Genomic DNA, 57,671 nt, shown 5'->3' with positions numbered 1-57,671 from the left:
AACAACCGTAGTGGGGAAATAAAATGATGCTTAACGCAGCCGCCAAATTACAGGAGCGGCGTCAGCGACAGAAACGACAGCAATCGAAGCTCAATCTGGTTTCTCTAATGGACATTTTCACCATTCTGGTATTTTTCCTATTGGTGAACTCCACTAGCGATGTACAGGTTTTGCAAACAGACAAAACCATCAAGCTACCCAAGTCTACTTCTCAGCAAAAGCCGGAAGTTACTACGGTCGTGAGGGTGAATAACCAGCAATTATTCGTTGGTGATCGCATGATCGTCGGCATTAACGATATTGACGCTGGTAAGGAAAATATCGAGCCCCTCTTGAAGGAACTGGAGTACCGCGCCGAACGCGCCGGTGAACTCAGCGACGAGCAAAAGCAAAGGGGACGCTCGGTCACGATTATGGGCGACGAGCAGGTTCCCTATGCGTTGCTCAAACAGATTATGCAGACCTGTGCCCAGGCAGATTACCGCGATATCTCTTTTGCTGTGGAGCAGACAGCCCCTATAGATCCCGCGGGGGTGGAAAGCTGATATGAGCACTGCAACCAGCCGTTATGCCCCCTGGCAACTACAGGAAACCCTGTTGCCCTGGTCTGCTTCCAACCAGGAAGACCAGCGCTTTATAAAGTTCCTGCGTGCAGGGCTTATTGTCTTCGCCGTTTGTGGTTCCATCGTTACCTTTGCTCCAGTGCCGGAGCTGACCCGGGAACAAGCAGAGCGAGTGCCACCACAACTGGCCAAGGTTATCCTGGAAAAAAAGGAGCTCCCCAAGCCGAAGCCCAAACCCAAGGCCATACCGAAGCCTGAGGAAAAAAAGCCCGAGGCAGAGAAACCCAAGGAAAAACCAGAACCTAAAAAAGTCGAGAAGGAAAAGCCGAAACCGGCTCCGAAACCCGAGCCCAGTAAAGTAGAGACACCCCCTGTTGCCACTATACAAAAGGCGCGGGAAAAAGCGGCAAGCAGCGGCATCAATGCCCTGGCCGACGATCTATTGGATATGCGTGAGAGTTTTGATACGGGTGAAGTTACCCGCGGTCAGCTCAGTACCGGCAGCGCCACTGCCGCACAAACACAACGCAATATGATCAGCGATAAATCCAAAACTTCGAGTGGCGGAGTCAGGGCCGGGAGTATCAGCACTGACACAGGAGGCGTATCACTGGCGGGCCGACAAACCACCCAAGTTGAGCAGGCCCAGGCGAAGGGCTCCGCCAAACAGGCGGCGAGGAGAGTCAGAGGTGAGAAGTTGGCGCGTACCGATAATGCCATTCGCGGCATAATGGAGGCTAACAAGTCGGCGATCAATGCGATCTACAACCGCGCCTTGCGTCGTGATCCCACCCTGCAGGGTAAAATTACTGTGCAGCTGGTCATTGAAGCTAATGGCACCATTTCGTCTATCAAGTTAATTGAGAGTGAGCTGAACAACCCAGCCCTGGAGCGCAAGCTGTTGGCGAGAATCCGCATGATTAACTTTGGTGCTGCGGATGTAAAAGCCACAACCCGCAATTACTCTATCGACTTCCTGCCATCCTGATCGGGATTTTAGATAATTGACATTGGCACAGCGGAGCAAATCTTTACAGCTTGCCCGCTGTGCCAATTTTTCTTTCGCACTTATTAATTCAAATCTGCAGCGTATTGTCGCAATAACTGTAGAGGTACGATTTCCAAAGCTTTCACATGGGTACGCTGTAAAAAAACGCGCGGAGCCCTATCCTGCTGCTGGGCCTCCAACCAGCGTGCAGCGCACAAACACCAGCGGTCTCCCGGAGCCAATCCCGGGAAACCGTACTCCTCGATCGGCGTACTCAAGTCGTTACCACGGCTGCGGGAAAAACTTAGAAACTCTTCAGTCACCTCCACACAAACTGTGTGTGAGCCCTGATCCTCCTTGCAGGTGTTGCAACAGCCATCGCGGAAAAAACCGGTCATCGGCTCCAGGCTGCAGGGAATAAGAGGATCACCAAATACATTTACTGAGTTATCCATTTCCATATTCAGTCCTCTGCCTCGGTGCCATTGAGCAACTCGATATCCACCAACTGCCAGTGCAAACCGTTGCGCTGCATAGTCAGCCGCAGCTCCGCTCGGTCAGCCTCACCATAATCCGCACTCAGGTGGTTAATATCGGTAAAACGCCACTTGAGACGCTTCCAACTGCTCTCTGGTTTTTTTTCAGATTCCTGCTGGGCCTGTGGGTAGGGGGCAGTATCAGGAGCGGCATACTGACCAAACAGTCTTCGCTCCATCCCCTCCAGGTCCTCGCCGCCCCGCAGTAAGGCTGCTATCCCTTCCGGGGTGACAAATTGTTGCATCAACGGCCCCATAACAAAATTTGCACCAGCGGTCAGCAGTTCATCGAATTCCTGAGGGATCGAATTACCAATAGAGGAGCGCAGTTGTTCCTGTAATCGCACCCTTAAATTGTCACGTAATACCGGAAAATCCACATAGCGTTCCAGAGTATCGATACTTTCACGCCTTTTTTCTGGCTCCTGGGCACCCGCCATTTGTGCGGCATGCTGCAACTGCTCCATCGCATAAAAAGGCAAAGCCACATATCCAGCAACGATTAATGCCAGTACCACAATCCCCGCCCAAAGGGTTTTCTTCATTATTACCTCTCCTTATTACGTTTAGAGGGAATTTTATGCTGAGAAAGATCCATCACCTAATTTGTCCCTGTACTGGCGTGGCATTGTTCCTAAATCGTGCCTATGAGATATTCGCCCCCCAAGACTCTGCACATCCAACCAGTTAACTTTTAATAAGGACATCAGACAGGATGAGTGATATTTATCAGGCTCCCCAAGCACAGCTCGCCAAAGGAGAAGAGGGTAGTGACTTTGGCTCCATTGAGAAAGGAATTGCAGGGGATTATTCGTTTGCGATCGGAGATACCATCAATGAAGCATGGAATCTATCTAGCGGTAAAAAACGCAGGGTTTGGTTAGGTTTTCTACTGTACTCCATTGCAGTAATAGTGATTTCTGTCGTTGCAGGGCTACTTACCAGTGCTTTTGGTGACCCATCTCTAACTCAGGGTATTATTTACAACCTTATAACAACGATCATTGGGCTACCCCTTGCGGCTGGTTTCTTAATGATCGGAATCAAAATTGCTCGCGGTGAGGAAGCATCTGGTACCGAGGTATTCGCTTACTTCGATAAGATTGTTCCGCTGGTCATTGCCAACTTCATTATGAGTATCTTGATCTTAATCGGCTTTGCACTGCTGGTCATCCCTGGAATCTACTTGATGGTTGCCTATATGTTTGCCATTCCTCTGATCGTCGATCAAAACCTGGGACCTTGGCAAGCACTAGAAGTATCCCGCAAAGCTGTTACTAAAAACTGGTTTACCTTCTTAGGTTTTGGGATTCTCAATTTATTAATACTTATCGCTGGTTTTATGGCCCTTCTGATCGGTCTTATTTGGGCTCTGCCATTGCTCCTTATTGCTGTAGGCGTCGCCTATCGCAAAGTTTTTGGCGGCCCTCAAAGTTCTTAATAAGTAGCATCTAACAGGAGCGGTGGCTTGCTGGATACCACCTATAACGTCGAAACCCCAGAGGGTATTGATCTGCGCGCACGGGCCGCCGGGCCTGTGCCGCGCATCCTCGCCTTTGCCGTGGATGTGTTTTATCGCACGCTGATACTGGCCGCTCTCGGTATAGGCTTGGCCTTTGCCAAAACTGCCGGCATGGGAATCTGGCTAGTCTGCTCCTTCCTTTTGGAGTGGTTTTACCCGGTGTTTTTCGAGGTGCTGCGCGGCGGCCAGACACCGGGCAAAAAAGCCTTTGGCCTGATGGTGGTGAACGATAACCTCACCCCCATCTCCTGGGGCGCCTCCATCGTGCGCAACCTTTTGCGCTTCGCCGATTTCCTACCTTTCGCTTACGCCACCGGCATAATCGCCATGACACTGGGGCGCAATTTTCAGCGCTTGGGCGACCTGGCCGCGGGCACCCTGGTGGTCTATCGCGATACGGAAAAGGTGCCCATGGCACTGCCGGATGCAACACCGCTTCCACCGCCGCGCGACTTCAAACAGCAAGACCAGCTTGCGCTGATCAGCCTACTGGAACGCCACGAGGATTTGAGCGAGGCCCGCCAACAGGAGCTCGCCAACTTGCTCGAACCTATCACCGCCAAGAGAGACAGTGCCGCGCTGGAGTACCTGCGCTCAGTGGGCAGTTGGTTGCTGGGTGGCAGGGGCTAGGAATTCATGAGACAGAGAGATTTCGAAAATCGCCACCGCGACAGTTGGGCGCAGCTGGAAGCTTGGTTGAAAAACGACCACCACAGCGCCGAAGTGGCCGCATTGGACTTACCCGCCGCCTACCGGGAACTGTGTCAGCAATTGGCGGTAGCTAAAGAACGCCAGTACACCAACCGTTTGATCGACCATCTCAACCAGCTGGTTACCGCTGCCCACCACCGGGTTTACCGCCAGCAGACCTTGCGTCGCAAGGGGTGGCTACACTACCTGCTGGCCGGATTCCCCCGGGCCGTGCGCGCCAATGGTCGTGTGGTGGCCCTGGCTACTGCACTGTTTTTACTGCCTGCCCTGGTGATGGGCATTGGCACCTATAACAACGACGCCCTGATTTACGCGATGATGTCGCCGGGAGACGTGCTCTCGCTGGAATCCATGTACGACCCTGGCAACCGGGTATTGGGACGCGAGCGCGGCTCGGACACCGATCTGGCCATGTTCGGCTTCTATATCAAGAACAATATCGGTATCGCCTTCCGCACTTTTGCCGGCGGCATACTGTTTGGCCTCGGCTCAATTTTTTTCCTGGTTTTCAATGGTCTCTATCTGGGCGCTGTGTTTGGGCACATCACTCGGGTGGGATTTGTCTCTACGTTTTACCCCTTTGTGATCGGCCACGGCGCTTTTGAACTGACCGCCATCGTGCTGGCCGGGGCCGCCGGGCTACTACTGGGCCGCTCCCTTGTCGATCCGGGACAGCATCGGCGCTCAGTAGCTTTGCGCCTGGCCAGTGTCGAAGCCATGAAAATTATGTACGGCACTTTCCTGATGCTGGTGATCGCCGCCTTCCTCGAAGCCTTCTGGTCCTCCAGCGCTGCCACACCCATAGCGATCAAACTCGGCTTCGGTGCTCTTCTATGGCTGCTGGTATTCGCCTATTTCGCCCTGGCTGGGCGCGGGGAGTCCCGCCATGCAAGTTAAAAACTTAGCGGTGCGCGCACGCCTGCGATCGCCCTGGGAATCCATCGACCTGGGTATCGCTCTGGCACGCAAGCACTGGCTGCCGATGTTTCTGGTTTGGCTGCTTCCGTCGGCATTGCTGCTGGGCGCCCTGGCTTGGGCTTTTCCCGGCCACCCCGGATGGTCGATGTTCGCAATCTGGTGGTTAAAACCCGTGTTCGACCGCCTGCCGCTGTTTATGATCAGCCGCACCCTATTCGGTACACCGGTATCTGCACTGGCGGCCCTGAAGGAATTTTTCAAACACAACCGCACCGACTGGCTCGCCTGGATCACCATTCGCCGCCTAAGCGCCACCCGCTCCTTCGATATGCCGGTGACCGTGCTGGAGCAATCAAAAGGCAGTGCCCGCAGTGCGCGTCTCAGCGTGCTGCACCGCAAACACTCTGGGGCAGCCACCTGGCTGACCCTAACCGGTATTCACCTGGAGGGCTTCCTCCTGATTGCCGCCTTTATCCTGATTTATCTGTTTATTCCCGAGCAGGTTGCGGCAAACATCGACTGGGCTCCGCTACTTCGCGGTGAAACTCTGGCGCTGGAGTGGGTTTCCAACGTTCTCTGCGTACTGATTATGGCCGCAGTGGCGCCGTTTTATATCGTCAGTGGCTTCTGCCTGTATATCGGCCGGCGTATTGAATTGGAGGGCTGGGATATCGAAATCCAGTTCCGCGACTTGGCCGAGCGCCACCAACGCAGCCTGCAGGCAAGTAAATCCGCTGCCGGCCGATCTTCTCCCTTGGCCTCGGTATTATTGTTATGCGTGCTCGCCTGCACGACTCTGACGCCGGCGCCACAGGCCCAGGCGGAATCCCTGGAAAGCCCCCAACAGGCGCAACAGCGTATCGACGAAGTGCTCGCCGGCGAGGACTTCCATAATATTGAGCAGGTGAGCGGCTGGCGCCTTAAAGACCTCGGAGAGGAAGAGCAGGAAAAAATACCCGAGTGGCTTATCGAGCTGTTCGAGTGGCTGTTCAAGTGGCTTATGGAAAACCCTCCCGAGAGCGATGATTCCTCAGGAATCAATTGGGGGGCGCTGATCGCCAAACCCATCGAACTATTGCTGTGGATTGCTGTAATCGCGGGCTTGATTTACCTGGGCTGGCGCCACCGTGAAGCCATTCTCAGTAGCCTGCGCTGGCAACACACTCCCAAGAAGAAAGTGGAGGTGCCAGAGACCCTGTTTGGCCTCGATGTACGTCAATCGAGTTTGCCCGACGACGTGTGCACAGAGGTGCTGCGCCTGTGGCAGGCCGGCGAAAAGCGCGCCGGCCTCGGCCTTTTGTACCGCGCCACCTTGTCTCACCTGATTGAGGACTTCCATTTCCACTTTGGCGATCATCTCACCGAGAGTGAATGCGCCCAATTGGTAAGCCGGCGTCGTAGGACCGCAGACGATACGCTGCGTCCGGTAAGCGCCCCGCTGAGCCAGTTTGTACAGCAACTCACTGGTAGCTGGCAGCAGCTGGCCTATGCCCACCGCCCCCCCGCAGACTCACAGGTAAACGAGTTGTGCCAGCAGTGGCAAGAGGTATTTGGCAATGACCACTAAACGCCTGTTGATCGGAATCGCCTTACTGCTGTGTGCCGGCCTGGTATGGCTGTTTCTCACTTTTTTTGAACGCTATACAGAAGAAAAGGATCGCGGCTGGGGGTCGGAAGCGCGGCGCAATCCCTTCCTGGCTGCCGAGCAGTATCTCGCCGGAATAGGGCTGGAACCGCAGCAGGCAGAAAATATCTCCGTGCTGAATACCCTGCCAGTGGACGCCACTCTGTTTATCGCCAATTCCAGCCAGGTCTATAACCCCCAGCGGGTCGAGGAACTGCTGCAGTGGGTACAAGGCGGTGGCCATGCTATTGTCGTCGCGCGCACCGAAGGCTTTGATTTCGAGGAGGGGCGCAGCGAAGAGCGCGACTGGCTGCTGGAAGCCCTCGGCGTCTCCATGCTGGAAGGGCATGGGGACTACTATTTTGAGCATCCACTGCAACCGCTACTGGGAGAGGATGCCGAGCTGAAACCCGAACAGAGCCCGGGAGAGGCCCTGCGCGAATACAACCGCCGCATTGAAGAGGGCCTGGAAGAAGAGCAGGCGGAGTCTGAAAAGGAAAAGCCGCGCAATCCCGATGTGGACCCCGAAGATCTGGTAACCCTGCCCACCGCTGGCGGGAACGAGGCTCAATTACACTTCGACGCCAGCCACCTGCTCTACCATCCCGGCATCGAAGACAACACTGCCGAGGGCGCACCGGTATTTTTTGCCAAAGTCTGGCGCGACGACGAGGGCGTGCCCTTTATGCAGTTTGCCCAGGGGGAAGGCGTTATCACCCTGATGACAGACAGCACCATGTGGCAGTCGCACCGAATCGGGCATTTCGATCACGCCTACTTTTTACAGTTACTGGCCGGAAGCGGTGATTTTGTTTTCCTCACCAGGCCGCGCTTCGACTCGCTGGGATTGCTCGCACGCCAGTACGCTGCCGAATTTTTTATCTCCGGTCTGCTCGCCCTACTTGGCTGGCTGATTTTGCGTGCGCGCCGCTTCGGCCCGTTACAGCCATCGCCGGAGATAGCGCGGCGCTCCCTGTTGGAGCATATCTCCGCCTGCGGCCACTATTACTGGCGAGACGATCAGTGCCAGCGGCTACTCCGCGGGCAGCGCGAGGAACTGTTGCGCCGCCTGGGAGCGACGGACGCCGGCTCGTCTGCGCGCCAGACTCTGAGCAAGAGACTCAGCGCTACAACCAATCTCAGCGAAAACAGCATCATCGCCAGCCTGTGGGGCAAACCGGCGACCAGCGAAGAATCCTTTACCGAACAAATGCGCACCCTGCAGCGAATTGAGGCAGTCTTATGAGCGATACTACCCTGAATCCAGAACCCCAAACCCACAGCGAAGCACCAGACTGGCAAGCCGCGGCCGCCCAACTACAGCTACTGCGCAACAATATCAACCGCCTGTTGATCGGTCAGGAACAGGTCGTCGAGCAGGTGCTGGTGGCTCTGCTGGCCTCCGGCCATGTCTTGCTGGAGGGCGTCCCCGGCCTCGGCAAGACCCTGCTGGTGCGCACCCTGGCCAGCTGTTTTGGCGGCCACTTTCGCCGCATCCAATTCACCCCGGACCTGATGCCGGCGGATGTTACCGGCCACGCCATGTACAACATGGGCGAGAGCCGCTTCGAAGTGCGCCGTGGACCGGTGTTTACCAATCTACTGCTGGCTGATGAAATCAACCGCGCCCCGGCCAAGACCCAAGCGGCCCTGCTCGAGGTGATGCAGGAGAAGCAGGTCACTATCGACGGCAAGGCCTTTGCCGTACCCAGCCCCTTTATGGTGCTGGCCACTCAGAACCCCATCGAGCAAGAGGGCACCTACCCACTGCCAGAGGCAGAGCTGGATCGCTTCCTACTTAAGGTTCTGATCGACTACCCCAGCCTGGAAGCCGAATTGCAATTGGCGGCCGCTGCCAGCAGCGGCCGTATAGAGAAACACCTGCGGGAGAAAGCTGCCAGTGAGATTACCGTGGAGCAGTTGCAGCAACTGCAGGCGCTGGTACCCCAGGTAGCTCTGGACCAGCAGGTGTTGGACTACGCCGTGCGCCTGGTGCGCGCCACCCGTGAAGCCAATCAGTTGCGCAGCCCAGCGGGTCCCCGCGCCAGTATCGGCTTGTTGCAGGCAGCCCGCGCCAGCGCCCTGCTTCAGGGCCGTGAATTTGTGCTGCCCGACGATATCAAGGCAATGGCGATCCCAGTCATGCGCCACCGCGTCAGCCTGTCCCCGGATATGGAAATCGACGGCGAAACCACCGACAGCGCCCTGGCCATGATTATCGATAGCGTCGAGGCGCCGCGACTGTGACACAAAGCGCCGTCGCCACTGAAGTTCCGAGCACAAAGTCCAGTCTCGGGCGAGCAGGCCCCAGCCGCCGCCTGGTGAAACTACTCGGTTACTGGTGCCTGGCCGCTCTGGCGGTAAGTGCTGCACGTATCTGGCTGCCTCAATCTGCACAGCTGCTGCAGACTCTCTGGTGGACCGCTGGCGCGCTGTTAATCGGCGCGGCCCTGCTGGATTTCCTCACCGGGCGCAGGGTTCTGGGCCTGGAGGGCGAACGCAAACTGCCCGGTAATTTGGCCCTGGGCGTGCGCAACAGTGCGCGATTGAAATTGCACAACCGCGGCCAGCGCAGCCTCTCGCTATGGGTGTGCGACAGTGTGCCGCAACAACTGGGCAGCAGCGGGTTACCGCGCCAGGCGCGGCTGGAGCCAGATCAGGAAGTTGCCATTGAGTACACCCTGGTGCCGCACCGCCGTGGCAGTGCCGAATTCGGCCGAATCGAAGTGCTCGCCGACTCTCCCTGGGGTCTGTGGCAGACCCGTGTATGGCTCGGCAGTGAGCAAACCGTGAAGGTCTATCCCAACTTTCTCGGCATCTCCTCCCTGCAGGCGCTCTCCACTGAGCAGACCCTGCGCCATCTCGGCCTGCACCAACAGCAGCGCCGCGGCGAGGGTATGGACTTCCGCCAATTGCGCGAATACCGCCAAGGAGATAGCCAGCGTCAGGTAGATTGGCGTGCCAGTTCACGACTGCGCAAACTCATCAGCCGCGAATACCAGGACGAGCGCGACCAGGAAATTATTTACATGCTCGACTGCGGTCGGCGCATGCGTGCCAAAGACGGCGAGCTGAGCCATTTTGATCACGCCCTCAACGGCCTGCTGCTATCCGCCTATGTAGCGATCAAGCAGGGGGATGCGGTCGGCCTACAGGCCTTCGCCGCCGCACAGGACAGCTCCGGCGGGCAGCTGCCGCCGGTGAAGGGTGAGAGTGCGATCAACCTGTTGCTGAACAATGTCTACGATCTGCACTCCGGCACCGGCAGCGCGGACTATAGCGGCGCCGCCCAGCAACTACTGGCAACCCACAAGCGCCGCGCACTGGTGATCCTGATCACCAACCTGCGCGATGAAGACAGTAGCGAACTGCTTACCGCCGTGCGCCTGCTCACCCGCAACCACCTGGTGATGGTGGCGAGCCTGCGCGAGACCGCCGTGGACCGCGTGGCACAGAAGCCTATTGGAGATTTTTCCGAGGCAGTCGAGAGCGCTGCCGCGCGGGATTTTCTGCGCCGACGTGCGCGCCTATTGCAACAACTGCAGGCCTGTAATGTACTAGTGGTGGATTCCCGTCCAGAGCTTTTGCACCAGGCACTGGTGCAAGCTTATTGGCAGCTCAAGCGCAGCGGCAAAATCTGACCAGCTGTAAGACCGGGGGAATTCAAATAAATGGATGTAAGAAGTAAAAAAAGAGTGATGTTAACGATGTTCCAATAAAAATAATCCCACTTTATAGGGAGATAAAATTGACTATGTCCCAAGTCACTATCGAGCGGCTCAGCAGTGCCGAAGTAAAGCCTTCCCCCTTCCCCCATTTCTACTTAGAGCGCTCCCTGGCCTCCGACGAGGCCAGCGCCCTGATCGCAGACTTCCCCCCTCTACACAAAGGCGGCAGTTTCAACATCAAGGATGTCAAAACCTCGGAGCGCCTGCGCAGTTTTATCGAGCAGTTTGGCAGTGCCGAAGTGCGGCGTATTCTCGGTGAAAAATTCGCATTGGATCTATCTGATAAACCGATGATGGCCACCTTGCGTGGATACTCCCGGGCTAAAGATGGGCGCATTCATACAGACTCCAAAACCAAACTCATTACCGTACTGATCTATCTGAACAGCGACTGGTCGGCACCCACTGGACGCCTGCGTATCCTGCGCAGCGGCAAAAGCCTGGACGACTACAGTGATGAACTGCTACCCGGGCCGGGTTCTTTGGTGGCTTTCAAGGTGACCGATAATTGCTGGCACGGCTACCCCAGCTTTGTCGGTAAACGACAGGCGATCCAAATCAATTTTCTAAGCGGCGACAAGGCCAAGAAAAAACACCAGTTTTTTCATGGTATCAGTGCGCGATTAAAGTCTCTCTTGCGATAAAAATATCGGTTAATAGTTTTATTTGATAACAGCAACATAAAATAATTGAACTAAAAAATAGCAAAAAGCGACCCCTAAAAATTCGTTATTGGTAGTGGCACTTTTTACAGTCAGCGGGTAATCTGTTGCCACTTGCCCTCGGGGATTTATTAAGTCCACCCCGGTAACTTCAAGAACGCTATTTATGAGTCGCGCGCGCACCCGTAAAAACCGTCCACACCTGCCCCAGTGGCAGGCACTGCTGCTTTTACTGGTTTTTCTCAGTGCCCGCGGCTTGGTTCCCGCAGGGTTTATGCCCGCCGATTTCTCTGCGGGCACACCCTACGGACTTTGTCACGGCGACAGCCGCAGTGCTCTGTTATTAAATTCCCTGGCCAACCAGGCACAGGATCATCATCACAACCTTGGTGATAACCACAGCGGGCACAACCACGATGCCCTGACTGCCCATTCCTTTGCCGACAACCACTGTAATTTCTCCGCCGCTGCCAGTCTTGCCCAAGCACCAGCATTAGACCTGCATTTATTCATTGAGGGGAATATTCTCCCCCCTCGCAGCAAAGGCATTAACCCCGCTCTTTCTTTACACTACAGCCGCCCTCTTATCCGCGCTCCTCCCGTTTAAAACCACGGTTTACCTTATTTTTCACCACACAATATTCGAGGTCGGTTTCTGCGCTTCGCTGTACTACCTTTGCCTGCATTCTTGCCGCTTAGGGTGCTGCAGCAGCCGTAGACCCACCTCGCGACAACTGTAATTCCCGCGACTCAGTCAGCGGGGGCAAACCAGTGCGCGCTTTTTTTACCGCGCTCCTCACGGCCGTACCCGACCTTCGGCCCAAAAACGGATAAGTCAGAATGCGAAAAGTTAAATCCCAAAAGAACAAGCCATTACACACTCCATTGAGCCTGGCAATTATTGCCGGCTGCACCTTTCCCGCAGCCTTAATGGCCAGCGAGGTCAATGAAAAAAAAGAGCGTGAAATGGAGCAGATGGTGGTCACCGGAGTAAAAACCGAGCAGCCACTAAATCTGCTGACGGACCCGAAAATGCCTCGTCAGCCTCTGCCTGCCAACGACGGCGCCGACTATCTAAAAACCATTCCCGGATTTTCCGTGGTACGCAAAGGTGGCACCAGTGGCGATCCCCTGTTGCGAGGCATGGGTGGTTCGCGCCTGGGCATGTTACTGGATGGAGAGTCTCTTATGGGCGGTTGTCCCGGCCGTATGGACCCGCCTACCGCCTATATTTTCCCCGAAAGCCTCGATGAAATAGAGGTAATTAAGGGCCCCCAGAGTGTCGCTCACGGACCGGGTAATTCCGCTGGGGTTGTACTTTTCAATCAGCTACAGGAACGTCCTACCGAACCCGAATGGGATATGCATGCGAGCCTGCTCGGCGGCAGCGCCGATCGAAAAGACGGACTCTTTGATCTGGCTTATAAAACCCCGGAATTTTCCCTGCGCGGTTCGGCGACCTCTGCCTCTGCGGATGATTATGAGGATGGCGACGGTAATCCGGTACATTCGAACTACGAGCGCTGGAGTGGCAAGGCCAATCTGGCCTGGACCCCTGACGATGACAATGGTCTGGAATTCGAAACTGCTTTTAGCGATGCCGAAGCGGCCTATGCCGACCGCGGCGTAGATGGCAGTAAATTTGCGCGGGAAAGCTACAAAGCCAAATACCGCCGCAGCAATATCGGCGATCTGCTGAATACCATCGACGTGCAGATCTATTACAACACCATCGATCACATCATGGATAATTACAGCCTGCGTGAACCCTCGGGAATGACGACTACCCCAGTCGTCATGAATTTAGACAGCGAAACCATGGGTGCCAAGCTGAGCCTGCAGCTGAATCCTGCGGATAACATTGAGCTGACAGCAGGCCTGGATACCTGGGAAAACCGTCACCGCGGCCGCATGAGTATGAACCAGTCGATGATGGATTATCGCTCACTGAAGTGGGATGCGGATGCGGAATTTTCTCAGTTGGGCATTTTCTCCGAGGCCAGCTGGCAGTTTGCTCCCAACCAACGATGGATCGCCGGCGCCAGGCTGGACGACTGGAAAGCGAAAGATCTGCGCGAGACCATCTCGGTCTCCATGATGGCCAAAGTAGATAACCCAACCGCCGGCGAAAGCCGCTCCGAGCGATTGCCCAGCGGTTTTATGCGCTACGAGTTAGCCCTGCCGAGCGCTCCCAATAGTTCCGCCACTCTTTATGCTGGACTCGGATACAGCGAGCGCTTCCCAGATTACTGGGAGATATTCTCCCGCGAGGCGGCAGACTCCTACAGCGCGCTCAACATAGAGTCGGAAAAAACCAGTCAGCTAGATATTGGCGCTATCTATCGCACCGAAAAGTTGTCCGCCAGTATTTCCGCTTTTGCCAGCGATATCCGCGACTATCTACTAGTGCAGAATGATTACCAAAAGCCGGCGTTGATGTCAGATATGGACACCATGTCATCCATGGATGCTGCAATGGGTAGTGCAATGGATATGGGAGAGTCGGCAGATAGTCGGACTGTTGCGGTAATACGCAATATCCAGGCACGTACCTGGGGTTTGGAATTGGATGCCAGCTATCAATTAAACGATAACTGGCGCACCGAATTCACCGTCACTTCAGTGCGCGGTGCCAACGATACGGACGAGACCACCCTGGCCCAGCTACCCCCATTGGAAACACGCCTAGGGTTGCACTATGAGCAGGCTCAATGGTCGGCGGGTATTCTGTGGCGGGCCATTGCCAGTCAGGATCGCGTCGATGTCGGCAAGGGTAATATTATTGGGCAGGACTTTGGTCCCACGGATTCTGCCAATGTACTGTCCATCAATGCCGGCTGGCGTCCAAACCAGCGACTGCTGTTAACCGCTGGTATCGACAACCTGTTGGATGAGACCTATGCCGAACATATTAGCCGTGCGGGAGCGGAAATCCCCAATTTTCCGCAGCTGGATAGGGTCAATGAGCCCGGCAGAACCTTATGGATTAAAACCATTTATCGTATTTAAAATGTGCTGATTATTTTTCCGGTCTAAAAAACCGGCCATAGCATGTTAAGCGGGAAACTACTCGAATTTCCCGCTTAACATAGATTTTTATTTAAAAACGATAGGAAAAATTCAGACTTAAAGTCCGCAGGTGACCCAGATTTACCCTATAGACAGAGTTGATATCGTTGTAGTTGTATTCGATAGAGGTATCAAAATCCTGGTTCCACATAAATCGGTAGCCAAGCCCTAAGTTCCAGAAAGAATCACTGCCACTGGCGTCTATCACATGGTAATAATGGCCGTCGTAATACCAGTCTTTTCCCTTGTCATAAACATCATACTGATGCCACTTATCTTTATGGTGATACCAATAACCATGCTTGCGAACATCATTCAGATCCACGTCGGCATAGTTCCAGCCCGCCATCCAATAGAGGCACTGAACATAGCAATTTAAGGTAAAATCCACCTTAAAATTCAGCCCGACCTGATTGATTCGCACATGGTTATCATTGAAGCGGGAAAATTGTAAATTTACCTGCCAAACACCCCCCGCGGGTGTCACCCCTACACTGACATAGCCAAAAAAATCCCGTTGATCATTGAGCTGCAACTCTCCAGAACCCAATCCCAGCGTGGTAATAAGCCGATATTCACCCGACTCAATACCATCGAAAGGATTATTCCACTCCTTCGCAGCGACTGTTGACGATAACAGCAGAGCCAGGATACATAACACTGTCTTCATTCAATCCATCCTTGTAGCTCGATACCTATTCGTTCACCAAACCTATTTATCTTTTTACCTTTATGGCGCTATCAGGATTATTTGGTAGAAAAAATAGGCCATGCACAACCATTCCAATTTGTGCAGCAAGACAATCCTATACACTCTCAACATCAATAATGGCCCAGATACCGCCGGCAAAAGCGGGGTTATCACGCAAATCATCCACCTCCTGAGGTTGAGGCATTGGTTTCCCGGCTATACGTAACTCCTCCAGGCGCTGAAATATAGTTTCCGCCATTTTTTGCAGGGCGCCATCCAAGGTTTCGGCATAGCAATGACAATGCGGCAGGTCCGGTGCTATGGCACCAAAGCCGGCGTATTCGATGTTGTGAAGCACAACCGGATAGCGCATTGGAAAATTCTCTTATACATTGGCTTTCCAAAGCGTAGACGGGTTTCAATACTGCGAAGGAAATATGGCAAGTAAAATCAATTATTTCCCCAATGCAATTAATCCTGCGCAACGATTCTTACTACCCAGAGAAAATATAAAGAGAAAACCATTCATACTCGGATTAATTTTCTGGATTTAAATTGAAATATATTTCGGGAAATTGCACGTTTTCCTGAAATACGTATTAGAGGAATGGATAAAAGACAACTGCGATCGAAAGATATAAAAACTTTATGTTAGGAGATTGACAGGAAGGTTAGCGCGGCATTCTTCCGAGAAGCGCCCGGCGGGAAAAGATCATGCCTCTAGCGTGCGCCGCAGGGATTGTTGGTTTTCCGATTCGGAATCTGTCAAAGCTTCTTGTTGCCGCTGTAACCAGGCAATTTCCTGCTCCAGCTCTCTGCGCAAACAGCGAATTTCACTGGGATCGAGCGCTTTGCTACTCACCTGGAGAGGCATGGTCCGGCCTTTTAAGCTGGTGAAAAAGTTGTTTAGAAAATAAAGGAAGAGAATAATTTTCGCCCCCACCGAAGTGAGGGCGAGGCAAGCTTAGTTTACAGGGGACTCTGCAATGAGCAAATCCTGCCAGTCGTAAGATGCATCACCGATTACATAGAAAAATGGATTCAGCAATGAGTCTTTACGGTTGTAACGCAATAGCTTGAAGGTATCGTCCACCACGATGCCACCAGCCGCCTCAACCACCGCCTGGGCCGCCGCTGTATCCCACTCACAAGTGGGCGCGAGTCGCGGGTAGAGATCAGCATTCCCCTCAGCCACCAGACACAGTTTGAGAGAGCTACCCATATTTTTACAGGCCACCGCACCAAGCCTGGATTCAATACGCTCTACCAATTGATCCACGGCACCGGCACCATGACTGCGGCTGGCAACCAATTCAACTGCTTCGCCTGCCTCCAAACGCGGCTTCAGTGGGCGCACGCGTATTTCGGTATCCCCAGATTCGGTGCGTTTAAAGGCACCATCGCCCTTGCCACCGGCATAGGTAATATCCAATACCGGCACATGTACCACCCCCAACACGGGCTCGCCATTCTCAATAAGAGCCACATTTACCGTGAATTCGCCGTTGCGGCGGATAAATTCCTTGGTGCCATCCAGCGGGTCCACTATCCAGTAACGCTGCCATTGGCTGCGCTCGGCAAATGACGGCATTTCCTGCTCTTCGGATAATACCGGCACTCCTTCAATCAATCGCGCCAGAGCCGGCGCCAAGATTTTGTGGGCCGCCAGGTCGGCAGCAGTCACCGGCGAATCATCCGCTTTAGTATCCACTTCCAGCTCAGCGCTGCTGTGGTAAACCTCCAGAATTGCCTCGCTGGCGTTTTTGCAGATAGCAATCACCTGCTCCAATAATGCCTTATTCATTAAAACTCCCTTATTTTCAGCTGGTGAGTATAAGGCTTCACGCGGAAAAGAGGTCTTTTACAGACAGATAACGCTCACCGCTGTCATAACTGAAAATCAGCACACGGCTGCCTGGGGCGAATTCGCCCTCGCGTTTTTTCAATGCCGCCAAGCTGGCACCGGAGGAAATGCCCACAAAAATTCCCTCCTTCAAAGCGCACCTGCGCGCCATCTCGAAACTGTCTTCCCCACTCACCAAAATAGTGCCGTCGAGCATCTTGGTATTGAGCACTTCAGGAATAAACCCAGCCCCAATCCCCTGCAGTCGGTGCAGGCCTTTATCGCCACCGCTGATCACTGGAGAATTTTCTGGCTCGACAGCAAAGACCTGCAATTTGGGGAAGGACTCCTTAAGCACTTCACCGCAACCGGTAATATGGCCTCCGGTGCCGACACCGGTAATCAAATAATCGAGTCCCTCGGGGAAATCTGCGAGGATCTCTCTGGCGGTGGTCTCGCGATGCACCTGGACATTGGCGCGGTTGCAGAACTGCTGTGGCATCCAGCTATTTTCATGCTGTTTCAGCAGTTCCTCGGCCTTGGCAATTGCACCGCCCATGCCCTGCTCCTTAGGGGTAAGCACTAACTCTGCACCCATGGCTTTCATTACTTGGCGGCGCTCCATCGACATGGATTCCGGCATAGTGAGAATCAGGCGATAGCCCTTCACCACCGCTACCATGGCCAGACCAATGCCGGTGTTACCGGAGGTGGGTTCGATAATCACACCACCGGGCTGCAAAGCACCGCGGCGCTCGGCATCCTCAATCATCGCCAGGGCAATACGGTCCTTGATACTGCTGCCCGGGTTAAAGCGCTCCACTTTCATCCACACCTCGATATCCGGGCGGAACAGGTGGTTGATGCGCACATGGGGGGTATTGCCGATGGTTTCCAGAATATTGGCTGCCTTCATCGATGAAGCTCTCCGTTATTGACTCTCCCGGCAGACAGCAGCCTGCCGACAAATAATTTCCTGTGCGCAGATAGTAACCCAGATGTGCACTGCCCCAAGAGACCCACAAGAAAATCCAAGTAACACAACATGCGCGTAAACCTCCCTGCAAATAGTCGCCGTCATCAACAGGGGCTGGTTTTCGGAGCTTGTTTCACGCAGATCTGTGAATTTATGGCGACCCGGTTGGTGGCAACACTTCTTTGTGCCACATTTATTGGCTGGCCTCATACCAATAACCATAAAAACCAGTATTAAAGGTGCAGCTATGAATCCGAATATGACCTCCGATGCCCGTGGTGCAAACCACACAAGTCTATTTATGCCCACCGCATTTTTTTTCTTTGCCGCTGTTTTTATGCTGCTCGATGGTTTGGCGATTCAAGGGCTGTGGATGGCTTCGCTGAAAGCACTGCCAATCGCCATACTTGCCCTGATGGCCATGCGCCATCTAAAGGGGCTCAGCCGCAGCCTGACACTGGCGGCCCTGGCTTTTTCCGCACTCGGCGATGTGCTATTGGAAATGACATTTGCCCAGCAGTTTATCTTCGGCCTGGGCGCCTTTCTGGTGGCACAACTCCTTTACGCCGCAAATTTCCTACGCTTTGCCGACTTCCGCAATCGCCGCAGCCTAATACGTATCCTACCGGTGATTCTGGCCGCGGTGGGACTGGCCCGTTGGATACTTCCCGCGGCGGGAGAGCTGGCACCAGCGGTGCTTTTATATCTGCTGGCCATTGTCGCCATGGCGCTTGGCGCCGGGGCTCACCGGGGCAATTCCGGGCTGCTATTCGCCGGCGCACTCACTTTCATGCTGTCCGATACGTTGATCGCCGTTAACAAATTTATTGCACCGCTACCCTTGGCCGATACGGCAATTATGCTCACCTATTACGGCGCTCAGATTGTCATCCTGTACGGCATACGCCGCTCCCAGGCATAATGCCAACCTTCATACTGGGGATATGTTGGGAGAACTACACTTTGGCTTCCCACCCCACCACTGAGAGGTAGACAGGCCCCATGCTCGACTGGCGAAGTATCGACACCGTGCTGCTGGATATGGACGGCACCCTGCTGGATTTGCACTACGACAACCACTTCTGGCTCGACCACCTGCCCAAACGCTACGCCGAGGTCCACGGCCTCGACCCCGAGCGGGCCCAGGTGGAACTGCAGCGGGAAATTGATGCGCGCCGCGGCACCCTGGAGTGGTACTGCCTGGATTTTTGGGCGGAAACCCTGAGGCTGGATATTCTCGCGATACTGCGCGAGATCGAGGAGCGCATTGCCCTGCGCCCCCACACCGAAGCCTTCCTGCAGGGGCTGCAGGAGCTGCGCAAGCCCACTTACCTGGTCACCAATGCACACCGCCACGGACTCGATCACAAGCTGCAAATCACCGGCCTCGAACACTGGTTTGACGACATCATCTCCTCCCATGATTATGGACACGCCAAAGAAAGTGGAAGCTTCTGGCATGCCCTGCGCGAGGAAGTGGCTTTCGATCCCGGGCGCACCCTGTTTGTGGACGACAACCAGAGTGTACTGGCCGCCGCACAGGATTACGGCATCGCCCACCTGCTGTGTATCCGCCAGCCGGACAGCCGCGGCCCCAAACGGGAGATCAGCGACTTCCCGGCGATTCACCACTTCGATGAAATTATGTCGCTGCAACACAGCAGCAAAACGCAGCAGCAATAAGCCCGTATAACCCGGGCCCAAGTTTATATTGATCAACAGGATTCGATGGAAAAAGTACGTATCGACAAGTGGCTCTGGGCCGCACGCTTCTTCAAGACCCGTAGCATCGCCAAACAGGCTATTGAAGGCGGTAAGGTGCACGCCGATGGACACAGGGTCAAAGCCAGTAAGGACCTCACCATTGGCGCGCTCTTGAGTATCCGCCAGGGCTGGGACCTGATTGAAGTGGAGGTTATCGACCTCTCTGACCAGCGCCGCGGCGCCGAGGTCGCCCGCACCCTCTACCGCGAGACCGAGGACAGCATTGCCCGACGCGAAAAGGAGCGCAGTGAGCGCCAGGCGGCCAATGCCGGAATCCAGCGCGAGCGTCCCAATAAAAAACAACGCCGCCAGATTCACCGCTTCCTGCGAGAACAGGAGTAGCGGCAAATGACAAAATTGGTGAAATTTCCGCCATTTTTATCTATAGCTGCTAAACTGCCCCCACTTAACCCGATAGAAAACAGCCACGATGAAACGACTGATCGCCATCTCTTTGCTGCTTTTGCTCGGAGTGCAGACGGCCCTTGCCGATAGCCGTGAACACGAGCAACTCAAGCGTTCGATTATCAAGATTTACACCACAGCCGCTGCTCCGGATTACTTCAATCCCTGGGCACTGCTGAACCCCAAGCAGCTATCCGGCTCCGGTGCGGTAATCCGCAACAAGCAGATACTCACCAATGCCCATGTGGTAGCCAATGGCAGCTTTATTCAGGTTCAGCGCCATGGCGATGCCAAGAAATTCCGCGCCCGCGTAAAGTTTATTTCTCACGATGCGGATCTGGCCCTGCTCACCGTGGACGACGACAACTTTTTCAATGACACCCGCCCCCTAACGCTGGGCAAACTGCCAGACCTACAGGAAGAGGTCACCGTGTATGGCTACCCCATCGGCGGCAAGTCCCTGTCGATTACCCGCGGCGTGCTGTCCAGGGTGGAACATCAGTACTACGCCCACGCCGAGAGCTTCCTGATGGCCGGCCAAATCGATGCGGCCATCAACCCCGGCAATAGCGGCGGCCCGGTGATCTCCGGCGGGCGTATTGTCGGTGTGGCCATGCAGACCAACCAGAGTGCCGAAAACCTCGGTTACTTCGTTCCTCCCAGCGTAATCGCCCACGTACTTGAAGACTCCGAAGACGGGGAGCACCAGGGCTTCCCCGAGCTGGGCGTGGTCACCCAGAGCCTGGAGAGCCCCTCCATGAAGAAGGCGGCCGGCCTCGATGAGGACCAAGACGGCGCCATGATCGTCAAGGTCTTTAGTGACTCCCCCGCCGCTGAGATTTTCCAGCCCGGCGACGTACTGCTCGAAGTGGATGGCTTCGAGGTCGCCGCCGATCGCACCGTAGAGTGGCGCGAGAACCAGCGCACCAATTACCACTACGCTGTAGACCGCCACCATGTCGGCGACAAACTGCCGGTCCGTTTCTCCCGCAACGGGGAAGAGCAGACCGCGCAAGTGGCCTTAGCGGCCGCACCGCCCTCGCGCGCCCTGGTGGTGGGTGAACAGTTCGACCGACAACCGCGCTACTACATCTATGGCGGCGTGGTCTTCGTGCCCCTGAACATGAACCTGATCAAGCGCTGGGGCAAGAGCTGGCACTCCAAAGCGCCAATCGATTATCTCTATGCGCGCAACCAGTGGGGCGAAGAGAGCCGACGCGAACTGGTGGTCGCCCTCAAGGTGCTGCCCGCCAACGTTAACCTGGGTTACCACGACTGGAAGAACTGGATTATCGATTCGGTGAATGGCCACAATGTCGCGGACTTCGATGAGTTTGCGCAGCTGATGGAAACCAACAAAGAAAACTTTGTGGAGCTGCGCGACCGCTCCGGCTACCGCATGGTGCTGGATCACGCCGAAGCCCAGGAGCAGGAACCGCTGATTCTGCAGACTTACCATATACCCCAGCGCCACTCGCAGGGGCTGTTCAGCAGACTGGCCAATAAAGAGGAGTAAGGCCCGCAGTATGGGCTAGGGAGAAGCCGTGAAACAACTGAGAGGAATCCTATTCGGCAGCCTGCTAGTGGCTGCCAGCACCAGTGCCGGTGAACTCTACCGCTGGGTCGATGCCGATGGGCGGGTACACTTCAGTGATCGCCCACCTGCAGAGGTCAAGGCCCAGGATATCTCCGGGCAACTGGGCCCGATCAATGCCGCTGAGGCCACCAGGAAACGACCGAGCCTGACCACCTCCGGAACCACCAGCGCAGATCGCGAATTCCAACAGCGCCAGCAAAAGGAACAACGTGCGCAGCAGCAGGAACAGCAGCGCATTTGCAGCAATGCTCGCCAGCGCCTGCGCTCGATCAACGGGCGCGTGGCCTTTATCGACAAGAATGGCAAGGAGGTACGCTATTCAGAGCGCGAGCGCCAGCAGATGGCCAAGAAGCTCAAGCAGGAGATCGCCCGCCGCTGCGGCTGAGGCGCACCCCATCCCCAACGCCGGCATCCACTTGCCGGCGCCATAATTGTCCGGGCCGGCTACCATTTAGACATATCCACCTCTAAAATCCCGCGGTTTTAATACCGAGGCACTCGATCTATGTCCGATCAGCTGGAACGCTTTATCTTTTCCCAACACGATATTCGCGGGCAGATGGTGACCCTCACCGATGCCTACCGCGAAGTGCTTAAGCACAACCCACTGCCGACTCCGGTAGCGCATCTGCTGGGAGAGTTTCTCGCAGCCGCCTGCCTGCTCTCCACTACCCTGAAGTTCGAGGGCATATTGAGCCTGCAGGCCCGCGGTGAGGGCGATGTGCCGATGATTATGGCCGAGTGCACCCACCACAGCGATCTGCGCGGCATAGCCCGTATCGCCGAAGGTACACAGATCAGTGAGGACGCCAGTCTGATGGACATGATCGGCCCCCGCGGCGTCATCGCCATCACCCTGGAACCCAAGCGCGGAGAGCGCTACCAAGGGGTGGTGCCTCTGGAGAAGGACAACCTGGCCGGGTGCCTGGAGGATTACTTTGCCCAATCGGAACAGCTGGAAACACGCTTCTGGCTGGAGTGCGATGGCAGCAACGTGGGCGGCATAATGCTGCAGGTATTACCCGGCAATAATGCCGCCAGTGCCGAAGAGAATAACGACGCCTGGGAAACCGCTCTGCACTTAGCAAACACCGTGACCGCCCAGGAACTGTACCATGTACCCCACGATGAGCTGATTCACCGCCTGTTCCACCAGTTGAAACCGGCCACCCTGGGCACCGACAGTATCCGCTTCAAGTGCAGCTGCTCGCGGGAGCGCAGCGCGCGTGCCCTGGTTTCCCTCGGCGCCGAGGACGTGTACCGATTATTGGAAGAGCAGAACGGTGAAATTGTCAGCGATTGCCAGTTCTGTAACGCGCAGTACCGCTTTGATCGGGAGCAGGTCGAATCCCTGCTCAATGCCCCGCCCCATACCCTGCACTAGAGAAATCGTCGCCGGTGAGGAGCTCTCTCCGCCGCCGGTGACACCCTCTTTTTCGCACAAAAATTCATAAAATCTATAGGGTAAAAATACTACATAGATTACATGAATTTAAAACGCTCTAATTTGCAATGACAGCGCTGTCAAAGCGCAAAAAGTGATCGTGTTTGCTATCCGCTTATTTTGAATTTTGCCATAATGCGCCCCCCTAATTTTGCCTGGCTGTCTAATACTTGGGCGGCCCTAATTTTTTTACTATCCAACATTCACGGGTAATCGACGAATGGCACAGATCGACGACACCGCGCTGGTTTATAAGAACCTTTCACCAGCACAATTGGTAGAGCAGGCTCTTACGCGCGGCGAGGGCAAACTTTCCGACACCGGCGCGCTGGTCACTGAAACTGGTGCCCGCACCGGCCGCTCCCCGGCGGACCGCTTTGTTGTGGAAGAACCCTCCACCGCCGACAGTATCGCCTGGGGCAATGTGAACCGCCCCTTCCCGCAGGACAAGTTCGATGCCCTGTGGGACCGCGTAGAAGCGTTTGTCGCCGGCGCCGACAGCTTTGTACAGCAGCTGCACGTTGGCCAGGACGAAGATCACTACCTGCCGGTTGTCGTAACCACCCAGACCGCTTGGCACAACCTGTTCGGCCGCAACATGTTTATCCGCGCCGAGAAGTACAACCCCAAGGGCAAGGAAGAGTGGCGCATCCTGCACGCGCCTAACTTTGTGTGTGAGCCTGAGCGCGACGGCACCAATTCCGAAGGCTGCGTTATCATCAACTTCGGCCAGCGCCGTGTGCTGCTGGCGGGTATGCGCTACGCCGGTGAGATGAAGAAGGCCATGTTCTCCGTGCAGAACTTCCTGCTGCCGGAAAAAGACGTTATGCCCATGCACTGTGCCGCCAACGTTGGCGAAGACGGCGATACCTGCCTGTTCTTCGGCCTGTCCGGCACCGGCAAGACCACCCTGTCCGCAGACCCCGAGCGCTACCTGATCGGCGACGACGAGCACGGCTGGACCAAGGGTGCAGTATTCAATATGGAAGGTGGCTGCTACGCCAAGACCATCGACCTGAGCCAAAAGAATGAACCGGTAATCTGGGACGCTATCCGTTTCGGCGCTATCGTCGAGAACGTAGTGACCAACGAAAACGGCACCGCCGACTACTGTGACACCAGTCTCACCGAGAACGGCCGCTGCTCCTACCCGCTGGAGCATGTTGAAATGCGCCAGCTGGAGAACCGCGCCGGCGAGCCGAAGAACGTTATCTTCCTTACCTGCGATGTGTCCGGCGTACTGCCTCCGGTATCCATCCTCTCCAAAGAGGCTGCGGCATACCACTTCCTGTCCGGTTACACCGCGCGCGTCGGCTCTACCGAGCTGGGTGCAGAGGCCGGTATTCACCCGACTTTCTCCACCTGCTTCGGCGCTCCGTTTATGCCCCGTGCCCCCCGTGAGTACGCGGACCTGCTGATGAAGCGTATTGAGGACTTCGGCTCCAAGGTATACCTGGTGAACACCGGTTGGACCGGCGGCTCTGGCGACAACGGCAAGCGTTTCCCGATCCCGGTTACCCGCGCTGTGGTAGCCGCTATCCAGAGCGGCGCCTTAGAAGGCGCTGCCACCGAGCACCTGGAAACCCTGAACCTGGATATTCCTCTGGAAGTACCGGGCGTCGACAAGGCCTACCTGAACCCGCGCGAAGCCTGGGAAGACAAGGCCGCCTATGACGACCAGGCCGGTAAGCTGGCCAAGCTGTTCGCCGAAAACATTGAAAAGTTCAATGTCAGCGATGAAGTGAAAAGTGCCGGCCCCAAGGCCTAATGCCTTTTAAGTAGCCTTCTTTAGAAGCACAAAAAAGCCCCGCTGCCGCAAGGTAGCGGGGCTTTTTTATTTGCCTTTTCTTAAGCGGAGCGGCATTTAAGCAGCGTGTCGATTTTTGCGGCTATAGTGTTTAAAGAAGCGCCGACGAAATAGACGTCCGTGCGCAGACTTACACGTCTCAGGCCAAATTTCGGAGCTGTAGCCGCACCCCATGTCTGAAGGCAATTCCTTTACTCGCTTCAGGACACTCTACCCCCACCAGCCTCCCGGCCGGCGCACCAACTTTGTTGTGGTGGCCAGCCTGACCCTGCTACTTGCTGGCGTGCTAGCGGCCCTCTGGTTGTGGCTGTGGTTCAAGTCGCAGGAAAAACCCTATGTGGAAACTCGCGGCTATCGCATCGCCAGCGAAGAGAGTTTTGAGAGTTTTTTGCGCAGTAACGACAACCGTGCACGGGTGCAGGCACTCAGTGACTACCTGCAGAGCCAGGGAATAGGCGAAGTCACTGCGGTAAGTGATCTTTTGCGCCAAGGTAGCGAATGGCTGGAAATTGAGAAGCCCCCCTTCTCTCTCCCCCCGCAAGATCAGTGGCCCAAAATAGTCGCCACCCTAAAGCTACTGCAGGAGCAGATTGTGCCTCTGATCGGCCCGGTCGCGGTGGTCACCGGGTTCCGCAATGACAGCTATAACCGCGAGCTGGAGCACACTGATAAATCCCGTCACCGGGCATTCTGCGCCCTCGACCTGATTCCAATATCCCATATCAGCCACGGTGAACTTGTGGAAGAGCTGCAAGCCCTGCACGCGCGCCTGGGACCAGAAAGCAATTTCGGCCTGGGTCTCGGTGGAGGACTGCTCTTTCATATCGATACCTGTGGCTATCGCTCATGGCAACTGGTGGATTGAAGCATGGCTATACAAGACAACAGTAATCGTCAATCAGGCATCTCTCGAACCCGGCGCCGCTGGCTACTCCTTCTCGGTGGGCTGCTGCTTATCGCCATTATGATTGCGCTGCTATTCACTTCGGAGAAAACGCGCGATTTGGGCGAGCGAATCCTCAGTCCCATTGAATTACTGCCACTACCGGGAACCCCAGAGGTTTACGATATCCAGGGATACCCTGCAGCCTCAGAGCGGGTCTTCAGCCGCTTTCTCAAGCAGAAGGAAAACCAGGCTCTATTTGCCAAGCTAAAGAATTACCTGCACATCAATCGGGTGGACCAAGTGGTAGCCCCCTTTGAACTCCTGCGCCAGGGCAGCGACTGGCGAGATCTGGATGAACCTGCCTTCGCTATTCCACCGGTGGAAAACTGGGGATTAATGATTTACACCCTGAGGGTGCTGCAACGGGAAATAGTGCCACGCATCGGCCCCGTTACCGTAGTCTCCGGCTGGCGTACCACCAGCTACAACAGCAAGGCCGGCGGTTCCAAAGGCAGTAAGCATTTGCGCTTTTGCGGCCTGGATATAGTGCCGCAGAAAAAATTCACCCGCGAGCAATTAGTTCCTGTCCTGAGAGATATCCACAAACACAAAGGCAAGCAATGGAATATGGGGCTGGGCATTTATAAAGGTATTCGCTTTCATGTAGACACCTGTGGTTACAGGCGCTGGTAAATCCCCCTTGCTTCTGCTTAGATAGATCGCAAATTAGGCGCCCGATACCACAGGGCTTTGCAGAAGTAGAGGAAGTTCCAGTGCAGGAAAAATTAGAAAGGCGCTCATTTATTCTTTCGCTGATCTTGGTGTCAGTGGCTTTTATGGTGCTGATTAAGCCCTTCTTCACACCAATTTTTTGGGCTTGTGCTATCGCCCTGATTTTTTATCCCGTGTACCGCCTATTAATGCAGCGCTTTCCCAGTTCTCCCAATTCCATGGCGCTGCTGACCCTTTTTATGTGCATCGTGTTATTGGTGATACCAGTATTGGTGGTGGCCACCTCCTTTATCAATGAAGCGGTAACGCTTTATCAGAAGGTGCAGGAGGGACAAATCGATGTATCTAAATCCCTAGAACAGGTACGCAGCGCCTTTCCACGCGTCAACGATTTCCTTGAGGGTATCGGTGTAGATATCGACGAGGCCAAGAAACGTTTACTTGGCGGGGTAATGAATGCTGGCAGTTTTATTGCAAAAAACGCAATAGAAGTGGGGCAGAACACTGTCAATTTTTTTGTCATGCTCGGCCTGATGCTCTACCTCACTTTCTTTTTAATTCGCGATGGGGAGAGACTGGTCAACTTGATTATTCACGCACTGCCACTTGGTGATGAGCGTGAGCACCTGCTACTGGCTAAGTTTGCCGAAGTCACCCGAGCCACTATTAAAGGCAACCTGGTAGTCGCAATTACCCAGGGTAGCCTGGGTGGCATTATTTTCTGGGTACTCGATTTGCCCGCCCCCCTGTTGTGGGGTGTGTTGATGACCCTATTATCATTACTGCCCGCCGTTGGTGCGGCACTGATCTGGTTTCCTGCGGCGATCTATCTGTATGGGGTTGGCGAGCCGGTCAAGGCCACCATACTACTAGCCTACGGATTTACCGTAATCAGCCTGGTGGACAACTTGCTGCGCCCCATTTTGGTAGGGCGGGATACCAAGCTGCCGGATTACCTGGTGCTGTTTTCCACCGTGGGCGGCCTGATACTGTTTGGCATCAGTGGCTTCGCCATGGGCCCCCTGCTAGCCGCATTGTTCCTCGCTTTCTGGGAAATCTTTATGCGGGAGTTTGTCCACCCGGAAGATATGCTGATGCCACCGAAACCCGAAGGCAACGATATGCTGATGCAGCCAAAGAAAGATAGCGAGTAATTTGAGATCACTTTCTTTTTTTACGCTATTTAACCGCGCTGTCGAAACCTGAACTCGGTTTACTGCAGCGCTTTCGAACATTACTTGAGCTGACTCAAAGTGTGAGCACTGGTTAGTCATATTTGGTAAAGATAGAAAATGCGGCAGGTCTTAGCCATATAAGCGTCATATACTGATGTGAGGCACACAATGGCAATAGATTAGACGCCACTTTTGCCAGAGCGGATGTCCCTATGAAATATTGGTTAACCCTGATTCTCGCCACCATGCTCAGCTTGCCGCTGATGGCACTGGAAGTCGGGCAAAAAGCGCCCGACTTCACCTTGCGGGGCACAGATGGAAAGACGCACTCGCTGAAAGACTATGTGGGCAAGACCGCGGTGGTTATCGCCTGGTATCCCAGGGCTTTTACCAAAAACTGCACAATAGAGTGCAAATCCCTGGCTAAAAACGGTGACCAAATCCGGGCCTTTAACGTCACCTACTTTATGGCCAGCACCGATAAGCTCGACGAAAATGTCCGATTCTCTGAATACAATTCCGCCGACTTCCCCCTGCTCAGCGACCCCACGGGAGAGGTTGCGAAAGCCTACGGTGTACTCATTCCTATTATCAAACTCGCCCGGCGCGTCACTATTTATATCGGCAAGGATGGGAATATTCTAAAAATCGATAAAGATATCAATCCCGCCACCAGCGCAGAGGATATCGCCAGTAATCTGGCCAAACTTGGCGTGGAGAAAACGGAAAATGCGGAGAGGGTAAAGCAGTGATCCGCATGTGAGCCCGGTCACCCCTGAACCGGATTCATAAGCAGGTTACAATACTTCGCTCAGTCACTAATAAAAGAAATGCCGAAGCAGCACTGCTGCCCTTCAAAATCATCGAGCCACTTGCAAACGCTCAAGTTAGCCCTGCCCTCAGAGGATTTATCGATAAATTCATGAGAATAGATGGGATCTCCTGAGGCGAAGACCTTTAAGTCATCATCTCGCAATTCCACAGCGTTATCCGACCAGGGCAGCTGGGCATCGGTCTTGCCTTCCACTTCCTCACCGGCCAATTCACAAATTTTGCGATTTCCCCAGAGATATTTTCCCTGCCGGTCTTTTACCCAAAACAGGAATGGCACTTTTTCAACAACAGAAAGCTCTTCGATTTTCACAAAAACTCTCCCTTATCGTTTCAGTAATAAGAGCTACAAATTCACGCTAATGAGAATTTTAGGTGCTGAAAAGAATATTTCCTTTTTTGGCTTCTCTATTTTTTTGCCGATTAAAAGCTCGAAATTACTCTCCGTTCATCCCCAATTCCTTCAACTTCCTCGTCAGGGTATTGCGTCCCCAGCCAAGCAGATCCGCAGCATCGCGCTTGCGCCCGGCTGTGTGTTTTAACGCGATTTCTATCAAAGCTTTTTCGAAGGCGGGTACGGCTTCGCTGAGAATTTCCTTGCGTCCGGCGCTGAGCGCTTGATCGGCCCAGATGCGCAGGGCTTTTTGCCAGTCCAGCGGTGCTTCGGTCTCATTGCTCTGCTGGTGCAATTCTTGCGGTAGGTCTTCGATATGCACTTCGCGGCCAGAGGCCATCACGGTAATCCAGCGACAGGTGTTTTCCAGCTGGCGTACATTGCCGGGCCAATCGAGGCCGGAGAGATATTCCTCGGCATCTTTACTCAGAATTTTTGGCTCTACACCGAGGTCTGCGGCGGCGGCATTGAAGAAGTGGCGCACCAGCCGCGGAATATCCTCGCGCCTGTCCGCCAGGCGCGGGATGTGAATTCGAATCACATTCAGGCGGTGGAATAAGTCCTCCCGGAATTTATGCTCGCGCACCAACTCCTCCAGGTTCTGGTGGGTGGCGGCAATGATACGCACATCCACTTTTACCGGAGTATGTCCACCAACCCGATAAAACTCCCCATCCGCCAGAACACGCAGCAGCCGGGTCTGGGTCTCCGCCGGCATATCGCCAATTTCATCTAAAAACAGAGTGCCGCTGTTGGCCTGTTCGAAGCGACCCGCCCGCTGAGCGCTGGCGCCGGTAAAGGCACCCTTCTCGTGTCCGAATAGCTCCGACTCCATCAGGTCTTTGGGAATCGCGGCCATATTGAGGGCAATAAACGGCTTGTTACGGCGCGGGCTGTGGTTGTGCAGGGCCTGAGCCACCAGCTCCTTACCGGTTCCCGATTCGCCATTAATCAGCACGGTGATATTGGAATGAGACAGTCGTCCAATAGCGCGAAATACTTCCTGCATGGCCGGCGCTTCGCCGATGATTTCTTTGTTACCGGTGCCATTATCCGGCTCAGCCCGTTCTTCCTGGACCTGCTCCTTGGCGTGCGCCAGTGCGCGCCGTGTGACTGCTACGGCCTCGTCAATATCGAAGGGTTTGGGTAAATATTCGAAGGCCCCACCCTGGTAAGCGGCAACCGCACTGTCGAGATCGGAGTGCGCGGTCATAATAATGATTGGCAGGCCCGGACGCTCCGCCTGAAATCTTTCCAACAATTTAAAACCATCGGAACCGGGCATGCGAATATCGCTGATCACTACATCCGGGGAGTCGCTGTAAAAATCATCCAGGGCGCGATCGCCGCTCTCGTAGCACTGAGTCTCAATCCCCTCTCGCGACAGTGCTCGCTCCAGTACCCAGCGGATTGATCGGTCATCGTCAATAATCCAAACGCGATTGCCCATTCTCTAGGTTCCTGTATTGGCTGATTCGGTAACAAGTGGCAGGTAAATCTGGAAGACACTGCGACCCGGTCGGCTGTCGCATTTAATTAGACCACGGTGCTGGTTGATAATATTTTGCGAGATAGACAACCCCAGTCCCGAGCCCTCGGCACGACCGGAAATCATCGGGAAAAAAATGCGCTCGCGGATCTCCTCGGCAATGCCAGGGCCGTTGTCTTCAATTTCGATACGGCAAACCAGCGGGCAGTGGCGTCGACCAATGGTGAACTGGCGCTGCACGCGCGTGCGCAACACGATTTCCCCACTGGCGAGGCCGATACTCTCATCAATGGCTTGCATGGCATTGCGGGCGATATTCAACAGGGCCTGGATCAACTGCTCTGGGTCCGCCGGCACGTCGGGAATCGAGGGATCGTAATCCCGGCGAATCTGCAGCTGCCCGCCGCATTCGGCCTCGACCAGTTGTGCCACCCGCTCAAGTATCTCGTGCACATTGCTGGGCACCAGTTGTACTGGCTGGCGGGGCCCCAGTAGTCGATCGACCAGATTTCGCAGGCGATCCACCTCTTCGATGATGATCTGGGTGTACTCTTCGAGGGAGGCGTCAGGCAGTTCGCGCTGCAGTAACTGTGCGGCACCGCGAATCCCGCCGAGGGGATTTTTCACCTCGTGGGCCATGCCTCGCACCAGGTTGCGTGCGGTTTCCTGAGTGCTGAGCAGTGCGTCCTCACGGGCAATGCGCAGCAGGCGATCCATCGGCTGCACCTCCACCAACAACACCCCCAGCTCCGGCACAGGGCTCACGGAGTAATCCACGGTCCGCGTTTTCAGGTTATGCAGGCGCCAGCGGGCGCGACGCACGGTGAACTTTTCCCCGGTGAGGAGCGCGTTGTGCAGCGCCTTTTCTGCGGCGGCGGATTCCCGCACTACCTCCTGCAGTGGCATACCCTCGACCCGCGCACTGGAGGCAGCCAACAGATCCTCAGCGGCATTATTTAGGTAGCAAAGCAATAACTGGTCATCCAGTACCAGTACCGCTGAAGTAAGACTGTCTAAAAGCTGACGCAGCTGGCGATCATTAAGCATTCAATCGTTTCCGCTTTCTAACGGGCCCGGGCACTCTCCTGCGTCCGGCGCGATAACCCCTTGTCTCTAGCCAGTGCAAAAAGCAAACCAAAATGGCGCACAGAATTATCGGGGGGCGCGTCCAGAGGCCCCAGGGCTCTCCCCAACCTCCAAGCGTGCACGACCATGAGACTGATTTAGCCGCCGCAGGCACAGGCAAAACTGCGGGGGGCAAAATCGTGTGCGCACCATATTAGTGCGTAGAGCAAAATTTAACCAGGCGGATCTGGGGTGGAAGCCACCGCCGCAAAAAAAGTTATTTGCAGTGGCGGCATGTAAGGGAGCCGCTTAAGGAGCGGCTAAGGCAGTGGATCAGGGAGTGGGCTGAGCCTGGGGAATACCCGGTCCCAGCGGAGCTTTGGGAGCTTGCGGTGCACGCGGCGCCGGGTTATCTGGCAGCTTGCCGCCAGGGCGTTTCACATAGAGCGTAATCACCTGGGATTTGGCCAGTACCTGGCCATTGGCATCGGTAAGTACCGCCTGCACGGTGTGGGTACCCCGCTCGAGCAGGGAGATATCCAGGCCCGCTCCCGAGGAGCGACCACTCCAGGGCTTGCCATCCACCACCGCAAAGAAACTCGCCCCTTCCGGGTACACCGGCTGCACATCCACCTGCAGCGGGATAAAACGCTGCCCAGGTGGGATGGTGGCGTCATTTAAGGGGCTCACTATCTGTATAGAAAAGGGGCCAGAGTAACCGTCCTTGGCCTTGTCACTTTCATCTTTTGGCGACAGCTTGCGGGTCGGCAGGGTGCGCGGCAGAGCGATTGGCTGCACATTAATCGGGGCCAACTCTACCTTTTGCGCCTGCCCATTGGGGGGCGGCGTATCGCTGAACGTCACCTGGCCATCGGGGCCGACAACCTTGTAAATGGTACTAGAGGTGGTTTCGCCATCGGTGCCGGCGAGGGCCAGCAGGGGAACGGCAAGAAAAAGTGCCTGCAACAGTTTTAAATATCCCATAGCTCAATCAGCCGCGAAGCGGTACTCCTTGTGCTTGCCTACAAACGGGCTCCAATCTGCAGAGGGGCAGGCTTTCTAATCCACGAACGCTGTATCGGCCACAGACGGCAAAAGTAACCCCCTCAACCGACAGTGTACCCCCAAAAAAAAAGCCCGCACCAGAGCGGGGCGGGCTTTTCGAGAACGGCTCGGCGGCATCGGCGTGATACCGCTCGCCATTACACGGAGTAGTACATATCGAACTCGACCGGGTGAGTGGTCATGTTCAGGCGCTCAACCTCGGCGCGCTTCAGGTCGATGTAGGCATCGATGGCGTCGTCGGTGAATACACCACCTTCGGTGAGGAAGGCGCGATCCTGATCCAGTGCGTCCAGGGCACCTTCCAGGCTGGCGGCAACAGTCGGGTACTCGGCCAGCTCTTCCGGCGGCAGGTCGTACAGGTCCTTGTCGGCAGCGTCGCCGGGGTGGATCTTGTTATTGATACCGTCTAGGCCCGCCATCAGCAGCGCTGCGAACGCCAGGTATGGGTTTGCGGTCGGATCCGGGAAACGGGTCTCGATACGCTTGCCCTTCGGCGAAGTCACATACGGGATACGGATGGAAGCGGAGCGGTTGCGCGCGGAGTAGGCCAGGATAACCGGGGCTTCGAAGCCAGGTACCAGGCGCTTGTAGGAGTTAGTGGATGCGTTACAGATCGCATTCAGGGCGCGCGCGTGCTTCACGATACCGCCGATGTAGTAAAGGGCAGTCTCGGACAAGCCCGCGTAGGCATCGCCGGCAAACTGGTTGACGCCGTCCTTGGTGAAGGACTGGTGAACGTGCATACCGGAACCGTTATCGCCTACCAGCGGCTTGGGCATAAAGGTCGCGGTCTTGCCGTAGGCGTGCGCTACATTGTGCACGGCGTACTTGAGAATCTGTACTTCGTCCGCTTTCTTGGTCAGGGTGTTGGCGGCAACGCCGATCTCACACTGGCCGGCAGTGCCCACTTCGTGGTGGTGCACTTCAACGCGCAGGCCCATTTGCTCCATGGCGGAACACATGGCGGCACGCACGTCGTGCAGGGAGTCAACCGGAGGCACCGGGAAGTAACCACCTTTCACACCGGGGCGGTGACCGATATTGCCCTCGGCAAAGCTGTGGCCGGAAGACCAAGCTGCCTCTTCGGAGTTGATCTTGTAGAAGGCGCCACCCATTTCGGCACCCCAGGTGATGTCGTCGAATACGAAGAACTCGGGCTCGGGACCGAACAGTGCGGTATCGCCCAGGCCGGTGGACTTCAGGTACTCTTCGGCGCGCAGCGCGATGGAACGCGGGTCACGCTCATAGCCCTGACCGGTGATCGGGTCGACGATGTTACAGCGAATAATGACGGTGCTTTCGTCGGTGAAGGGGTCGAGGAAAGCGGTCTCGTCATCCGGCATCAGGATCATGTCGGACTCGTTGATGCCTTTCCAGCCAGCGATAGAGGAGCCATCGAACATCTTGCCCTCTTCGAAGAACTCGTCGTCAATCTCCGACACGGGCACAGATACGTGCTGTTCTTTACCCTTGGTGTCGGTGAAGCGCAGGTCTATCCACTTAGCCTCACTCTCATTAATCAAACCGAGCGTTTTCGCTGACATTGCTGTCCTCCAGGTCTTAAAAAGTATTTGGTCGCTATGCCTTTGCTGCCGGCATTCGCTCTTTACCTGGCGTGAAATAAAGCAAAGAGTGTGCCAAATTAGGGCAGTGGCGTCACAGCCGCGACTGGTGCCGGTGCGGGCCCCAGCACTGGGCCGACTGGGGCAGGATAGATGTATTGTGGCCGTGCAGCCACAGCTAAATGCACCAATTTGGCACATTTGCTCTCCTGTTCGCGCAGAAACAGTGCACAACCAACTTGCCTCCGGCTAGTTTATAATGCCGCACCTTCTATCAACATGCGGTACCCCACGGATTCCCATGCACTTTGTCGTCAAGTTTTTTCCCGAGATCACCATCAAGAGCAACCCGGTGCGCAAACGTATGTCGCGCCAGCTCAAGGACAACCTACAGCGCCTGCTGCGCCAGCTGGACGACCGAATCCAGGTGCGCAAAGACTGGGAAAAGATCGATGTGATCGCCCCGGACGCCGTGGCCCACCTTGGCAGCCGCATCGAAGAGCTGCTCTCTCACACCCCCGGCATCGCCAACTTCTCCCGCGTGCGCCAGTTCCCCCTGGGCGACCTGCACGATATGTACGAGAAGACCCTGTCGGTGTGGGGCCCCGCCCTCAAGGACAAGACCTTCTGTGTGCGGGTAAAGCGCACCGGCGACCACGACTTCAAATCTCTCGATGTGGAGCAGTACGTGGGCGGCGGCCTTAATAAAAATACCGAAGCGGCCGGGGTGAAACTGAAAAACCCGGACATCACAGTCAAGCTGGAGATCCGCCACGACAAGCTCAACGTGGTCGAGGAACAGCATGCCGGCCTCGGCGGCTTCCCCCTGGGTACCCAGGACCCGGTGCTGTCGCTGGTTTCCGGTGGTTTCGATTCCACTGTGGCCAGCTACCTGACCATGAAGCGCGGAATCCGCACCCACTTCCTGTTCTTCAATCTGGGCGGACGCCAGCACGAGCTGGGCGTTAAGGAAGTGGCCTACTACCTGTGGAACAAATACGGCGCCTCCCACCGGGTGCGCTTCGTCACAGTGCCCTTCGACGAAGTAGTAGCGGAAATCCTCGAGCGTGTGGACGACTCCCATATGGGCGTGATTCTCAAGCGTATGATGCTGCGCGCCGCGGACGTTATCGCGAAAGAGCTGGAAGTGGATGCGGTCGTAACCGGTGAGGCCATCGCCCAGGTTTCCAGCCAGACCCTGAAAAACCTGTCCGTGATCGATAGCGTCACCAACACCCTGGTACTGCGCCCGCTGATCACCAGCGATAAGACCGATATCATCCGCACCTCACGGGAGATCGGCACCGAGGAATTCGCCGCAAATATGCCCGAATACTGCGGGGTAATTTCGGTGAAACCCACCACCCGCGCCAAAATTGAGAAAGTGGAATCCGAGGAGAACCGCTTCGACTTCACCATCCTCGACCGCGCCATTGGCAACCGTTCGATTCAGAATATCGACGAGGTGATCGAAGAGGTGGACGGCGAGACGCCGGAAGTGGAAATCCGCGAGGAGGCCGGCAACGCGGTAGTCATCGATATCCGCCACCCGGATGAAGAAGAGATGGACCCGTTGGAGCTAAAGGGCGTCGAAGTAGAGACGATCCCCTTCTATCGCCTCAATAACGGCTTTGCCAAGCTGGATCAGGAGCGCGAGTACCTACTCTACTGTGCCCGCGGCGTGATGAGCCGCCTGCATGCCTCCCACCTGCTGGACGAAGGCTTCCGCAATGTAGGCGTGCTGCGCCCACAGATCCCGCACCGCCCCGACGGTATCAAGAAGTAGCAGTCATTGCCTGGCGCGGGCAGAGCTGTCGCCCGCGCCCTTCTCGCTTTCTTCTCGCGTTCTTCACCAGGTCGCCATTCTGCACACGACCGGTGATTTTTTACTCAAAATCACTCCCAATTGTCATGCGGCCCCCCTATAATCGCCGCCTTTGGCCGGAATGCTGCTGTAGAAACCCCGCAGGCCCCCGCCCCGATTTACCAAGATTTAACGCCCAGAGGCCCCCAGTGATAGAGAATCTGCGCAATATTGCGATTATTGCCCACGTAGACCACGGCAAAACCACCCTGGTGGACAAGCTGCTGTCCCAGTCCGGCACACTCGACCGCCGCGACGAAGGCGCCGAGCGGGTCATGGACTCCAATGACCAGGAGAGAGAGCGCGGCATTACCATCCTCGCCAAGAACACCGCCATTCGCTGGAACGACTACCGCATCAATATCGTCGACACCCCAGGGCACGCCGACTTCGGCGGCGAGGTAGAGCGCGTACTGTCCATGGTCGACTCCGTATTGCTGCTGGTAGACGCGGTGGACGGCCCTATGCCGCAGACCCGCTTCGTTACCCAAAAGGCGTTTGAGCAGGGCCTCAACCCCATCGTGGTGATCAACAAGATCGACCGCCCCGGCGCTCGCCCCGACTGGGTAATGGACCAGGTCTTCGACCTGTTCGACAGCCTCGGCGCCACCGATGAGCAGCTGGACTTCCCGGTTGTCTACGCCTCCGCCCTGAACGGCATCGCCGGCCTCGACGATACCGAATTGGCCGACGACATGACCCCACTGTTCCAGATGATCGTGGACAAGGTAGAGCCGCCCAAGGTAGATCCGAAAGGCGCTTTCCAGATGCAAATTTCCGCCCTGGATTACTCCAGCTATGTGGGCGTTATCGGCGTTGGCCGTATTACCCGCGGTACCCTGACCCCCAACCAGCAGGTGGTAGTACTGGATCGCGAAGGCAAATCCCGCAAAGCCAAGGTTCTGCAGGTGATGGGTTACCTGGGCCTTGAACGCACCGAGGTGGAGCAGGCCAGCGCCGGCGATATCGTCTGTATTACCGGTGTGGGCGAACTGAATATCTCCGATACCCTGTGCGACCCGGATACCCCTGAAGCCCTGCCCGCCCTGAGCGTGGACGAGCCCACCGTGAGCATGACCTTCCAGGTCAACGACTCGCCTTTTGCCGGCCAGGACGGCAAGTTCGTCACCTCGCGCAATATCAAGGAGCGCCTTGATCAGGAGCTGATCCACAACGTGGCCCTGCGTGTGGAACAAGGTGATTCCCCGGACAAATTCCGCGTTTCCGGCCGCGGTGAGCTGCACTTGTCGGTACTGATCGAAACCATGCGTCGCGAAGGCTTTGAGCTGGGTGTTTCCCGCCCGGAAGTGGTGCAGAAGGAAGTGGACGGCGAGATCCAGGAGCCCTACGAAGAGGTGGTGATCGACGTTGAAGACCAGCACCAGGGCCCGATTATGGAAGAGCTGGGTCTGCGTAAGGCCGAATTGACCAATATGGAGCCGGACGGCAAAGGCCGCGTGCGCCTGACCTTTATCGTGCCCTCCCGCGGCATGATCGGTTTCCGCAACCAGTTCCTGACCCTGACCAGCGGCTCCGGCATCATGACCAGTATCTTCGACCACTACGGCCCGGTAAAACAGGGTGAAGTGGCCAAGCGCATCAACGGCGTGCTGGTATCCATGGTAAATGGCAAGACTCTGGCCTATGCATTGTTCGCCCTGCAAGACCGCGGACGCCTGTTCCTCGGCCACGGCGAAGATATCTACGAAGGCCAGGTGATTGGTATCCACTCCCGCGGCAACGACCTGGTAGTAAACCCTACTAAGGGCAAGCAGCTCACCAATATCCGTGCCGCCGGTACCGACGAAGCCCTGACCCTCACTCCGCCCATCCGCCACACCCTGGAGCAGGCGCTGGAGTTTATCGAAGAGGACGAGCTGGTTGAGGTGACTCCCAACCATATCCGCATACGCAAAAAAATCCTGCAGGAAAATATGCGTAAGCGCACGAAGAAATAATTAAAATTTTCTTCAGCAAAAAAGGGCCCTTTCGGGCCCTTTTTTGTTTTTACTTTTGGCGACAGACTGCATTTAAAATTTAAGCAAGTTGAAAAAATGCTTTATTCGGGCAAATAGCGTTTATCGCCATTTATTTTTTGAAAGCGCTGACAGCCACACATAGAAAGCTGCCTCTAGGTATCACCTGGGCCAATACTATTTTTATTTTTTTGGCCCATATCATAAAAATTAATTCTTAAATATATCCAAGAATTCGACCATCATCACCAGGCATTTACTACATAAACGCCAGGGCGGCAGAAACAGATTTTATCCTGCGAAAAGTCGTATACATCTTTATTCTTTCACTTTTCTTGCACAATTTACCGAGAATAACGCTCTATTTATAACGTTTTTCTCAGTTTCAAACGGAACTTTTACCTCCCCAATTTCTTCCAATTTGCTCAACGATAAAGTTCAGTTCTATAACACTAAATTTCATCATATTTAAGGCCCATGGGAGGTCACTGTAATGTTTTCTTTCCTGCAATCTCAGGATCGAACAGGGATGTTAGTGGGGTGCCGCAATGAGCGCGGATTTGGATTAAAAAAAGTAGCAACGCTTGCCGCGGCACTCGTGTTGAGTGCTAATGTCAGCGCTCAGGAGACCAAACGTGTTTCGGCCTATTGGGCCGACTGGGAGTATTGGGCCGACTCCTCCTTCACCCACGATAACGTGGATTTTTCCAAACTGACCCATGTGCAATACGCCTTTGCCTGGAATGATGAAGAGGGCACCATCTACTTTACTGACCCCTATGTCTTCTACGGAATGGGGGCTCAATCCTTCTCCGGCGGCGCCGGCAATGGTCCGGTCAAATGCTCGCCGCCGTTCTGGCATCCCTACAGCCAGTACGATGCAAGCAAGCAGGACGCGGTTTGCCAAAGCTGGAACGATCACGAATCCGGTTTCGTAAAGTCAGTACACGACGATGGCGCCAAGGCGATTCTCTCCGTAGGTGGTTGGACTCTCTCCCATAAAGTCTCTGAGATGATGGAGAGCGCCAGCACCCGTGCGGCCTTTATCGAAAATGCGGTAACCCTGCTAACCGATTGGGACTTCGATGGTCTCGACCTCGACTTCGAATATCCGGGCTATGCGCCCAATGGCGGACGCTCCATCGACAAAGACAACTTCACCACACTGCTGAAGGAGCTGCGTGCGCGCTTCGATGAAGTCGAAGCCGAGACCGGCAAGCGCTTGGAGCTAACCGCCGCCGTTGCTTGCGGCCCATCGATTGCACAAGAGGGCTACGATTTTGCCGAGGTCGGCGCAACACTCGACTACGTCAACCTGATGACCTACGACTTCGGTGGCGACTGGGACTCGGTAGCTCAGCATACTTCTCCGCTGTACCCCTATGCCGGCCAGGTCAACGAAGGCTTCGACGCGGACAGCTGTCGCAACATGTGGATGACCGAAGGCAATATTCCGTCCGAGAAAATCATCCTGGGTATGTCTCACTACGGCCGCAGCGTCGCCAGCGCCACCGCGATCGGTGAAGCTGCAGCGGGGCAGGATGTCGCTCACTGGGGCTCCGACACCGAAACGCGCTACTACCAAATCGTCGAAAAGATGCAAAATGATTCATCCTTCCAGACGGCATACGATCCGGAGGCGGTAACTCACTATGGGTGGTTCCCGGATGGCGGTTTCATTTCCTTCGAGGACACCACCTCAATCGCCGAGCGCTCCCGTTACGTGATCGAGCAAGACCTGGGCGGTGTAATGATCTGGCAACTCCGGGGCGGCATGCTGCGCGAGAATAACCAATACCAGTATCCACTTCTGGATGCGGCGCTAGAGGTCTTCGGACAAGGCGGATCGAGCTCTGGGGATGATGGCAACGGAGACACTGGAAGTACTGGCGACACGGGTGACACTGGAAATACCGGTGATACCGGGGATACTGGAAATACCGGGGACACCGGAGATACGGGTGACACCGGCGATAGCGGCAACACAGGAAATACTGGAGACACTGGCGATAGCGGCAGCACTGGAAGCTCTGCCTGCGAAGCGTTTGAACAGCCCTATGCTGGCGATCCAGGCTATGCGGTCGGTGATGTTGTTGTCTTCGAGGGTGTCGCCTACGAATCCACTCATGCGCCAAACTGGTGGTCTCCGAGTGCGGCACCATCGTTGTGGAGTGAAACTACCTGTCAAACAGGCGGCGACAACTCTGACAACGGCTCCGATACAGGGTCTGACGACAGCACCGACACCGGCTCCGATAATGGCTCTGATGACAGCACCGATAGCGGTGCCGATGACAGCTCGGATGACAACACCAATGGCGACGAAGGTTCAGCAGCCTCCTGCCCCGAGTTCCAACAGCCCTACGCGGGTGACGCCGGCTATGAAGTTGGTGATCGGGTGACTTTTGAAGGCCAGGTGTACGTCTCTACCTTCGGACCCAACTGGTGGTCCCCGGCCGCAGCACCGCAGTATTGGGAAGCGAGCTCCTGTCAGTAAATATCTTTAAGATTTTACTTTTCCAGGAAATAAAAGGGCCTTCGGGTCCTTTTATTTTTTACATATAATATTCAGGCCTTTTTTCTTAGCCCTCCCTTTTCAACCCTCAACTTCCAATCCTTTTCTTCTCCGCACTCAATTGTCTAGGCGCCGTTAGCCCAGATTTTCAACCAATCACAGTAATGCCTATAAGCCTCAGGATTAAAATTTTCAGAACAACTATTCATAAATCCATGCGAAAACCGTGTTTTATGTAAAGCTACCATCGGCATGGCGGAGAATTGGCAAGAGAAATCCAAGACATTAAAAGAAGGTTCTCTTTCTGCAAGAAAAAAATCTACACCTCTCTGCTTTGGCCTCTCATTGAGAAAATCACGAACTCTTGAACCATAGAAACAAGCCGTTTTATTAATTGTTCCAGCAGTAACTCTACAAGCTAACAACCAAGCTACCGTTGCCCCCACACTGAATCCCAGCAAATTACAACTATAACGCTGCTCTTGAATATAACTACTTACAAAAGCATAGTACTTTTCCATGCCGCATTCATCGATAAAATATTTATAAGCATCTCCCTCACTCTCAAAGTTCTTCTCACTGCCGGAGTATGGGTCCAGGATTATGTAATCCTCAAAAGTTCGCAAGCAAAGGGCACTCAAAGCTTCTGTCCGCCCCCAAATGTCAGAAACAACAATTACCTTCATTGATATTTATACCTTATAGTTTTTACAATTTCCGAAGTAGCTAACTTCCCGACAACAATAAATCAAAGCTGAGCCCCATGAAGATACTTAAATTTAATAAAAGTACCAAAGAGTCACAGGTACTCGCTATTCACTACGCCAAAAAACTCGAAAATGACCTCCTTCTAGAGTTTTTATCATCCAGAAAAGGAATAGAGTCCTCTGAGGAAGCCACTCAAATAGCCCAGGGATTTTGGGATATGACCGACTTGGCAATTGAAGACCATGCCAGCAATAAATCTATTGAAGGCATTGACAATATCGAGTTCTGGATGCACAAACTTTTTAACAAAGTGTACGGCTATATGGTTAAAAATGGTTACAAAATCCAGTGGCAAGAAATATCTAAGAATAGATAATCGATCATCAGTGTCACTTAAACTGACTTAATCGCCAGCCATCCAAATTTGCTACAGGGTATAATTTCAGCTCCAGGAATCAGCCTGGAAATTTGTACCCTGCTGTAATGAGAGGACTCCACACCTTTGTCTGTGAGAATTGACTTCTCTGATACCCGTTTAATACCAAAGCCAATTTTCTGGTAAAACTCTACCCTTTCTTCAATAGATTGTTCTGAGAAAACGCTGACAATCAATTTTCCGTTATGCTGGCATACACTCCGCATAACCTCGATAACTTTACTTGCGGGATTAATATTGCCAATCGTGTTGTACATGGATATGGCAATAGAGTATCTACTTTCAGAGGTATAAGTCTTCGCATCGGCAAGTAGAAACTGGAGATTTCTTATTCCCAGACTGAGGTTTCGTGCACTCTTAATATGCCCAGGATCATTATCTATACCCAAGCCGAATAGAAGACGATCCTTCAAAAGCCTGAGATGACGACCATTACCACAGCCAAAGTCAATTAGGGTCGACCATTTTACAACCAGATTTTTTAGAATGCGGTTCTCTTCACCGAGATATTCACCAAGACCGGAGTATTTATAAACCTTGCGAATTATGTCGTCTATTTCGTATGGAACTGTTTTAAATTCCATAACGCATTACGCTAAATAATTTGTATGTGCGTATTCTATGGTACCAAGCACCCCATTTTAATTCTTATATAGATCTTTTTTAGCTAAGGAAACGTCGCAATCCTGTTTCTGGATGGCATTCCTGATAGAGAGCCCATCCCTGTCCATGAGGTACTACGGCCACTTCGTGGCTCAACAAAAGCTGCATCCCAGGAGCGAAGCGACTCGCATATTGCTGCGCGGCAGCATAGATAGCTTTATGGGTGGAGTGATGATGTACCCAGTTTTCCAGATCTGCCAGGGAGGCAAACCAGGCAATAGTTTCTGTATCCGGCCGACCCAAACCCGGTTGATCATCATTTAAAAGGCGCGCACTAAGGCAACGCGATGCTATTGGGTTTTCCAGCAAGTAGCGTACTCCCTGCTCATACTCAGAGCACAGGGATTCCCGATAGGCATTTCGCTCAGCGAGGCTAGCTGCTGAATAGCCCTGAACCGTACGAATTATGCACAAATTTTCGGGCAGGAGTATTTCTTTATCCGCCCGCTCTAGAATCGCTATTGACCGCAGGTTTTGCAATTGACCAGGAAGCCCATCATTTTCCGCGGCGCTAATTCTGTCTCGCATTGCACCCCAGTAGGCGTGATCATGCTGTTCACAAATATCAAAATGTCGGAACATTCCCCAGTCAGCTGCAGGCGTGGAAGAGGAAACTTCAAAGTGCGAGCGCGGAGCGGCTAGCGCCTCATACCAAAAACCCGACTTGCCCCGAATAAATTCCTGTACTTCTTTAGAGCCCTCCCTCAGCCATTGCCCCATTGACTCCTGATTATTCCAGTAGGCAACTGCGATATCGTTATATGCGCCCTGAGTATCGATATGACCCGCTCGCTCAAAGTGCAGTAGACCTTTGACGTTGGATAAAGACCGGGCCAACAACCGATACAGTGATTCGTCACGCTGACCATTCGCAAACTGTAAGGCAACTTGGCATTGAACATACCAAGCGCTAGGCGGAAGATCTAACTCCCAGGCGGGATAAGGCGGTGTGAAATTATCTGGACGCTTTTTCAAAACTCTTTCCCCTTCGCCCTATAGTCCTCACTCCTCACCCTTTACCCTTCTCTCTATCCCTCTTTCTACTCCTCTCGCTCGTTTATGCCTCTTTCGCCGTTAATGCTTTTATTATGAGGTTTAATACCTTTGGCCACATTAAAAGGTCTGTGAAGAGATTTAAGTTGTTCAAGAAGTAATTGGTTCGATCGTACAATTTTGAAAATAGTATTCTCACACTGTGAAAAAACGTCGCTCTATCCGCTTCCACTCTCCAAAGGCGGCGGGGGAATGCAGGCAAACAGTGAGTTGATCAAACTCCGTGGTATGTTCATTAAGCACTTCCAGGGCTTGATGTGCAGCAATGCTATGGGGAAACCGGTTGGTACCCGCGCCCAGTGCGGGAAAGAGAATGCACTTCAGCCCCCGCTCCTTCGCCAAGCGCAGCACACTCTCATAGCAACGCCTTAGCTGACCAATTGCCAGGGCTCCCCATTGATCACCGCTACTCCACTGAGGGGTTACCGTGTGTAATAGATAGTCCACCGGCAAGTGGTAAGCGTTGGTTAACCGCGCCTCACCAACAGCACATTCCGGTTGTTTGTCGCATTGGGTCGCAAGCTCAGTTCCCCCCTGGGCATAGACCTGGGCCGAGAGGCCGCGCCCACGGATCAGATGTTTGTGTGCGGGGCACACCAGCGCATCACCGCGTAACTTCAGGATATTGCCCCAAGTCAGATGAATTTGTGTCACGGCTTCTCAGTTCTAACGTTTGCTTTACAGATACTGTAGCTCGCGACTTTGGTCGCCGGGCGAATCCTCCTATACTCGGCGCTACTTCACTCCGCCGCTGAAAAGGGTGACAGGTATGGTGCTCACCACCGGCGGAAGTTGCAGTCTGTACAGCAACAGAGACGACTATGAACTCAGGGTATAAAAAGCATAACCCCTCTCTGAACACGCCCGTGGAAGAGTTGGAGCGCATCGATCTACGCCGTCGCATCATGGCCTCTTCCTACATGTTGATTTTTGCCATGGCGGTAACCGGTGCCATGGCGGTGATTGCCCTGAGCGCCACCGATATTCTGCAGGCCACGACCCTCTCCGCCGCGGCAGTAGTGATACTCTGCGCCTATGTCACCATTAATGTGATGGGTCCGAGCCAAAAAACGCCGCTGCTGGTCGGCATTCTTTTGCTGGTGCTCTACTTTTATCTGCTCTTATCCGGCGGAGTTAACAATACAGGCCTGATGTGGGCGGTGATGTTGGTCCCTGGATTTATCAATCTGTACGGCTATAAGACCGGCACAGTCGCACTTATCGCCATCGGCCTGGTTACCGCTATGGCGCTTTTCTACCCCGATTTTCCCGGCCTGAAAGCAGAATACGATACCGCCTATCGCGCACGTTTTATTGCGGTATTTGGCGCACTCACTGCGCTCACCGCATTACTCGATAGCAGTCGCCACCATACCCAGGAGTTACTCGAGCGCCTAACCGGCGAACTGGAAAAAAGTGCTTCCACCGATGCCCTCACCGGGCTGGCGAATCGTCGCGAGGCCTACCGGGCAATCCACGATATGGAGCGACGCAACAAAGAACTGCAGGGCCAGTATGTGATATTGATTGGCGACCTGGATAACTTCAAAGGTATTAACGATACCTACGGGCACGGCTTTGGTGACCGCATCCTGCAGGACGTAGCCAAAATTCTAAAAGAAAACACCCGCACCGAAGATATTGTCGCCCGCTGGGGTGGAGAAGAATTTCTGTTGCTATTGCCAAATACCGATGTGCGCGGCGGCAGCGTGCTGGCAGAAAAGTTGCGCCGCAAGGTAGAGGCCTTGAGCCGCCGTTACGTACAGCCAGTGAAAGTTTCCATCAGCTTTGGCGTAGTGGAGGGCAGCGGCAACTCCCACAATCAACTGTTAGCGGAAGCAGACAGGCGCATGTACCAGGCAAAAAATAGCGGCCGCAACCGGGTGGTGGCAGCCTAAATCAGGTAATAACGTCGCGCAGGAAGAAGCCAACGGCGAGTGCCAGTGCGGCGGCGCCACCACCAAATACCAGGGTTTTGAGCCCCGCCATCCAAACCCTTTGGGAGAATACCATCCCCTTGCACAGGCCGATGGCGAAGAAGGTAAAAGCTGCCAGAATAACGCTGCTGTAAAACTGTTGCGACGAATTGAGTGGTGGAAGCAGGTAGGGCAACAGCGGCACAGTACCGATGCCGATAAATGCAAAAAAAGTCACCAGGGCGCTGCCCAGGGGTTTCCGTGTTGTGCGGCTGATTCCGTACTCTTCCGCCAGCATGGTCTCTATCCACAACTGGCGGTTAGCGGTAATGGTGGCAACAATCTCATCCAGCACCTGTCCGCGAAACCCCTTACGTTGGAATATTTGGCGAATCTCCTCTCGCTCCCCCTCGGGTACCAGCTCGATATGCTCGCGTTCGATACGCGTCGCCGCTGCAGCCTGTTCACGCTCCACGCTGACGGCCTCGTAATTACTCACCGCCATACTGAAGCCATCCGCAATCAGGTTGGCGAACCCCATCACCAACACCACCGACTCAGAGAAACCCGCACCGAAGGCGCCGGCCACAATGGCAAAGGTGGTGACACAGCCATCAATGGCTCCGAGAACAAAATCGGAGACGCGCTGGGATCTGGGCTCGCGCCCCAGACGCGCGTGGATGCGCTCCGGGCGATGCTCCTCAAGCAACGCGCGCCGGGATAATTCTTCGCCCTCTTTATCCGTATCTTTCATTCCGCGGACCCGGTAATAGGATACAGAAACAGTGCAGGGCCAAGGTTCGCGACGGAACTATAAAAGCCGAGTTGCCGAGCGACTACATAGCACCCGATGAATTCACAACCCTTTGCCGTATTTCCGCACATTGCCTTGGCCCCAATTAGCCCGGTTTATTTCACGATAAAACTACCCCTGTCGACACCGGTATTTCCGGTTTTTGCGTCATAAGCGTAAACCAGTATTTCATAGACTCCGGGTAAATCTGTGGCAAAGGGCGCACTGAAGGTATTCATAGTGCCCTGTATTTTCAGCGGTACTGTGGCAAATTTACGCCCATCTTTTTTAATCAGCGCGGTGACCTCGACCTTGCTGCCATCCCACAGGCCGCCATCGGTGAAAGGGCAGCCGCACATCATCACCACATTGGCGCGGATTTCAAAAGGGCTCTTATCCAAACCGGTGTAGAAGTGCGTCTGCGGGCTGAGTAGGTCCACCACCATACCGGGGATTTCTACAATCAAACCCTCACCGCTGATGGGCTTACCCGGCACCAGCCAGGTCTGAGTCTGTGCCACTACGCGAGCCTGCTTCTTAATATAGGGGGCCAGTACCTCAACGGTGAGAAACACCGGCTCGTTGATATCCAGGTTAGCGGAGAATTTAGCGGCCCCCTCGGCAATAGGCACATAGCGCTCTTGCGGGGTTTTCATAATCTTCCTTGTGTCGCCGGTACTCCCCTGGGTAAGGCCCTGAGCGAGAATTTTCCCGGTATCTGCCGCACGGATAATGACCATGGCACCCCCAATGGAGGAACCGATAAACTTGGCGTCCTTGGCTTTGGCACGCACGGTGATCTCTGTAGTTGTTGTTTGGGCGGTTGTATTGGCCCATAGCGGTGCAGCAGCTATCTGAGCAATAAAAACACAGAGAAATATGGCTATTTTTTTCATTTAAATTCCTTATCTAAATCACAAAAAAGATTATATAAGCCCCAAAAAAGAAAACGCACCAAATCACAGCACCAAAGAATAACCAGAGAAAATTCAATAGTGTAAATTTTTTATTGACCACTCCTTTTTCATCTCCACAAGCAATATTTGCGGCCTTTTGCGCAGAGAGTAATGGCAATACAATTACCGGCACCATAATCACACTAATAAAATCCAGAATCGTCAACTCCTCAGAAACTGAGGACAAGCGATCACTAAAATAGCTGAGTAAGACAGCCACGATATAAATAATGGCCATCAATTTTGGCCGCCACTTGTAAGGCCTTTTAGCCTCTTCGAGACGTGCCTGGATAGTGACAAACAAAGGATAGGCAAAAAAAACAGAAAATATCGCACGCATTATTGGTAGCATGCTTTCACCACTAGCACGCTTATACTCTTTCCAGTGACGGTAAAACCAATAAATAGAATAAATACCGAAAGTGCCAAAATATAACACCAGAAACTTGGGCTTCGATACTATATAAAACTCTGCCCCTCCGGCAGAATTATTTTCCAGGCAGGCCTCTGGAGCACTATAGATGTTGCTATCCACTTTGGTCCTCAAACAAAACTGAGAAAACCCCATTAACAATTTTTTAATTGTTGGACTGAAAATACGCCCATTAAAAAAGCCGGGCAGTGCCCGGCTTTTTTCAGCGGTTAGGCTGGTTTTTAAGCGCTCTTAACAGAGTCGACCCAGGCAGCCACACGGCTCTCCAGAACCGGTACCGGCAGGGCGCCACCGCCAAGCACGGTATCGTGGAAGCCGCGGATATCGAATTTATCGCCCAGCTGCTCCTCGGCCTGCTTGCGCAGCTCCTGAATCTTCAGCATACCGATCTTGTAGGCGGTAGCCTGACCTGGCCACACCAGATAGCGGCGAACTTCGGAGCGCACGGCAGTTTCGGGAATCGCGGAGTTTTCCAGGAAGTATTCTACCGCCTGCTCCTCGCTCCAACCTTTGGCGTGCATGCCGGTATCCACTACCAAGCGGATGGCACGCCACATTTCGGCGGTCAGATGGCCAAACAGGTTGTAGGGATCCTCGAATGCACCCATCTCCTTAGCCAGTTTCTCGGAGTACAGGGCCCAGCCTTCTACATATACGGTGAAGTGCGCCTGGGTACGAAACTGCGGGATATCCTCCAGCTCCTGGGCGATGGAAATCTGCATATGGTGGCCTGGGTTACCCTCATGGTAAGCCACAGTTTCCATATCGGTAGTGGAGTAGGCGCTCATGTCAGACAGGTGCGCATAGTAGATACCCGGGCGGGAACCATCCGGGGTGCCGGGATAATAGTGCTGGGCGCCACCATCCTGCTCGCGGAAAGATTCTACGCGCTTAACCACCAGCTCGGCCTTCGGCAATAGACCGAAGTATTCCGGAAGCTTCTTGGTAATATCGTCGAGGAAAGCCGTGGAGTCATCCAGGTAGCCCTGGCGGCCTTCGTCGGTGTTGGGGTAGTAGAACTGGCCGTCTTCGCGGATAAAGGTGAAGAACTCCTGCAGGTTGCCCTCAAAGCCAACCTTTTCCTTGATGGTCTCCATTTCACTGCGAATGCGCGCCACTTCCTTGAGACCGATATTGTGGATCTCATCAGCGGTCAGGCTGGTAGTAGTGGTATTCGCTAGGCGCTGGTTGTAGTAGGCCATACCGTTCGGCAGGCTGCTGGCCCCCTGAGGCTCCGCGGAGGCCTTCTGTACATCTTTCTTCAACCAGGCAATCAGGTTCTGATAAGCGGGCAGGAACTCGGTTTCCAGAGCCTTGCGCGCGTTAGCAGTCAGCTTATCGGCCTGTTTCTGATCGATCTTGCCGGCTTCCACTAACTCGGCGATTTTGCCTTTCGCACCGGCCCACAGGGGTGCGTCCTCACCATCGGTGAAAGGAGCACCGTCGATCAGCTTGCTGGACTGCTCAATCGCGCCCTCATAGGCAAAGCGCGGCGGACGAATGCCTTTTTTGGCAGACTGCTCGGCGCGCTCGCGCAGCTGATTGATAGCACGGGAGATACCGCCGATACGAGTGATATACGCCTGCATATCCTCGATATTGTCTACCTTGTGGAAATTCAGCAGGAAGTTTGGCAGCTGTGACTGCACACCGCCCATCTGCTCGAAGATATAGCCGTGGTTCTTGAAGGGCTCGGCGGCTTTGGCCTGCTCAAACTGGTAAACCCAGATATCGTAGGAAGTTTTCCCCTCCTGGCTGAGCTTGTCGTAGTCGAAGTTCTTTTTGAGTTCGGCAACAGTCTTTTCCTGCCAGGCCAGTTGGCGCGCCTCTGCGGCTTCGCTCATATCGTCGATCTGGTCGTACTGCTCTTTGCGGCCGAGATAGGACAACTGCATGGGGCTGAACTGCAGCTGCTCTTCGTAACGCGCATCCAGCCACTCGGTCAGACGCTTGGTCTCTACCACCGCATCCACGGCGACAGGGGCCTCGGCAACGGCACTTTGAGCTTTGTCGGCATTCGCTCCTGCCTGAGCGCTCTTATCGCCCTGACAGCCCGCAAGGATAGCGACAGCCAGCAGGCTGGGGATCAAAGGGTTGTTCAGCTTAATCGGCATTTTCCTATCTCGGTCAAAAGTTGTACAAAAAAACGCCGCTAACTTTGACACGAAATCTTAGAACTGTCGATTCGAGCTCCTCCAAACGCTATATCTATGCGTCGAGCCGAGGGGCTGGGGGGAATTTCACCTCAGCTGGCGGGACTGCCGGGGTCCTGTGTTATAGCCTTTGACTGGACAGGAGAGTCCTGCCCGGATCGCGCCGCGGGCTCTTGCACTATGTGCAGCTCCCGCTGGGGAAAGGGAATCGTCAGGCCCGCAGCCTCCAGCTCGGGTTTCAGGCGCTTCATTAGAGTCCAATAAACATCCCAATACTCACCGGTCGCAGTCCATGCGCGCAGGTGCAGGTTGACCGCGCTATCTCCCAGGGCGCGAACCGCATAGTTGGGTTGCGGCTCTGTGAGGATACGCGGCTCATCGGCTACCAGCCGGTGCAATACCTCCATGCCTGTCTCGATATCATCCCCGTAGGCAATGCTCGCCACTATTTCGATGCGGCGGGTCTGATTGTGACTGTAATTGGTGAGTGTCTGCCCCCAAATGGCGCTGTTCGGCGCCGTGAGACGCAGGCCATCACTGGTATCCAACGCGGTGGTAAAAAGACCCACCTGACGCACCGTACCCATAGTCTGGCCGAACTGAATCACATCGCCGACACGGAAAGGACGCAAACTCAGCAGAATAAAACCGGCCGCAATATTTTGCAGGGTGTCCTTCAAAGCCAGTCCCACCGCCAGACCGGTGGCACCCAGCAGGGCGATCAGACTCGTGGTATTGATCCCAAACACATCCAGGACCACCAGCGCCCCGATAATATAAATGGCCCAGGTGGCAATATTGCGCAATACCGGCACCAGGGTTGCATCGAGCCGTCCGGTTAATCGGCCTATGGCACGCCTCGCCAGGTGAGCCACCCCCAGAGTCACCGCTATAACCAGAAGCGCGGACGCCAGCCGCAAAAATCCAACCGTGAATAAGGGCCAATAATTATCGACAATAGCTCCCAGGCTCATGGCGGCCTCCTATTAAATAGCCAATGCGTCAATGGCGAATGCGTTGAGAACGCAGAGAATAAAGGCTGGAAATCGTTTACCCCTAAACGGATATTCTCTTTTTAGAGTAACCCAGCTGCCTCGGCGTCATCCAGGCAACGCTGGCGAGCGGGGCATGTATGCAAATGATCGTTAACCATGCCTGTCGCCTGCATATGGGCATACATGATGGTAGAGCCAACAAAACTAAAACCGGCTTTTTTAAGCGCCTTGCTCATCGCATCCGACTCGGCTGTGCTGGCCGGCACCTGCTTGAGAGAGCGGGGGCGGTTTACTATGACCTTGCCGTCGGTAAACTGCCAGAGAAAGTCAGAGAGTGTTTGCCCCTTTTCCCGCAGGGCCAGAGTTGCGCGGGCATTTTTGACCGCGGACTCCACCTTGAGGCGATTGCGAATAATTCCCGGGTCCTGTAATAATTTTTCTATTTTACGCGGCGTATAGCGCGCAATTTTTTCCGCATCGAAATTATCGAAAAGGCGGCGATAGTTTTCCCGCTTATTTAATACGGTTATCCATGACAACCCCGCCTGGGCTCCCTCCAACAACAGAAATTCGAATAGGGTGGCCTCATCGGTTACCGGGCGGCCCCACTCCTCGTCGTGGTAGCGTTGATACAGCGGGGTGGACAGGCACCAGCCACAGCGCTTCTCTTCCATAATCGGCTCCTAAAGCTCACTTTCCTTAATTTCACAAAATGGCTGCGCTCGGCAAGATACCGAACGCAATCAACTAAAAAGGAGATGGTTGAGCGCTATTGCGCCCCGGAAAAGAAATAGTGCTGGATCAATTGCAGAACCAACAATAAAGAAATCAGGATAAAAATAATATTACTGCGATTCACTTTATCTCCAATAAATTTTGCTCTACCAACCAGTCGCGACATTCGCACAACATGGTATCCAGTTCCACCTTTGATTGATAACCGAGTTCCCGCTCCGCCTTGGCACTACTGGCCACGACCCGGCGCGTAACCAGAGTGGCCTTCTCCGAGGTAATTATCGGTTCCTTCCCACTCATCCGCGACCAGACATCGGAAAACCAGGCGATAGACTGAATAACGAAGGCCGGGGTTGTATGCTTGGGCACAGGCTTGTGCAATAACTCGGCAATTTTTCCAAAAAATTCCAGGAAACTGGCATCGGTGCCGGCGAGAATATAATTCTCTCCACAGCGACCCTTCTCTACCGCATCGATATGCGCTCGCGCCACCGCACCCGCGTGACAAAAAGAACCCCAACCCGGTGGCACACCCGGCAGTTGGTTTTTGTCGATCAGAAAAAACGTCTGCGCCCAACTGCTGGTATCGAACTTTCCCACGATTGCACAGGGGTTGAGAAATACCGCATCCAACCCCTTGTCAATCTCTTTGCGTACCGCGATTTCCTCTCGCTTTTTGGTATACAGATAGTGATGGCGAGGATCATCCGCGCGCTTTTCACTCTCTTCGGTGATCGTATCCCGATGATAGCCGTAGGCGGAGATTGAGCTGGTCACAATCATGCGGCCAACATTTTTTTCTCTCGCGACCAGTGCAATATTCGCCGCGCCCTCGACATTATCCTTCCATTGCTGGGCATTGCCACCGCGCCACATACTGGTGTTGGCCGCCATGTGGAAAAGAGCATCGACATCGTTCGGAATAGCCGCGCGCAGTGAGTCAGGGTCGTGCAGTGAGGCCTCAACCAGCTCTGCTCCCATAGAGCGCAGCCTGTCGGTTTTAGAGGTCTTGCGGTGCATGGCGGTTACGCGCCAGCCATCGGCTTTCAGCTGCTCGATTAGGTTGGACCCGAGGAAACCACTTCCCCCGGTCACAAATGCATGTTTCATAGATCCACCGGATGATTATTATTTGTTATTCATACCCAGTGATAGCCTCCACCAAGACTTCCGCACCCCGGGAGGGTAAACCGCAGGCAGTACTACAGTTTCGGCAGAGTGGGCTGTGCTTCAACATTAATGATGAAACAGCCCTTAATTAAAGCCAATCTGAGAGTATTTACCGGGAGCCTTTAATTGCCCCCGGAATCCCATAAATTGGTTTAATTCGCGAGGCTACTCGATTTTCATGCCCAGCTGGTAGGCGAGGAAGCTCCACTGGTTGGCAAAGTCTTCCACCTGCATCCACACCGGCTTGCCCGCACCATGACCAGCCCGTGTCTCTACTGCGAGCCATACAGGCTTGTCACAGGCCTGATCCCGCTGCAGGGCGGCGGCAAACTTGTAGCTGTGCCAGGGCACCACACGATCATCGCGGTCGGCGGTGGTGATCAGGGTGGCCGGGTAGCAAGTGCCCTCGCGGGTATTGTGTACTGGCGAGTAAGCGTGCAACGCCTTAAATTCCTCACGGTTTTCACTTAGACCGTAGTCACTGGACCACTGGCGCGCGTTGGCGGAAGCGGTGTGGTAGCGCAGCATATCGAGCACACCCACCACCGGCAGTGCCGCGGCAAACAAGTCCGGACGCTGCACCAGAGTCGCGCCCGCGAGTAATCCGCCATTGGAGCGCCCACTGATACCCAGCTTCTCCGGAGAGGTAACTTTCTCCTCGATCAACCACTCGGCAGCAGCGATAAAGTCATCGAAGACATTCTGCTTCTGAGTCTTGGTGCCCGCCTGATGCCAGGCATTACCGTACTCACTGCCGCCGCGCAGATTGGCCAGTGCCAGGGTGCCCCCCATATCCAACCAGCCCACGAAACGGTTGTAGAAGCGCGGCAGCTGGGCGGAATTAAATCCACCATATCCATACAACAGCGTGGGGTTGGAGCCATCGCGCTTCATACCCTTCTTATGCACCAGGAACAAAGGCACACGGGTACCGTCCTTGCTCTTATAGAAGTGCTGGCTCACGGTTAAGCCAGAGAAATCTGCAGCGTATTTCGGCTGTTTAAATAATTTGGTTTCACCGGTCTGCACATTCAGGTGATAGATACTCGGCGGGGTAATGAAATTGGAGAAAGAATAGAAGGTCTCCACCTCATCCGGCTCACCGTAAAAGCCCTTCACAGAGCCCACGCCGGGCAATTTCAGCTCGTACTGCTTCTTACCATTGGTATCGGTTACCAGGACCCGCGACTTGGCATCTTTCAAGTAGTGCAGCACGAACCGGTCGCCAATATAGCTGGCGCTCTGCAGGGCGCTGTCTGCCTGCGGCACCAGATCACGCCAGTGTTTGCGCTGCGGCTTCGCCAGGTCAATAGCGATTACCCGGCCCAGCGGCGCACCCGCACTGGTCTCGAAGAAGAAGGTACTGCCCTTATTACCGAGAAACTGATAGAGGCCATCCCAGTCATCCAGCAGCTTGATGACCTTGCCGCTGTCATCGCGCAGGTCGCGATAATAGAAGCCGTTGGAGTCGTAACCATCGAAAATGCTGAACAGCAGATAATTACCATCATCGCTCACCTCGGCATCGGGGTTGCGGGTGGGATGGTCGGTAATGCGGTATACCAGTTGGTCGCGCTCCTGGGGGTCTCCCAGGCGATGGAAATAGACCGCTACCTGCTTGCTATCATCGGCACTGCCATCCTTGTTGAAAGGGTAGCGGCTGTAATAGAAGCCCGATTCGTCCGGTGCCCAGCTGGCATCACTAAACTTGATGCCGGTGAGTTGCTCTTCCAGGTCCTTGCCGGTCTTTAGGTTGCGAATGCGATAGTCTGTCCAGTCAGTACCGCCATCGGAGATACCATAGGCCAGGTAACGTCCCTTGGGACTGACCTTGAGTCTTTTGGCAGCGATGGTGCCGTCCTCACTCAGACTACGCGGGTCCAGCATGGGCTTACCTTCCTGGGCAAGCTCCCCGGTGCGATAGAAAATATTCTGGTCCCAGTCACCGTTGTTGTAGTCGTAGTAGTAACTATCGCCTTTCTTGTACGGCACGCCATAGCGCTCGTAGCGCCATAGCTCCGTAAGGCGATCGTTGATCTTCTGCCAACCTGGCAAGTCCTTCAGGCGTGGTAACGCATGCTTGTTTTGTGCCTTGACCCACGCCTTCACCTCTTCGCTAGACATATCCTCCATCCAGCGATAGGGGTCGGATACTTCGACACCGAAGTATTCATCCACATGTTCAATGGACTGACTCTTTGGGTAAGTCTCCACCGCCTGCACACCGGCTGTGGCCAGGGCCCCAGCCAGGAGTGCCATTAACTGTTTCTTCATACGGTATTCTCGGTTTCTCTGCGTGAATCAGTCCGCTAATCTAGGCGATTTACTGGCAGGGTTCCAGAGAGACAGAGAGGTCTGAGATGAAAGGATTAATCCAACGGGTCAGCCACGCCCGCGTAGAGGTGTCTGGCCAGTCGGTGGGAGCTATTGAGCACGGCATACTCTTGCTGTTGGGAGTGGAGTCTAAAGACAGCCGTGAAAGCGCAGACAAATTACTACATAAGGTGCTGAATTATCGGATTTTTCCCGATGAAAACGGCCGTATGAACCACAATGTGCAACAGGCCGGCGGTGGGCTTCTTGTAGTGAGCCAGTTTACCCTGGTAGCTGAAACAGAACGCGGCCTTCGACCCAGTTTTAGCCGAGGCGCCAGCCCACAACATGCTGAGGGCCTGTACGATTATTTTCTTGAGCGTGCTAATGCCCAATTTGCTCCGGTAGCCAGTGGAATCTTCGCCGCAGATATGCAAGTGTCTCTTCTAAATGATGGCCCGGTTACCTTTCTGCTGGAAACCTAAAGTGCTTAAGAGTTTCATTCGCTAAGTCTGAAGTGCCGGGGTAAATCCTCGTAAACTTATTAAGTAAAAACTGCATTTTTATAAAATCGTCTCACTTGAGAGATTCCACCACCAAGGAGAAAAACCGCATGCGGTTAACGGTAACAGAAGATATTTATCTGGAATTTCTACAGGAGAAAGATTCCCAGGAGCTTTTTGATCTAATAGAAGATAACCGCCCACTTTTGGAAAAATATTTGTACTGGGCAAAGTCAGTACAGGATATGGAGTCGACCAAACAATATATTTGCCAGCGTATTTATAGTAAACACAATGGCTCTGCCTGGTACAAGATCATTTTTAATGACCAACTCTCCGGAATAATCGGTGTCAAAGAAATTGATCAGAAAAACAAGAGTGCCGAAATTGGCTACTGGCTCTCGGCTCACTGCCAGGGCAAAGGTGTAATGGCGAAAGTTGTGGCGAGGATTGGCGAAGAACTAAAAAGACAAGCTGGTGTAGCCCAGATAAAAATACACTGCCTTTCTGAAAATACCGCTAGCATTGCGGTTGCAAGACGGGCCGGTGGAATCCACAGTAGTACCATCCCCGCGTACCTTACGATCGATGGAAGATCCCAGGATCTAATGATCTATACCGTCGCTCTCTAACAGCATCATCTAATGATCTATAGCGTCGCCCTCTAACAGCATCCGCTATTAAAAAATAATATATAGAATTTACTCGGACTGAATCGTTACCGGACTCCACTCCAAACCATCAGCCCCCTGACCGGCCCTAAAAATTCTCTTGATTTCCCATTTGCCGGTATCTATTTCAACCACCTTCCCATCTCTCTGTGAGCCGGCATATAGAAACTTACCATCGGGGGTAAAGAGTAGTGAAGCCGGTTCCCGCGCGGCGGCGGCGCCTAAGTCAATACTCTTTAGCTCTTTGCGGGTTGCCGCATCGTAAATCACCACCCGGTTTCCCTGTAGATCCGCAACTGCAACCAGCTTCCCTTCGGGATGGAAACTTATGCGAATGGGAAGGTAACCAACATCAATGACATCCTTCTTCTCTAAACTAGCCGTGTCAAAGATAAAAATATTCTTTGAGCGATTATTACCTATCCATAGCTCTTTCCCGTCGGGACTGACCCATACCGCCTCAGGACCATCACCAGCGGGCAGAGTCTTTTTTAAAGTCATAGTGTCCGTATCGATCACGCTGAAGCTATCCGAGCCACGGCTAGTGACGTAAGCGGTTTTATTATCTGGAGATAAAGCCAGTAGGTGACTACCTATCTGGTCCGTTGATACAGAACCGAGCACCTTGCCTGCGACAGTATCAACCTTAATCACATCATGCGTTTCTTCAGTGGTCACGATAAGGTCATCACCACTTCCCAGCCAAGCAATACCATGAGGGCCCATATGCGGGCTAATATCGATAATACTTAAGCGTTTGCCCGTAGCCACATCAAAGACATTTAACTCTTCGCCAACGTAGCCATCTTCCAAATAGGAAACCACCACAACCTTTGATTTATCTGGGGACAAAACAAGTTCGTGTGGAGAGCCACCAGTTTCCCTTCGCTTGATTTCCTTCCCATTTTCCAAGTCAATAAAGCTGACTGTACCTTCATATTTATTGCCAACTATTAGAGTACTGGCAAATGTAAAACTACCCAGAAACAGGCTCAGGAGAATCAAGCTAGAAAGAATCGACCAGCGCATTAGAGCACCTCACCACTTGGTCCCAACTGCAAGTTATTCACACGGCACAACTATTTAGGCGCCTATGACCTGTCAGTATAGTTAAAAGTGCAAGACACCCTCTGGCTAGGGCCTAGAAACAGGCTCTGACTGTATAGTTTTATAAGCTCTAGTGTTATTCGAGTTAATTACTAACAGAATCCATGGATAGAGCTGTGTATAACTCAGGGATATCCACGCTCAGGCCCCTGTTTCCGCGGGGCTCTTTTCAACGGGTAAAAAAACACCAGCCATTTATCCACTTTCCACAGGCTGGCTTTACTAACAGAAAGTCTGGATAGACTTGTGCATAACTCCGGTATATCCGCACCAGGGCCCGTGGTTACTCAGGCTCACCAAAACGTGCAAAAAATCACCGGATTTTTTATTGGTATTGTTGTGTCAGCTTTTTTAGTGCAAGGATTTTTTGTACTGGAAATTAATTTTTAATTTCGGAGGATTTCTTTGCGGTATATGAGATACGGATAAAATAAAGCGGCGTGTTTTTCTGCATTTCCTATTTTTTTTACTTTACGGAAATATTGAGAAAAATGCTTTTTTAAAGGGTCAGAAGCCTCACCGATTTTTGCGGAGGCTCTCTATTTCTCCGGCCTTTTTAGCGAGTTGGATTTTTCGGCGGAAGTATTGCGAGTAAAAATTCGGTTGGGTGCTGGCCGGAGTTTTATTTTTCCTCCAGAGCGGATTTTTCTTCCAACTCTTTTTC

General features: G+C 54.0%; 56 protein-coding genes (1 of these 56 running past the window's edge). 31 read left to right on the top strand and 25 right to left on the bottom strand.

Annotation, left to right across the window (positions count from 1 at the left end):
* The 3 genes in view from ACXAFI_RS00280 to ACXAFI_RS00270 are tightly spaced (at most 1 nt apart) and all read left to right on the top strand, a layout consistent with a single transcriptional unit that may run on beyond the window.
* Positions 1-22, top strand: the 3' end of a protein-coding gene (locus tag ACXAFI_RS00280) for a biopolymer transporter ExbD (RefSeq protein ID WP_475107214.1). The gene continues 506 nt to the left of window position 1, outside the view; the window shows 22 of its 528 coding nt (coding positions 507-528); its start codon lies off the left edge, out of view; the stop codon is at positions 20-22.
* Between the two features lies 1 nt (position 23).
* A complete protein-coding gene (locus ACXAFI_RS00275) occupies positions 24-545 on the top strand; it encodes an ExbD/TolR family protein (protein ID WP_475107213.1) in 522 nt (173 codons plus the stop codon).
* 1 nt (position 546) lies between these two features.
* Positions 547-1,551: an AgmX/PglI C-terminal domain-containing protein gene (locus ACXAFI_RS00270; protein ID WP_475107212.1), complete on the top strand. Its 1,005-nt coding sequence runs from the start codon at positions 547-549 to the stop codon at positions 1,549-1,551.
* An 83-nt stretch (positions 1,552-1,634) separates the two neighbouring features.
* Here the strand turns inward: ACXAFI_RS00270 and ACXAFI_RS00265 are convergent, their stop codons facing one another.
* Both ACXAFI_RS00265 and ACXAFI_RS00260 read right to left on the bottom strand, forming a co-directional pair.
* A complete protein-coding gene (locus ACXAFI_RS00265; protein ID WP_475107211.1) occupies positions 1,635-2,006 on the bottom strand; it encodes a DUF2237 family protein in 372 nt (123 codons plus the stop codon).
* Positions 2,007-2,014: 8 nt separating this feature from the next.
* The gene (locus tag ACXAFI_RS00260) at positions 2,015-2,632 is read right to left on the bottom strand and encodes a DUF2939 domain-containing protein (protein WP_475107210.1); all 618 of its coding nucleotides are present in this window, start codon (positions 2,630-2,632) and stop codon (positions 2,015-2,017) included.
* Positions 2,633-2,802: 170 nt separating this feature from the next.
* Between ACXAFI_RS00260 and ACXAFI_RS00255 the strand changes: the two genes are divergently transcribed.
* The 10 genes from ACXAFI_RS00255 to ACXAFI_RS00210 all read left to right on the top strand — a co-directional run bounded on the left by ACXAFI_RS00255 (position 2,803) and on the right by ACXAFI_RS00210 (position 14,261).
* Positions 2,803-3,528 carry a hypothetical protein gene (locus tag ACXAFI_RS00255; RefSeq protein ID WP_475107209.1) on the top strand — a complete coding sequence of 242 codons (726 nt, stop codon included), beginning with the start codon at positions 2,803-2,805 and terminating at the stop codon, positions 3,526-3,528.
* Positions 3,529-3,555: 27 nt separating this feature from the next.
* Positions 3,556-4,239, top strand: coding sequence for an RDD family protein (locus ACXAFI_RS00250; RefSeq protein WP_475107208.1), 684 nt, complete (start codon positions 3,556-3,558; stop codon positions 4,237-4,239).
* Between the two features lie 6 nt (positions 4,240-4,245).
* Positions 4,246-5,217 carry a stage II sporulation protein M gene (locus ACXAFI_RS00245; RefSeq protein ID WP_475107207.1) on the top strand — a complete coding sequence of 324 codons (972 nt, stop codon included), beginning with the start codon at positions 4,246-4,248 and terminating at the stop codon, positions 5,215-5,217.
* Complete coding sequence (locus ACXAFI_RS00240) at positions 5,207-6,805, top strand: DUF4129 domain-containing protein (RefSeq protein WP_475107206.1); 1,599 nt, start codon at positions 5,207-5,209, stop codon at positions 6,803-6,805. The genes ACXAFI_RS00245 and ACXAFI_RS00240 overlap by 11 nt, the downstream gene beginning before the upstream one ends.
* The gene (locus ACXAFI_RS00235; protein WP_475107205.1) at positions 6,795-8,108 is read left to right on the top strand and encodes a DUF4350 domain-containing protein; all 1,314 of its coding nucleotides are present in this window, start codon (positions 6,795-6,797) and stop codon (positions 8,106-8,108) included. The genes ACXAFI_RS00240 and ACXAFI_RS00235 overlap by 11 nt, the downstream gene beginning before the upstream one ends.
* Positions 8,105-9,109 carry an AAA family ATPase gene (locus tag ACXAFI_RS00230; protein ID WP_475107204.1) on the top strand — a complete coding sequence of 335 codons (1,005 nt, stop codon included), beginning with the start codon at positions 8,105-8,107 and terminating at the stop codon, positions 9,107-9,109. The genes ACXAFI_RS00235 and ACXAFI_RS00230 overlap by 4 nt, the downstream gene beginning before the upstream one ends.
* Positions 9,106-10,503 carry a DUF58 domain-containing protein gene (locus tag ACXAFI_RS00225; RefSeq protein ID WP_475107203.1) on the top strand — a complete coding sequence of 466 codons (1,398 nt, stop codon included), beginning with the start codon at positions 9,106-9,108 and terminating at the stop codon, positions 10,501-10,503. The genes ACXAFI_RS00230 and ACXAFI_RS00225 overlap by 4 nt, the downstream gene beginning before the upstream one ends.
* A 113-nt stretch (positions 10,504-10,616) precedes the next feature.
* Positions 10,617-11,234, top strand: coding sequence for a 2OG-Fe(II) oxygenase (locus tag ACXAFI_RS00220; RefSeq protein ID WP_152455561.1), 618 nt, complete (start codon positions 10,617-10,619; stop codon positions 11,232-11,234).
* Positions 11,235-11,418: 184 nt separating this feature from the next.
* Positions 11,419-11,859, top strand: a complete 441-nt coding sequence (locus ACXAFI_RS00215; RefSeq protein WP_475107202.1) for a hypothetical protein — start codon at positions 11,419-11,421, stop codon at positions 11,857-11,859.
* Positions 11,860-12,092: 233 nt separating this feature from the next.
* Positions 12,093-14,261, top strand: coding sequence for a TonB-dependent copper receptor (locus ACXAFI_RS00210; RefSeq protein ID WP_475107201.1), 2,169 nt, complete (start codon positions 12,093-12,095; stop codon positions 14,259-14,261).
* Positions 14,262-14,352: 91 nt separating this feature from the next.
* Here ACXAFI_RS00210 and ACXAFI_RS00205 read toward each other — a convergent pair whose 3' ends face one another.
* The 5 genes from ACXAFI_RS00205 to cysK form a co-directional block, all read right to left on the bottom strand.
* The gene (locus ACXAFI_RS00205; RefSeq protein ID WP_444920369.1) at positions 14,353-14,991 is read right to left on the bottom strand and encodes an outer membrane beta-barrel protein; all 639 of its coding nucleotides are present in this window, start codon (positions 14,989-14,991) and stop codon (positions 14,353-14,355) included.
* A 136-nt stretch (positions 14,992-15,127) separates the two neighbouring features.
* Entirely contained in the window at positions 15,128-15,385 is a 258-nt protein-coding gene (locus ACXAFI_RS00200; RefSeq protein ID WP_152455569.1) for a type II toxin-antitoxin system HicB family antitoxin, read from the bottom strand.
* 339 nt (positions 15,386-15,724) lie between these two features.
* On the bottom strand, positions 15,725-15,886 hold the full coding sequence (locus ACXAFI_RS00195) for a hypothetical protein (protein WP_475107200.1): 162 nt from the start codon (positions 15,884-15,886) through the stop codon (positions 15,725-15,727).
* Positions 15,887-15,976: 90 nt separating this feature from the next.
* Positions 15,977-16,816, bottom strand: a complete 840-nt coding sequence (gene cysQ / locus ACXAFI_RS00190) for a 3'(2'),5'-bisphosphate nucleotidase CysQ (RefSeq protein ID WP_475107199.1) — start codon at positions 16,814-16,816, stop codon at positions 15,977-15,979.
* 37 nt (positions 16,817-16,853) lie between these two features.
* Entirely contained in the window at positions 16,854-17,771 is a 918-nt protein-coding gene (cysK, locus tag ACXAFI_RS00185) for a cysteine synthase A (protein WP_444920372.1), read from the bottom strand.
* 307 nt (positions 17,772-18,078) lie between these two features.
* On the opposite strand from cysK, the gene ACXAFI_RS00180 reads away from it, so the two are divergent.
* The 11 genes from ACXAFI_RS00180 to ACXAFI_RS00130 all read left to right on the top strand — a co-directional run bounded on the left by ACXAFI_RS00180 (position 18,079) and on the right by ACXAFI_RS00130 (position 28,393).
* Complete coding sequence (locus tag ACXAFI_RS00180; protein ID WP_475107198.1) at positions 18,079-18,753, top strand: lysoplasmalogenase; 675 nt, start codon at positions 18,079-18,081, stop codon at positions 18,751-18,753.
* Between the two features lie 80 nt (positions 18,754-18,833).
* A complete protein-coding gene (gene yrfG, locus ACXAFI_RS00175; protein ID WP_475107197.1) occupies positions 18,834-19,514 on the top strand; it encodes a GMP/IMP nucleotidase in 681 nt (226 codons plus the stop codon).
* 45 nt (positions 19,515-19,559) lie between these two features.
* Positions 19,560-19,937 carry an RNA-binding S4 domain-containing protein gene (locus ACXAFI_RS00170; protein ID WP_475107196.1) on the top strand — a complete coding sequence of 126 codons (378 nt, stop codon included), beginning with the start codon at positions 19,560-19,562 and terminating at the stop codon, positions 19,935-19,937.
* A gap of 88 nt (positions 19,938-20,025) precedes the next feature.
* Positions 20,026-21,516, top strand: coding sequence for a S1C family serine protease (locus tag ACXAFI_RS00165; protein WP_152455581.1), 1,491 nt, complete (start codon positions 20,026-20,028; stop codon positions 21,514-21,516).
* Between the two features lie 28 nt (positions 21,517-21,544).
* Positions 21,545-21,982 carry a DUF4124 domain-containing protein gene (locus tag ACXAFI_RS00160; protein WP_475107195.1) on the top strand — a complete coding sequence of 146 codons (438 nt, stop codon included), beginning with the start codon at positions 21,545-21,547 and terminating at the stop codon, positions 21,980-21,982.
* 120 nt (positions 21,983-22,102) lie between these two features.
* On the top strand, positions 22,103-22,981 hold the full coding sequence (gene hslO, locus ACXAFI_RS00155; RefSeq protein WP_475107194.1) for an Hsp33 family molecular chaperone HslO: 879 nt from the start codon (positions 22,103-22,105) through the stop codon (positions 22,979-22,981).
* 280 nt (positions 22,982-23,261) lie between these two features.
* Entirely contained in the window at positions 23,262-24,809 is a 1,548-nt protein-coding gene (locus ACXAFI_RS00150) for a phosphoenolpyruvate carboxykinase (protein ID WP_475107193.1), read from the top strand.
* Between the two features lie 211 nt (positions 24,810-25,020).
* A complete protein-coding gene (locus ACXAFI_RS00145) occupies positions 25,021-25,713 on the top strand; it encodes a hypothetical protein (RefSeq protein ID WP_475107192.1) in 693 nt (230 codons plus the stop codon).
* A gap of 3 nt (positions 25,714-25,716) precedes the next feature.
* Positions 25,717-26,427 carry a D-Ala-D-Ala carboxypeptidase family metallohydrolase gene (locus ACXAFI_RS00140; RefSeq protein ID WP_444920380.1) on the top strand — a complete coding sequence of 237 codons (711 nt, stop codon included), beginning with the start codon at positions 25,717-25,719 and terminating at the stop codon, positions 26,425-26,427.
* 80 nt (positions 26,428-26,507) lie between these two features.
* Entirely contained in the window at positions 26,508-27,620 is a 1,113-nt protein-coding gene (locus ACXAFI_RS00135) for an AI-2E family transporter (protein ID WP_152455593.1), read from the top strand.
* A gap of 233 nt (positions 27,621-27,853) precedes the next feature.
* On the top strand, positions 27,854-28,393 hold the full coding sequence (locus tag ACXAFI_RS00130; RefSeq protein WP_475107191.1) for a peroxiredoxin: 540 nt from the start codon (positions 27,854-27,856) through the stop codon (positions 28,391-28,393).
* Between the two features lie 59 nt (positions 28,394-28,452).
* Here ACXAFI_RS00130 and ACXAFI_RS00125 read toward each other — a convergent pair whose 3' ends face one another.
* From ACXAFI_RS00125 to glnA, 5 genes are all read right to left on the bottom strand, one after another.
* A complete protein-coding gene (locus ACXAFI_RS00125; RefSeq protein WP_444920382.1) occupies positions 28,453-28,785 on the bottom strand; it encodes a PAS domain-containing protein in 333 nt (110 codons plus the stop codon).
* 124 nt (positions 28,786-28,909) lie between these two features.
* A complete protein-coding gene (gene ntrC, locus ACXAFI_RS00120) occupies positions 28,910-30,316 on the bottom strand; it encodes a nitrogen regulation protein NR(I) (RefSeq protein ID WP_475107190.1) in 1,407 nt (468 codons plus the stop codon).
* A 3-nt stretch (positions 30,317-30,319) separates the two neighbouring features.
* A complete protein-coding gene (gene glnL / locus ACXAFI_RS00115) occupies positions 30,320-31,402 on the bottom strand; it encodes a nitrogen regulation protein NR(II) (RefSeq protein ID WP_475107189.1) in 1,083 nt (360 codons plus the stop codon).
* A gap of 351 nt (positions 31,403-31,753) precedes the next feature.
* On the bottom strand, positions 31,754-32,404 hold the full coding sequence (locus ACXAFI_RS00110) for a DUF4124 domain-containing protein (RefSeq protein ID WP_475107188.1): 651 nt from the start codon (positions 32,402-32,404) through the stop codon (positions 31,754-31,756).
* A gap of 218 nt (positions 32,405-32,622) precedes the next feature.
* Positions 32,623-34,029 carry a glutamate--ammonia ligase gene (gene glnA / locus ACXAFI_RS00105; RefSeq protein WP_152456470.1) on the bottom strand — a complete coding sequence of 469 codons (1,407 nt, stop codon included), beginning with the start codon at positions 34,027-34,029 and terminating at the stop codon, positions 32,623-32,625.
* Positions 34,030-34,348: 319 nt separating this feature from the next.
* On the opposite strand from glnA, the gene thiI reads away from it, so the two are divergent.
* The 3 genes from thiI (at position 34,349) to ACXAFI_RS00090 (ending at position 40,384) form a co-directional block, all read left to right on the top strand.
* Positions 34,349-35,833: a tRNA uracil 4-sulfurtransferase ThiI gene (gene thiI, locus ACXAFI_RS00100; RefSeq protein WP_475107187.1), complete on the top strand. Its 1,485-nt coding sequence runs from the start codon at positions 34,349-34,351 to the stop codon at positions 35,831-35,833.
* A gap of 227 nt (positions 35,834-36,060) precedes the next feature.
* Positions 36,061-37,869 (top strand): translational GTPase TypA, encoded by a 1,809-nt coding sequence (gene typA, locus ACXAFI_RS00095; RefSeq protein WP_444920390.1) that lies wholly within the window; start codon positions 36,061-36,063, stop codon positions 37,867-37,869.
* A 511-nt stretch (positions 37,870-38,380) separates the two neighbouring features.
* Positions 38,381-40,384 (top strand): glycosyl hydrolase family 18 protein, encoded by a 2,004-nt coding sequence (locus ACXAFI_RS00090; RefSeq protein ID WP_475107186.1) that lies wholly within the window; start codon positions 38,381-38,383, stop codon positions 40,382-40,384.
* 143 nt (positions 40,385-40,527) lie between these two features.
* Here ACXAFI_RS00090 and ACXAFI_RS00085 read toward each other — a convergent pair whose 3' ends face one another.
* Entirely contained in the window at positions 40,528-41,088 is a 561-nt protein-coding gene (locus tag ACXAFI_RS00085; protein ID WP_475107185.1) for a dienelactone hydrolase family protein, read from the bottom strand.
* A 77-nt stretch (positions 41,089-41,165) separates the two neighbouring features.
* On the opposite strand from ACXAFI_RS00085, the gene ACXAFI_RS00080 reads away from it, so the two are divergent.
* Entirely contained in the window at positions 41,166-41,486 is a 321-nt protein-coding gene (locus ACXAFI_RS00080) for a hypothetical protein (RefSeq protein WP_475107184.1), read from the top strand.
* Between the two features lie 17 nt (positions 41,487-41,503).
* Here ACXAFI_RS00080 and ACXAFI_RS00075 read toward each other — a convergent pair whose 3' ends face one another.
* The 3 genes from ACXAFI_RS00075 to ACXAFI_RS00065 form a co-directional block, all read right to left on the bottom strand.
* A complete protein-coding gene (locus tag ACXAFI_RS00075) occupies positions 41,504-42,130 on the bottom strand; it encodes a class I SAM-dependent methyltransferase (protein WP_475107183.1) in 627 nt (208 codons plus the stop codon).
* A gap of 79 nt (positions 42,131-42,209) precedes the next feature.
* Entirely contained in the window at positions 42,210-43,184 is a 975-nt protein-coding gene (locus ACXAFI_RS00070) for a phenylacetaldoxime dehydratase family protein (protein WP_475107182.1), read from the bottom strand.
* A 213-nt stretch (positions 43,185-43,397) separates the two neighbouring features.
* The gene (locus tag ACXAFI_RS00065) at positions 43,398-43,916 is read right to left on the bottom strand and encodes a macro domain-containing protein (RefSeq protein ID WP_475107181.1); all 519 of its coding nucleotides are present in this window, start codon (positions 43,914-43,916) and stop codon (positions 43,398-43,400) included.
* A gap of 167 nt (positions 43,917-44,083) precedes the next feature.
* Here ACXAFI_RS00065 and ACXAFI_RS00060 point away from each other — a divergent pair, with 167 nt between their 5' ends.
* Positions 44,084-45,160 carry a GGDEF domain-containing protein gene (locus ACXAFI_RS00060; RefSeq protein ID WP_475107180.1) on the top strand — a complete coding sequence of 359 codons (1,077 nt, stop codon included), beginning with the start codon at positions 44,084-44,086 and terminating at the stop codon, positions 45,158-45,160.
* A gap of 1 nt (position 45,161) precedes the next feature.
* Here ACXAFI_RS00060 and ACXAFI_RS00055 read toward each other — a convergent pair whose 3' ends face one another.
* The 8 genes from ACXAFI_RS00055 to ACXAFI_RS00020 all read right to left on the bottom strand — a co-directional run bounded on the left by ACXAFI_RS00055 (position 45,162) and on the right by ACXAFI_RS00020 (position 54,687).
* Positions 45,162-45,932: a VIT1/CCC1 transporter family protein gene (locus tag ACXAFI_RS00055; RefSeq protein WP_475107179.1), complete on the bottom strand. Its 771-nt coding sequence runs from the start codon at positions 45,930-45,932 to the stop codon at positions 45,162-45,164.
* Positions 45,933-46,087: 155 nt separating this feature from the next.
* Complete coding sequence (locus tag ACXAFI_RS00050; RefSeq protein ID WP_475107178.1) at positions 46,088-46,867, bottom strand: hypothetical protein; 780 nt, start codon at positions 46,865-46,867, stop codon at positions 46,088-46,090.
* A gap of 13 nt (positions 46,868-46,880) precedes the next feature.
* Positions 46,881-47,462, bottom strand: coding sequence for a hypothetical protein (locus tag ACXAFI_RS00045; RefSeq protein WP_475107177.1), 582 nt, complete (start codon positions 47,460-47,462; stop codon positions 46,881-46,883).
* A gap of 119 nt (positions 47,463-47,581) precedes the next feature.
* Positions 47,582-49,474, bottom strand: coding sequence for a DUF885 domain-containing protein (locus ACXAFI_RS00040; protein ID WP_475107176.1), 1,893 nt, complete (start codon positions 49,472-49,474; stop codon positions 47,582-47,584).
* 131 nt (positions 49,475-49,605) lie between these two features.
* A complete protein-coding gene (locus ACXAFI_RS00035) occupies positions 49,606-50,487 on the bottom strand; it encodes a mechanosensitive ion channel family protein (protein ID WP_475107175.1) in 882 nt (293 codons plus the stop codon).
* A gap of 101 nt (positions 50,488-50,588) precedes the next feature.
* On the bottom strand, positions 50,589-51,182 hold the full coding sequence (locus ACXAFI_RS00030) for a DNA-3-methyladenine glycosylase I (protein WP_475107174.1): 594 nt from the start codon (positions 51,180-51,182) through the stop codon (positions 50,589-50,591).
* 181 nt (positions 51,183-51,363) lie between these two features.
* Entirely contained in the window at positions 51,364-52,353 is a 990-nt protein-coding gene (locus ACXAFI_RS00025) for an SDR family oxidoreductase (RefSeq protein WP_475107173.1), read from the bottom strand.
* Positions 52,354-52,578: 225 nt separating this feature from the next.
* A complete protein-coding gene (locus ACXAFI_RS00020; RefSeq protein WP_475107172.1) occupies positions 52,579-54,687 on the bottom strand; it encodes a prolyl oligopeptidase family serine peptidase in 2,109 nt (702 codons plus the stop codon).
* A gap of 86 nt (positions 54,688-54,773) precedes the next feature.
* Between ACXAFI_RS00020 and dtd the strand changes: the two genes are divergently transcribed.
* Together dtd and ACXAFI_RS00010 are read left to right on the top strand one after the other, a co-directional pair.
* Complete coding sequence (gene dtd, locus ACXAFI_RS00015; protein ID WP_475107171.1) at positions 54,774-55,211, top strand: D-aminoacyl-tRNA deacylase; 438 nt, start codon at positions 54,774-54,776, stop codon at positions 55,209-55,211.
* A gap of 128 nt (positions 55,212-55,339) precedes the next feature.
* On the top strand, positions 55,340-55,861 hold the full coding sequence (locus ACXAFI_RS00010; RefSeq protein WP_475107170.1) for a GNAT family N-acetyltransferase: 522 nt from the start codon (positions 55,340-55,342) through the stop codon (positions 55,859-55,861).
* Between the two features lie 69 nt (positions 55,862-55,930).
* On the opposite strand, the gene ACXAFI_RS00005 is transcribed toward ACXAFI_RS00010, so the two are convergent.
* Entirely contained in the window at positions 55,931-56,929 is a 999-nt protein-coding gene (locus ACXAFI_RS00005) for a YncE family protein (protein ID WP_475107169.1), read from the bottom strand.
* Between the last annotated feature and the right edge of the window lie 742 nt (positions 56,930-57,671).

It is taken from the genome of Microbulbifer sp. ABH2_005 (genome assembly GCF_056160005.1).
Note: the sequence above shows the minus strand (reverse complement) of the source record. Positions and strands in the feature narration are given on the sequence as shown.

Coding starts and splice junctions, on each gene's coding strand:
- ACXAFI_RS00140 (WP_444920380.1), top strand. CDS start 25,717: ATGGCTATACAAGACAACAGTAATCGTCAATCAGGCATCTCTCGAACC.
- ACXAFI_RS00260 (WP_475107210.1), bottom strand. CDS start 2,632: ATGAAGAAAACCCTTTGGGCGGGGATTGTGGTACTGGCATTAATCGTT.
- cysK (WP_444920372.1), bottom strand. CDS start 17,771: ATGAAGGCAGCCAATATTCTGGAAACCATCGGCAATACCCCCCATGTG.
- ACXAFI_RS00005 (WP_475107169.1), bottom strand. CDS start 56,929: ATGCGCTGGTCGATTCTTTCTAGCTTGATTCTCCTGAGCCTGTTTCTG.
- thiI (WP_475107187.1), top strand. CDS start 34,349: ATGCACTTTGTCGTCAAGTTTTTTCCCGAGATCACCATCAAGAGCAAC.
- ACXAFI_RS00205 (WP_444920369.1), bottom strand. CDS start 14,991: ATGAAGACAGTGTTATGTATCCTGGCTCTGCTGTTATCGTCAACAGTC.
- ACXAFI_RS00220 (WP_152455561.1), top strand. CDS start 10,617: ATGTCCCAAGTCACTATCGAGCGGCTCAGCAGTGCCGAAGTAAAGCCT.
- ACXAFI_RS00020 (WP_475107172.1), bottom strand. CDS start 54,687: ATGAAGAAACAGTTAATGGCACTCCTGGCTGGGGCCCTGGCCACAGCC.
- ntrC (WP_475107190.1), bottom strand. CDS start 30,316: ATGGGCAATCGCGTTTGGATTATTGACGATGACCGATCAATCCGCTGG.
- ACXAFI_RS00040 (WP_475107176.1), bottom strand. CDS start 49,474: ATGCCGATTAAGCTGAACAACCCTTTGATCCCCAGCCTGCTGGCTGTC.
- ACXAFI_RS00235 (WP_475107205.1), top strand. CDS start 6,795: ATGACCACTAAACGCCTGTTGATCGGAATCGCCTTACTGCTGTGTGCC.
- glnA (WP_152456470.1), bottom strand. CDS start 34,029: ATGTCAGCGAAAACGCTCGGTTTGATTAATGAGAGTGAGGCTAAGTGG.
- ACXAFI_RS00060 (WP_475107180.1), top strand. CDS start 44,084: ATGAACTCAGGGTATAAAAAGCATAACCCCTCTCTGAACACGCCCGTG.
- ACXAFI_RS00025 (WP_475107173.1), bottom strand. CDS start 52,353: ATGAAACATGCATTTGTGACCGGGGGAAGTGGTTTCCTCGGGTCCAAC.
- yrfG (WP_475107197.1), top strand. CDS start 18,834: ATGCTCGACTGGCGAAGTATCGACACCGTGCTGCTGGATATGGACGGC.
- ACXAFI_RS00230 (WP_475107204.1), top strand. CDS start 8,105: ATGAGCGATACTACCCTGAATCCAGAACCCCAAACCCACAGCGAAGCA.
- ACXAFI_RS00150 (WP_475107193.1), top strand. CDS start 23,262: ATGGCACAGATCGACGACACCGCGCTGGTTTATAAGAACCTTTCACCA.
- hslO (WP_475107194.1), top strand. CDS start 22,103: ATGTCCGATCAGCTGGAACGCTTTATCTTTTCCCAACACGATATTCGC.
- ACXAFI_RS00180 (WP_475107198.1), top strand. CDS start 18,079: ATGAATCCGAATATGACCTCCGATGCCCGTGGTGCAAACCACACAAGT.
- ACXAFI_RS00055 (WP_475107179.1), bottom strand. CDS start 45,932: ATGAAAGATACGGATAAAGAGGGCGAAGAATTATCCCGGCGCGCGTTG.
- ACXAFI_RS00200 (WP_152455569.1), bottom strand. CDS start 15,385: ATGCGCTATCCGGTTGTGCTTCACAACATCGAATACGCCGGCTTTGGT.
- cysQ (WP_475107199.1), bottom strand. CDS start 16,816: ATGAATAAGGCATTATTGGAGCAGGTGATTGCTATCTGCAAAAACGCC.
- ACXAFI_RS00170 (WP_475107196.1), top strand. CDS start 19,560: ATGGAAAAAGTACGTATCGACAAGTGGCTCTGGGCCGCACGCTTCTTC.
- ACXAFI_RS00050 (WP_475107178.1), bottom strand. CDS start 46,867: ATGAAAAAAATAGCCATATTTCTCTGTGTTTTTATTGCTCAGATAGCT.
- ACXAFI_RS00275 (WP_475107213.1), top strand. CDS start 24: ATGATGCTTAACGCAGCCGCCAAATTACAGGAGCGGCGTCAGCGACAG.
- ACXAFI_RS00110 (WP_475107188.1), bottom strand. CDS start 32,404: ATGGGATATTTAAAACTGTTGCAGGCACTTTTTCTTGCCGTTCCCCTG.
- ACXAFI_RS00165 (WP_152455581.1), top strand. CDS start 20,026: ATGAAACGACTGATCGCCATCTCTTTGCTGCTTTTGCTCGGAGTGCAG.
- dtd (WP_475107171.1), top strand. CDS start 54,774: ATGAAAGGATTAATCCAACGGGTCAGCCACGCCCGCGTAGAGGTGTCT.
- ACXAFI_RS00215 (WP_475107202.1), top strand. CDS start 11,419: ATGAGTCGCGCGCGCACCCGTAAAAACCGTCCACACCTGCCCCAGTGG.
- ACXAFI_RS00085 (WP_475107185.1), bottom strand. CDS start 41,088: ATGAAGGTAATTGTTGTTTCTGACATTTGGGGGCGGACAGAAGCTTTG.
- ACXAFI_RS00195 (WP_475107200.1), bottom strand. CDS start 15,886: ATGCCTCTCCAGGTGAGTAGCAAAGCGCTCGATCCCAGTGAAATTCGC.
- ACXAFI_RS00240 (WP_475107206.1), top strand. CDS start 5,207: ATGCAAGTTAAAAACTTAGCGGTGCGCGCACGCCTGCGATCGCCCTGG.
- ACXAFI_RS00010 (WP_475107170.1), top strand. CDS start 55,340: ATGCGGTTAACGGTAACAGAAGATATTTATCTGGAATTTCTACAGGAG.
- ACXAFI_RS00130 (WP_475107191.1), top strand. CDS start 27,854: ATGAAATATTGGTTAACCCTGATTCTCGCCACCATGCTCAGCTTGCCG.
- ACXAFI_RS00145 (WP_475107192.1), top strand. CDS start 25,021: ATGTCTGAAGGCAATTCCTTTACTCGCTTCAGGACACTCTACCCCCAC.
- ACXAFI_RS00255 (WP_475107209.1), top strand. CDS start 2,803: ATGAGTGATATTTATCAGGCTCCCCAAGCACAGCTCGCCAAAGGAGAA.
- ACXAFI_RS00210 (WP_475107201.1), top strand. CDS start 12,093: ATGCGAAAAGTTAAATCCCAAAAGAACAAGCCATTACACACTCCATTG.
- glnL (WP_475107189.1), bottom strand. CDS start 31,402: ATGCTTAATGATCGCCAGCTGCGTCAGCTTTTAGACAGTCTTACTTCA.
- ACXAFI_RS00080 (WP_475107184.1), top strand. CDS start 41,166: ATGAAGATACTTAAATTTAATAAAAGTACCAAAGAGTCACAGGTACTC.
- ACXAFI_RS00270 (WP_475107212.1), top strand. CDS start 547: ATGAGCACTGCAACCAGCCGTTATGCCCCCTGGCAACTACAGGAAACC.
- ACXAFI_RS00030 (WP_475107174.1), bottom strand. CDS start 51,182: ATGGAAGAGAAGCGCTGTGGCTGGTGCCTGTCCACCCCGCTGTATCAA.
- ACXAFI_RS00245 (WP_475107207.1), top strand. CDS start 4,246: ATGAGACAGAGAGATTTCGAAAATCGCCACCGCGACAGTTGGGCGCAG.
- ACXAFI_RS00265 (WP_475107211.1), bottom strand. CDS start 2,006: ATGGATAACTCAGTAAATGTATTTGGTGATCCTCTTATTCCCTGCAGC.
- ACXAFI_RS00035 (WP_475107175.1), bottom strand. CDS start 50,487: ATGAGCCTGGGAGCTATTGTCGATAATTATTGGCCCTTATTCACGGTT.
- ACXAFI_RS00090 (WP_475107186.1), top strand. CDS start 38,381: ATGTTTTCTTTCCTGCAATCTCAGGATCGAACAGGGATGTTAGTGGGG.
- ACXAFI_RS00075 (WP_475107183.1), bottom strand. CDS start 42,130: ATGGAATTTAAAACAGTTCCATACGAAATAGACGACATAATTCGCAAG.